Here is a 57,671-nt window from a genome sequence, read left to right as displayed (position 1 = left end):
TGCAATTTTGGGGTGGTTCTGGGTAAAGTGATGTTAATTGGCTATTCATGGTGTTAGGCATCAATCGTTTTTCTATTTTTTTGAGTCTTTATATAGCGTATATGACGGGTTATGTTTTGATAAACAATCTATAATGAATATAAATAAACTTTTTTAGAAGAAAGTTTAATATAAACTTATTGCTCATTATTGTGTAAAGAGAGATCATCTTTCAGTAATTTATTCGATGAATAAGAGTGCGATACACATGATGTTCAAAGAAAAAAGTTTTCTCTTTAGATAAAGATATTATCATAAAAAGTATGTATAAGGCTGCTGTTATTGCAAAGGGTTTAAACAGCAGGTATTCCTTTTAAAAGGATAAGGACTCCAGACAAGTATTTTGTCAAGAAAGACCTCCCTTTGTTTGAAGTCAATCTATTGGAATGCTTTTAAAAGAAATTTTGATAACAAGCATGAATAGGTTATACATTTTTATAAATTTTCCAAGAATTTTTTTAAATAAGTTCTTTAATCAAAAAATATAAAAGTTTGTGTTGTTTTTCTTGTATTTTATTTTGATTATTGTATATACTCCTCTATCCGCTATTAAATTTTTTTATTTGAGAAAGAGGCATAAATGGCCCGCGTAACGGTAGAAGATTGTATTGATAAAGTTGACAACCGCTTTGAATTGGTACTTTTAGCAGGTCATCGGGCGCGTCAGATTTCACAAGGAGCGCAGATTACGGTTGATCGTGATAATGATAAAAATCCAGTTGTTGCTTTGCGTGAAATAGCAGAAGAAACATTGTCGCCTGCTGATTTAAAGGAAGACCTTATTCATTCGTTGCAAAAGCATGTGGAAGTAGATGAGCCAGAAATGGCAAGTGAATTTATTACCCATTCAGGTGAAGCTGAAAGTGTTTTTAATACGTCGTCGCAAGAAGAAGGTACTTCATTTGATCATATGTCAGAAGAAGAGCTTTTAGCGGGTATTGAAGGTTTGGTTGTTCCAGAAAAAAGTGACGATTATTAATTGCAGCAATTTATGTTACAGGAGTAAAGATACCTTGTCATGTAAGGAGCAATTATTTTTCTTGTCTTTTATTGATAGGACATGTTCAATAAAGATTAGAGGTGTGAAAAGATAAAGGATATGCTCGTATGATGCGTCAGTGTGAGCTTGTTAGACGTGTTCAACGTTACAAGTCTGACGTAGATGAGGCTCTTTTAAACAGGGCCTATGATTATGCAATGAAAAAGCATGCACATCAAAAGCGTGCGTCAGGTGATCTTTATTTTTCTCATCCTTTAGAAGTTGCTGCTATTTTGACAGATATGCGGTTGGACGAGGCAACGATTGCTGTTGCTCTTTTGCATGATACAATTGAAGATACAAGCGCTACACGAGCAGAAATTGATCAGCTTTTTGGTTCTGAAATTGGGAAGTTGGTTGAAGGGCTTACAAAGCTTAATAAGCTTGATCTTGTATCAAAGAAAGCCGTACAAGCAGAAAATCTTCGTAAACTTCTTATTGCTATTTCTGATGATGTTCGTGTTCTTTTAGTCAAACTTGCTGATCGTCTTCATAATATGCGTACCCTTGGTGTTATGCGTGATGATAAACGTCGGCGAATTGCTGAGGAGACGATGGATATCTATGCGCCACTTGCAGGTCGTATGGGTATGCAGGATATGCGTGAGGAATTAGAGGATCTCTCTTTCTTTTATTTAAATCCAGAAGGTTATCGTACGATTACCAATCGACTTTCTGAATTATTGAAACACAACCGTGATTTGCTTTCCACAATTGAAAATGAATTGACAAAACTTTTTTTCGAGCATGGCATTAAAGCAGATGTTAAAAGCCGTCAGAAAAAATCTTATTCAGTTTTTCGCAAAATGGAAAGTAAAGCATTATCTTTTGAACAATTATCGGATATTTTTGGATTTCGTGTGATTGTTGAGTCCGTGAATGATTGTTATCGTGCTCTTGGTGTCATTCATACGACATGGCCAATGGTTCCTGGTCGTTTTAAAGATTATATCTCTATACCAAAGCAAAATGATTATCGTTCTATTCATACAACAATTGTTGGTCCTTCAAGACAACGTGTTGAGTTGCAAATTAGAACGGCTGCTATGGATGAAGTTGCTGAATATGGGGTTGCTGCTCATTCCATATATAAAGAGCACGGTTCCAATTATTCGACTGTGAAGTTATCAAGTGAAACGAATGCCTATGCATGGTTGCGTCAAACGATACAATCTTTGTCTGATGGAGATAATCCAGAAGAGTTTTTAGAACATACAAAACTTGAGCTTTTTCAAGACCAAGTTTTTTGTTTTACGCCGAAAGGTCGATTAATTGCTTTTCCTAAAGGAGCTACGCCTATTGATTTTGCTTATGCCGTCCATACAGACATCGGTGATTCTTGTGTTGGTGTAAAAATCAATGGTCGTATTATGCCTTTAATGACCAAATTAAAAAATGGTGATGAGGTTGATATTATTCGCTCACACGCTCAAATTCCGCCAGCAGCATGGGAATTTCTTGTTGTCACGGGTAAAGCACGTTCAGCTATTCGACGAGCAAGTCGTGCAGCGGTACGTAAACAATATTCGGGTTTAGGATATCGTATTCTCGAGCGTTCATTTGAATATATGGGAAAGCAATTTTCAAAAGACCTTTTGAAGAAAGTTTTGCCACGTTTAGCACGTAAAGATGTAGAGGATGTATTGGCTGCTGTTGGGCGTGGAGAGCTGTTTTCCGCTGATGTGATTAAAGCGGTTTATCCTGATTATCAAGATCACCGTGTGGTACAAAAGTCATCTTTTAAGCCTGGGGAAGAAGGTTGGTTTAATATTGAAAATGCTCAAGGTATGATTTTTAAAGTTCCAGAAAATGAAAAGAATGCAATGGTCGAGAATCATCAATCTAAAGCCTTGCCTATTAGAGGAACCCGTGGAGATATACCCGTACGTTTTTCACCGGAAGGAGCAGTACCTGGAGATCGGATTGTTGGTATTATGCAGCCAGGAGCTGGGATTGTTATTTATCCAATACAGTCTTCAGCTTTGATGGCGTATGATGATCAGCCAGAACGATGGATTGATGTCCGCTGGGATATTGATGCCCAAATGAATGAACGTTTTCCTGCACGGATGAATATTTTAGTTGTAAATAGTCCTGGTTCTTTGGCTGAAATTACACAAATAATTTCTGCTAACGATGCCAATATCCAAAATTTATCTTTTATCCGTACAGCACCAGATTTTACAGAAATTATGATTGATTTGGAAGTGTGGGATTTAAAACATTTGAATCGTATTTTTTCTCAGTTAAAAAAGGCAGGTTCAGTAAGTACAGTACGGCGGGTTCATGGATAAAAAGAAAGATTTTGCAATGAATACACAAGATGTCATTGATATTTTTAAACAAGCAGATGCTATTCTAGAAGGGCATTTTATTTTAACATCGGGGCGCCATAGTGCGACTTATATGCAAAAAGCGAAAGTATTCATGCATGCTGACTTGACGGAAAAGTTATGTCGTGGATTGGCTGAAAAAATCAAAAAATCTATCGAGGGAAAAATTGACTATGTTGTTGGTCCCGCAATTGGCGGTCTTATTCCTTCCTATGAAACTTCACGTCACCTTGGTGTTCCTTCTCTTTGGGTAGAGCGTATAAATGGCATCTTTGAATTGCGTCGTTTTGAAATCAAGAAGGGTGCACGGGTTGTTATTGTTGAAGATATTGTAACAACGGGTCTTTCCATTCGTGAGACTGTTGAAGCGCTTGTTGCAGCAGGAGCAGAGGTATTGGCTAGTGCATGTATCCTTGATCGTTCTGGTGGTAAGGTCAATGTTGGAGTTCCATTGATTGCGCTTGCTGAATACGAGATAACCTCTTATGCTAGTGATGCACTTCCTGCAGAGCTTTCTGTTCTTCCCGCGATTAAACCAGGCAGTCGAAATATTTAATTGTCGTTATATTTTTTTTGTGCAAAAGCTTAAAAAGATTAATTTGGATGATATAGATTATTTCATCATCAAAAGATGTATATTGAGAGTCATATGCTTTTTCGTCGTCGAGAACCAATAGATTTTGTAACGCGTATTCGACTTTGGTTATGGCCACGTCGTTCATTTTCTCGCTCATTTTGCTACATACATAAACGTATTTTGCGTATATCAGCAACACCGCATGAAGTAGCATTAGGGGTTGCTGTTGGCGTTTTTTTAGCTTGTTCCCCTTTCTTTGGGCTGCATATTATTTTGGCAATATTTTTTTCTTGGCTTTTGCGTGCAAACTTTGCTGCCGCAATCATTGGGACAATTTTTTCTAATCCACTCACATTTTTATTGATTGTCATGGCTGATTATAAAGTAGGGTATTTTTGTTTATCACTTTTTAGCGATGTCAAAGAGATTTCTCTTTCGCAAATTCGTGCTCTATTTAATGGTTTGACATTGTCAAATCTCTCTCTCCTCTTTAAAGGCGCATGGGACACAATTATGAGTCCTATGATTTTAGGGGGAACTCTTTTAGGTATTGTTTTTGGTGGTTTATCTTATATAGGTGTTTACAGAGCAACGGTTCGTTTTAAACAAAAGCGATATCAAAAGATTATAAAAAAAAAAGGCGTTTAAAGAAGCGCTCATCGCCTGTATTAAAACAGAAATAAATTTAAGAAAGATCGGGTAATATCTTATGATTATTGGTCTTGGAAATGATCTGGTTGATATACGACGTATTGAGAAAATGTTGGTTCGTTATGGTGAGCGTTTTATTGAACGTATTTTTACGGATATTGAAAGAAATAGATCTGAAAATCTCAAAAAAAGCTCCTCTTCTTATGCAAAAAGATTTGCTGCTAAAGAAGCATGTGCTAAAGCCTTAGGAACGGGAATCGCTTGTGGTATCAATTGGAAAGACATGGGGGTAGTTAATTTGCCGTCTGGTAAACCAATAATGCAATTAACAAATCGTGCGCAAATACAACTTCAAAAGTTATTACCTCCTCATCATGATGCAGTTATTCATCTTAGTATAACAGATGATTTTCCTTGGGCACAGGCATTTATTATTATCGAAGCACTTCCACGTGGATAGATGGCATGAGAGATTGTGCTTTTGTTATTTGAATATTATGATGAAAAAAATTATATCTGTGATGAGAAGGCAGTTGGTGATGATCCAAAAAGATAAAGTGCATAAAAAAGAAAAAAAAGGTGGGCTTCGTGAATTTATTTCTGTTTTAATACAGGCTTTGCTTTTAGCAGCGTTTATTCGGACACTTTTTTTCCAGCCGTTTAGTATTCCTTCCGGTTCAATGCGTCCTACTTTGTTGGTGGGAGATTATCTGTTTGTTTCTAAGTATGCATATGGGTATTCTCGTTTTTCCATCCCCTTTTCTCCTCCTCTTTTTTCTGGACGGATTTGGGCATCTCAACCTCAACGTGGAGATGTGGTCGTTTTTCGCTTACCAAGTAATCCGAAGATTGATTATATAAAACGCGTTGTTGGGCTACCAGGTGATCGTATACAAGTCCGTCAAAGTGTCCTTTATATTAATGATGAGGCTGTTTCACGTCACTTTATGGGGGAGATTGATAATTCTGATATAACAGAGGTTAACTATCCTGTTGAGGTTTATCGCGAGACAATGCCTAACGGTGTCAGTTATGATACACTTGATTTAGCTTTCATCCCGAAAGTTGATGATACAGAAGTCTTTGAAGTTCCTCAAGGACATTACTTTATGATGGGAGATAACCGCGACAATTCAGATGATAGTCGTTTAGATGTAGGCTATGTTCCAGAAGAAAATCTTATTGGTCGCGCGAGCGTGATTTTCTTTTCTATCAGTAATGGTTCAAGTGCTTGGCAGATTTGGCGCTGGCCATTTGATGTGCGTTGGAAACGTTTGTTTTCTTTCATAAATACGGTTCATGATTTGCCGCTTATCAAGCAAGGAAACAACGATGAAACGTCTCATGATTGATCAGCTTTTCAAGCTGACGGGGCATCGTTTTAAAGATGAAGAGAGGTTAAAGAAGGCATTAACACACTCGAGTGTACAAGATTCGGAACAGGGGAATTATGAACGACTAGAGTTTCTAGGGGATCGGGTTTTAGGGCTTTTGATTGCAGAGATGCTGTATCAACTTTTTCCTCAGGCAAGTGAAGGTGAATTATCAGTCCGTTTAAATCATCTGGTCAATGCACAGACATGTGCTGATATTGCGCGTGAAATGAGACTTCCTGATATGATCCGTGTTGGTTTTGAGATGAAAAATTTTGAGGGGCGTCGACTTATCAACATGCATGCAGATGTCGTGGAAGCTTTGATTGCCGTAATATATCTCGATGGAGGATTGGAAAGCGTTCGCCCTTTTATTCAAAAATATTGGCAAAGTCGGGCAAAGAAAATGGATGCTGGTCGACGTGATGCCAAGACAGAATTACAGGAATGGGCGCATATCCAAGGCAATGCACAACCACATTATCAGGTTATAAAACGTTCAGGTCCAGATCACGATCCTGTTTTTATGGTAGAGGTCAGTATTTCTGGGTTTGCTTCAGAGATTGGGCAGGGAAGCTCCAAAAGATATGCTGAAAGAATGGCAGCTGAAAAAATTTTGCGACGAGAGGGTGTATGGAAAACAGTAGGAAAAAATGATCATGAGTGACGTTATGAAAAAGCGTTCTGGGTTTGTTGTGCTTATTGGGATGCCTAATGCCGGTAAATCGACATTGGTTAATCAATTGGTTGGAACAAAGGTTTCAATTGTAACACATAAGGTACAAACAACACGAACTTTAATCCGCGGTATTGTCATTCATGATGATGTGCAAATTGTGTTGGTTGATACACCGGGTGTTTTTCGTCCCCATAAGCGCTTAGAACGAGCCATGGTCTCTGCTGCTTGGGGAGGGGCTAAGAGCGCTGATGTTCTACTCGTTTTAATTGACGCTCAAAGTGGTCTTTCGGATGAAGTTGATATGATGTTAGATATTGTAAACAATATGAAACAAGAAAAAGTTCTTGTTCTTAATAAGGTTGATACAGTTGTTAAATCATCTCTTCTAGCGTTAACCACTAAAATAAATGAACGTGTAAAGTTTGCGCAAACATTTATGATTTCTGCTCTAAACGGTTCTGGTTGCAAGGATTTACTTCATGCGTTGAGTAACATGATGCAGGAAGGGCCATGGTATTATCCGGAAGATCAAATTTCTGATATGCCTATGCGTCATCTTGCTGCTGAAATTACGCGTGAAAAACTTTTTCTTCGTCTTCATGATGAACTTCCTTATTCCTCAACGGTTGAAACAGAAAACTGGGAAGAGCGTTCAGATGGTTCCGTTAAAATTAATCAAGTTATTTATGTCGAGCGTGAGAGTCAGAAAAAAATTGTCTTAGGAGCAAAAGGCGATACAATTAAAGCGATTGGTCAAGCAGCACGTAAAGAACTCATGGAAATTATGGATCAAAAGGTGCATCTTTTTCTCTTTGTGAAAGTGCGAGATAATTGGGATACCGATCCAGAACGTTATCGTGAAATGGGATTGGATTTTTTAAAATAAGATTTTTAAAAATAATTAAAGTAAAATGAAGTGGAAAGAACAAGCCGTTATACTTGGTACACGCCAATATGGTGAAACAAGTGTTATTCTTGAGATTATGACACGTGAACATGGTCGTTATATGGGAGTGGTAAAAGGGGGGCGCTCGCGTCGCATGGCAGCTCTTCTTCAACCTGGAAATTTTGTGGAGGCTGAATGGTGGGCTCGTTTAGACGAACATTTGGGACTTTTTCGGCTTGAAGCTCTTGATTTACATGCGGCACGATTAATCTGTCTACCAGAAGCACTTTATGCTTTGCAATTGATAGCTTTTCATTTGCGGCTTCTTCCCGAACGTGATCCGCACCCCATTTTATATGATATTTTACACCTTTTTATGCAGAATTTTGATGAACCATTTGTCAATGCAGAATTGCTTGTACGTTTTGAAATGCGGCTTCTTGAAGAACTTGGTTTTGGTCTTGATTTATCTTGTTGTGCTGCAACAGGTCGTCAGGAAAGGCTTCATTACGTATCACCAAAATCTGGACGGGCTGTCTGTGAAGAAGCAGGGGAACCTTGGAAAAAAAAGCTTCTCATTCTACCACAGTTTCTTGTACACAGAACGACTCGTCCTGCTGATTTTAGTGACATAATAAATGGTTTTATACTGACGGGTTTTTTTCTTATGCGTCATGTCTGGGAGCCACGAGATATAAAGCAGCCGTCAGTGCGCATGAATTTGATACAATTGTTTGAGCGTCAATTTGGTGTACAGGCATTAATTGGTTGATCTGATGATAATTGAATGGGAAAATGAGAATTTTAAAGACAATTGCTGAAGTCCGCCAATATACTTCAGAGGAACGACGTTTAGGTTTTTCGATTGGTTTTGTTCCAACAATGGGGGCATTGCATGATGGCCATCTTGCATTAGTACAGTATGCAAGAGCAATGTGTGATCGCGTAGTGGTTTCTATTTTTGTCAATCCAAAGCAATTTGGACCTCATGAAGATTTTTCTCAATATCCAAGAGATTTGAAGGGCGATTGTGCTTTGTTAAAAGAAGCAGGTGTTGAATGTGTTTTTGCTCCTTCTGTAGATGAAATGTGGCCACTGGGGAATGATACAATTGTACAAGTGAAAAAATTATCACGTATTTTGATGGGAAAATTACGTCCAGGGCATTTTTGTGGTGTAACAAGCGTTGTTGCTAAACTTTTTAACATTGTCCAACCAGATAAGGCTTTTTTTGGGGAAAAGGATTTTCAACAAATTTTAATTATTCGGCGTATGGTTGAAGATTTGGCTTTTCCTATTGAAATCGTTGGAGTTCCTATTCTACGGGAGTCAGATGGTGTAGCGTGTTCTTCACGCAATCAGCTTTTAACATTAGAAGATCGTAAAGCTGCCAAAATTATTCCTGAAAGTGGAAAAGCTGCTGAAAAGCTTTATCATGAAGGTGAACGGTCGGTTGATAAATTATGCAAAACTGTTCGTGATATTTTACAACAAGAAACGCGTGCAATCATTGAAGCGATAGATTTACGGGATATGGAAACTTTATGCGTGGTTAAAGGAACATTGAATAAACCAGCAGTTTTACTTCTTACTGTCCGCTTTGGTGAGATAAGGCTGATTGATCAATATATATTGCAAGAGAAGGGTGGAAAATGAGTGTACATAAAACCGTAAAGCGTATAACATCTTCCGAAATACGTGCACGAAAGGGACAACAGCCAATTGTTTCTTTAACAGCTTATCAAGCTTATACTGCGCGGATTGCTGATCCATATTGCGATATCCTTTTGGTTGGTGATAGCGTTGGGATGGTTGTGTATGGGTTTGAGACAACGCTTCCTGTTAATTTAGATATGATGATTTCACACGGGAAAGCCGTGGTGCGTGGATCTCAAAAAGCTCTTGTTGTTATTGATATGCCTTTTGGTTCTTATGAGGAAAGTCCAGAGCAAGCTTTTTTAAATGCATCGCGCATTCTTGCACAAACGGGGTGTGGTGCAGTTAAGCTTGAAGGGGGCGTTTATATAGCCGAAACAGTAGATTTTTTGTGTAAACGTGGCATTCCAGTGATGGGGCATATCGGTCTTACACCCCAAGCAATGAATCGTTTTGGTGGTTTTAAAACACAAGGACGCAAGGAGAATGATTGGCAAAGAATTGAAGCAGATGGAGCAGCGATTGAAGAGGCAGGTGCTTTTGCTGTTGTTTTAGAAGCAATGGTTGAACCTTTAGCGGTGAAACTGACAGATAAGCTTTCTATCCCTACGATCGGTATAGGGGCGTCCAATCAATGTGATGGGCAAGTATTGGTTATGGAAGATATGTTGGGCTATGGTTCTCATGTGCCAAAATTTGTACGCCGTTATGGAGACCTTGAACAAGCCATGGAAACTGCAATAAAGAATTATGCAGAGGATGTCACATCTCGTGCTTTCCCAGCGGATAATGAAGTTTATAAACTAAAATAAACTTCAGTTTAAGATGAAAGGTTTGACAAGAGAACATTTGTTATTTTGATAATGAATGTGCATTTTTAATATATTTTGTATGCAATTTGAACTGTGATTTTTTCCATTTCTTTAATGAAGTCACGCCTCTCATGCAAAATAGAACGCCATTGGGTCGCTAATTCACATGCTTTTTTAAAGAAAGCTTTCTTAAGGTACCCAACCTATTTCGCGACGGCGTTCGTGAATAGTATAGTGGTAAGTCCCTTATGAAGTGTATAAAATTTATAGAGTACTCCCGTCTTTACGCTTCATAAGAGAGCAAGCCGGCATCATCACACACTTTGCCAATTTTCAATGCTGCGACAGCGCTTAGCACTTGAGATGGTTCATAAGAAGCATTTTAACTCTTTCTTTAAAAAATTTTACCCACACGCCAGACCCGCTTGTGGTGTGCAAGAGAATGATTTTGATTGATTCAATATAAACAGATTTGAAATGAGTGAAGCTTACGATATTAGGAGCTCTCATTCAAAATGAAAAAACAATGAATTATTATTATAAGTCAGTGTGATGATTCTGTAATGACAAGGAATCAACAATGCGAAGGGGCTATAATCTTTGGACATCCAAGTCATTAAAGCGCGTTAAAAATGCGTTTTCAATGTGTTGGGTAGAATAGGGGGATAAATTCAGATCATCGGGTAAAATATTATTGGGAGAGCCAAAATAGTGAAGGGCTTCTTCTGTATTAAATCCAGCAAGCGTAATCGCTTCATAATAGGCAGCGATACGGTCGGCTTGTTTAATTTTTTTTAAAAGTTTTTGAGAAAGATCAACGGGAAGAGAAAAGCGCATGTGGATAGCATCTTGGATGCGCTTTTCAACGCGTTCATATTGTTTTCCTATAACAGCTTTAAAAGGGGAAATCATATCGCCGATGACATATTCTGGAGCATCATGAAGAAGGGCATAAAGACATTCGTTGCTTCCCGATTGTGGAAAAAGTTTTTGAAATATTTGTTCAACCAAAAGTGAATGTTGTGCAACAGAATAGGCATGCTCTCCTCGTGTTTGACCGTTCCAACGTGCTACGCGAGCAAGTCCATGGGCAATATCTTCAATTTCAACATCAAAAGGAGAAGGGTTGAGAAGATCAAGTCGCCTTCCAGAGAGCATTCTTTGCCAAGCGCGGGCTTCTCCATTTTTTAATAATTCAGCTTTAGCCATGAGTGTTTTCTATAGTATTTTCAGGAAAGGTAAAATTCATATTTTCAGCAATGCTTATAGTGACAGGAATGTTTTTTACAGTAAAGGGGATGTTATGATCCATAGCATCTTTGACGTGGTCAATACGCATTAAAGCAAGAGCCTCATTTTCTACACATGTTCCCAAGTAGCCAAGCACTTTTGTTCCTGCTTCAATGCTAGATTGAGGGGTTAATTTACACTGGCCTTTTACAATAAAAATACGGCGACGTGCTGCACGGCGGTGGTGCATTCGTGAAACAATTTCTTGTCCAATATAACATCCTTTATTGAATGCAAGTCCATTGATTTGATCGTAATTAATATCATGAGGAAAGACTTTGCCAATTTCATAGTCTTGATCACTTTCCGCAATTGCATAACGGATACGCAATTGATTCCATGTGTCATGATATTCTGAAGTTAAAAAAGGTTTTTTGCCATAGATTCGTATTATTTTTTCTTTTTGTGGGAAGCGTTTATCAACAAAACTTGAATCAAAATTTAAAGCATCTGATTCATTATTCAAAGAAACTGTAACAAGCTCTTGGAATGGTTGTGTAATTTCTACTTTTTTGCGCAGCTTATAGAGCAACAGACGCTTATGGAGCGTATCAGCTAAAGGCATCCTGATATCAATCAGGTAACCATCTTCTTTTTTTCCGATAAGAAAATCAGCAAGAACCTTTCCTTGTGGGGATAAAAGGGCTCCAGGGAAAAGTTCCTGTGGACTGATTTTTTTTACATCTGTCGTGATCAGGGATTGTAGAAAATCTGTTGCTTCTTCGCCTGTAATTTGAATAAGTCCGCGGTTTTTTAAGCAAATGGCATTTTGTTTTTCAATCATGGTTCTTGCCTTTCTGCTCAAAGTTACATAATCGATAAGTGAGCAATATGTAAGGAGCGTGGTTATGTTTAAAACATTTGATACAATTTTTAAAGGTGCAACACTTGTGAATCATGATGGAAGAAGCAAGCGTGATATTGGTATTACAAATGGTCGTATTGCTGAAATAGGCGACCTTACATGTGCATCGGCTAGTGAGGTCATTGATTGTACGGGGCTTCATATTTTACCAGGAATTATTGATAGCCAAGTGCATTTTCGTGAGCCAGGAAATGAATATAAGGAGGATTTGGAAAGTGGCTCGTATTCTGCTGTGTTAGGGGGTGTTACGGCAGTTTTTGAAATGCCTAATACCAATCCATTGACAACATCAGAAGAAACATTAAGCGATAAGGTTCAACGCGCATTTCATCGAATGCATTGTGATTTTGCATTTTGGGTTGGAGGAACGCGTGAAAATGCTCATGAACTATCTGAATTAGAAAGACTTCCTGGTGCGGCTGGAATTAAAGTCTTTATGGGGTCCTCTACCGGTGATCTTTTGGTTGATGATGATGAAAGTGTACGCCTTATTTTGAAGAATACACGCCGTCGTGCGGCTTTTCATTCTGAAGATGAGGCGAGGCTCAAAGAGCGTAAAATATTGCGTATTGAAGGGGATGCATCGTCACATCCGATTTGGCGTGATGAAGTTGCGGCATTAAAATGTACGCAGCGTTTGGTAAAAATTGCTCATGAGACGAAGGCTCGGATTCATGTGTTACATCTTTCGACAGAAGAAGAAATTGATTTTCTAAAAAAACATAAGGATGTTGCAACAATTGAAGTGACACAACATCATTTGACGCTCACGGCTGATGATTATAAGAAGTTTGGTACATTAATTCAGATGAATCCGCCTATTCGTGAGCCGCGCCACCGTGACGCTCTTTGGTACGGTGTTCAACAAGGAATTATTGATGTCTTAGGTTCAGATCATGCGCCTCATACTCTTGAAGAAAAACTTCAACCTTATCCCTCTTCACCTTCAGGTATGACAGGCGTGCAAACAACAGCAGCAATTATGTTGACACATGTGAATGCAGGAAAAATATCTCTTGAACGTTTTGTTGATCTCACTTCACATGGCCCTAGTCGTATTTTTGGTATAAGTTGTAAAGGGCGCATTGCTGTTGGGTTTGATGCTGATTTAACCATTGTTGATCTTAAACGGGAAGAAATTATTACGAATGGCTTAATTGGTTCGCGTGCCGGTTGGACACCTTATGATGGTCAAAAGGTTAAAGGTTGGCCTGTTGGAACGATTATCCGTGGTATGCGTGTGATGTGGGAAGGTGAAATTGTCACCCCTTCACAAGGAGAGCCTGTTAAATTTATAGAAACTTTGGTGTAAACAGATTAAGCTTTATAGGTTTTATTCTCTTATGCCATAAAACATCGTTTTTTAGAGTGGGGATATAGGGCATGTTAGCTTCCTTGGTGCATAATTGTTTTTTTAAGTGCGTGGTGAATATTTTCAAGCTTGTCCGTCGAGCCTTTAGTTAAGTAGATCAAATGAGTGAGGAGCCAAGAAGAATCCGTTCAACAAGAACCCAAACGATTTGCAAATCAGCTTTGCGGAGGGGGAAAAAGCCAAAGAACGATTTTGTATGAGGAAAAGACGCTATAAGAATAAAAGCGTATCGAGGCTTATTCTTTAAAAGTTTCTCTATTTTCAAAGTTGATTTATTGCTCCCTTTATTTGTGAAGGGATTATCATTGATATCGCTAAGATTGAGAGAGCTACTTTTTGTATAGATTAATTATTTATAATGCATGAGGAGGTTTTCAGATAAAATTCTTCCTTCCTCAATGTATCTTTGGTTGGCTTCAATGGCTGCTTGTGTACAATGATGATAATTTTCTGAGAAAGCACGATACGCTTCATTAAACGCTTCATAAAAATAAGCACGTCTTTGTGGAATGGGGCGTTCTGCTTCAATCAGTGCATTCATATAGTCATACCATTGGTTTGTTGGAGGCTCGCAAAGATTTTGGAGAGAATGCAATGATCCCAAAATTTCTGCTAGTCGGAGTAATTTTTTTTCATAAGGTGGAGATTGTTGTGCAAAGGCTGGCATTGAAATGACAAGAAATATTAAAATAATGATGTTTATCAATCTATACCGCATTATTTTTATTGCTTTCTTTGAATAAAACTCTGTAAAGATAAAATAATTTTGTCATGAGAACGGTGTAAAAATAAAGTTAATTGCTACATTATTCTCAATTATTGATTATAAAATATAGGGCGTAAGAGGCAGTAAGGAACCCATTGTGGAATATTGAAAATACTGACGAAGCTTTGTGTGGTTAAAAATTTAAGATTTTCTTTCTGCAAACTATCTATTTTTCACATAGATTTATATTGTATTGCCTATAGATTTTTTTCTAAGCTCATTTTCTTTAAGGAGAGAAAGCATCTCTAATGATAGAACGCTTTTGTCCAATCAAATAAAATAGATTGTTTTTATGATAAACGATGGATACAGCCGTAAATACAATGGGAAAATGGTAAGAAGAATTTACTATAAGATACAAGTTTTTAGCTTAAACCGCGTAATACAATGATTTGAGATAAGATACATCTAAAAGGATCGGTGCATAATATCGTCCATGGAGTCAATAAATGAAAGAGTTGCGATTTTATAATACGCTAACACGTAAAAAAGAAAAATTTACACCAATAGATGCGACAAGAGTACGCCTTTATGTTTGTGGACCGACAATTTATGATTATGCGCATATAGGAAATGCACGTCCTGTTATTGTTTTTGATATTTTATTTCGCTTATTGCGTCATGTTTATGGCAATGAGCATGTTCTATATGCACGTAATATTACAGATGTCGATGATAAAATTAATGCACGAGCAGCTAGCGAATATCCAAACGTATCATTGAATGAGGCTATTCGTCACTTAACAGAACGTACATATTCTCAGTTTCAGCAAGATACCATAGCACTTGGTTGTCTGTTGCCAACCAGTCAGCCACGCGCCACTGAGCATTTAGAGGAGATGCGCTCTTTAATTGAAAGGTTGCTTGAAAAGGGGCACGCTTATGAAGCGGAAAATCATATATTATTTTCTGTAAGTAGCATAAAAAATCCTCCCCATTATGGGGCATTTGCAAATCGTTCTTTAGATGAAATGAGGGCGGGGGCGCGTATCGATGTTGCTGCTTATAAAAGGGAAGAGATGGATTTTGTTTTGTGGAAGCCTTCTGTGGAAGGAGAACCAGGTTGGAAATCACCGGGCGGAATTCCTGTTTTAGGTCGTCCAGGTTGGCATATTGAATGTTCTGCAATGTCAATGGCAAAGTTATTAGCGCCCTATGGCGGTGGTTTAACCTGTGATGATCCGACCGCCAATGTTTTTGATATCCATGGTGGTGGAATTGATTTAATTTTTCCTCATCATGAAAATGAGATTGCACAAAGTTGTTCAGCTTTTGGGACGGAGCGAATGGCTAATTTTTGGATGCATAATGGTTTTTTACAAGTTGAAGGCAAAAAGATGTCGAAAAGCTTTGGCAATTTCATAACTATTCGTTCTGTTTTAGAGAATAATTTGGGGGAGTTTAATGGTATTTTAACCGATGAAATGAAGCAAAATTGGGCTGGTTTGTCTGCGCGTTTTTCGATGTTGCAAACGCATTATCGTGAACCATTAAATTGGACAGCACAGCGTTTAATACAATCGAGCAGCGAACTGTATCGTTGGTATGAATGGCTTCGCAGCAAAAAGAGTGAGATGAAAAACAATGAAGCAATTGATGATACTTTGATAGATGCACTTAGTGATGATCTTAATACTCCAAAAGCACTGACTCTTTTGCGAAAATTTTATAAAGAAGGAAATGCTTTGGCTCTTCTGAATGGGATGAATTTATTAGGACTGTTAAGACAAGAATGGATTAAAGAAATAGATTGCCCATTATTTACGAGAAAAACTTTCCTTGATACAAAATTTATTGATCAGCGCATTGCCGAAAGACTAAGACTTATCCATAATAAAGAGTGGGAAGCTGCGGATACAATTCGTGATGAGCTTGCAGCCAAGGGGGTTCTTTTAAAAGACAGTAAGGATCCGCAGAGTGGTGAGCGCATAACTGTGTGGGAAATAAAGCGACACTAAAGCGACACTAAAGCGACACTAAAGCGACACTAATGTCTCTATTCCAGCAGCTCCATAAAAAAGGAGAATATGATGGAATTTTTATATCATTATGGGTATGTTGCACTAAAACTAGTTGTAGGACTTATCGCTTTCCTCTTGATTTTAAGAACCACAGGTCGTGGTAGTCTTAGTCAAATGACGCCAGTTGATTTGGTAAGTAATTTTGTCATGGGAAGTATTATTGGAGGCGTTATTTATAGTCCGGATGTTAGCAGTATTCAATTGTTGATTGTCTTATTTATTTGGCAGACTTTAGTCACATCTCTTAATTTTCTGATGCGCTATTCAGTTTTTTTTCGTCGTCTTATTGCAGGACGACATATTGCATTGGTTTTAGATGGAGTATTTCAAGTGGATAAGATTAAAAAATTAGGTATCAGTGTGAATGATCTGATTACAATGTTGCGCATTAAAGGCTGTAGTTTACATGAAGCTGCTTTCGTTCGTTTAGAAACCAATGGCGATTGTTCCGTTATTAAAAAGGAAGAAGGAAAGAAGTCTATCATTTTAATACAAAATGGTGAAATTCTTGATAAGGGGCTGAAAGAGATTGGTAAAACAAAAAAATGGCTTCAGGCAGAATTGAAAAAAAAACATGTAAAAGTTGAAAATTTATTTGCAGCAGAGTGGTATGAGAATACAGACCCAAATAATAAATTATATAGTGGATTATTTCTTGTTCCTTTTTCAAAAACAGTCTAACTTCAAAAAACGGGTAGGTATAGCTTATTGGAAGCCGTAATGAAGAGATGAATCTATAAATAACCACAGAGGGTATTTTGCCTGTTTGTGCGGATGATAGAGAAGTAAGGACTTTATGAAACGCAATGAAATGACAAAAACTGTATCATCAGATACAGGGAAGACTCTGCACACACTTTACAATTTATGGCCCTATATGTGGCCGGTAGGTCGGCGTGATCTAAAAATGCGTGTGCTATGGGCAATATTTTATCTTGTTTTGGCTAAGCTCGTTCTCATATCTGTACCGTATTTATTTAAATATTCTACGAATGTGCTTGATTCAAGCTTTCAGCTACCTGAATGGTTCCCATCCAGTTGGATTATTCCCATCATGCTTGTTTTGGCATACAATGTCGCGCGTATTATGCAGGCTGGATTAAATCAATTACGCGATTCCCTGTTTGCCACTGTTGGTCAATACGCTGTTCGTCAATTAGCTTATAAAACCTTTGTACATATGCATGAGTTATCTTTGCGATTTCATTTGGAACGCCGAACAGGTGGGCTTTCTCGTGTGATTGAGCGTGGAACAAAAGGAATCGAAGCGATCGTAAGATTTTCAATTCTTAGTACAGTACCAACAGTTTTAGAATTTATATTAACGGCACTGGTATTTTATATAAGTTATGGGTGGCATTATCTTCTCATTGTTGTTGTAACGGTTGGATTATATATTTTGTTTACCATTAAGGCGAGTGATTGGCGTATTCGCATTCGACAAAAAATGAATACAGCGGATACTGAGGCGAATACTCGCGCTGTTGATTCTCTTTTGAATTTTGAAACGGTCAAATATTTTGGTAATGAAACTCTAGAAGCCGATCGATTTGATGCTTCTATGGTAGGTTATGAAAAAGCCGCAACAAAGATTTGGACATCTTTAAGCTGGCTTAATTTTGGTCAGACTCTTATCTTTGGTATTGGAATGACGATCATGATGCTGATGTCAGCTTATGAAGTTTTTTATAAGACACAAACTTTAGGAGATTTTGTTTTTATTAATGCGCTTTTAATGCAACTTTCCATTCCACTAAATTTTATTGGTTCAATGTATCGTGATATTCGACAAGGTTTAACGGATATTGAAGCAATGTTTGATCTTTTAGATGTTCAGAAAGAGATCGTTGATAAATCGGATGCTAAACCGTTAGAGATAAGCGATGGGACCATTTGTTTTCATCAGGTAAAGTTTTCCTATGATTCGAGACGTCAGATTCTCAGAGATATTGATTTTGAAGTTCCTGGAGGAAAAACAGTCGCTATTGTCGGTCCATCGGGTGCCGGTAAATCTACTATTTCTCGGTTGCTTTTTCGGTTTTATGATGTTGATGCAGGCTCTATCACAATTGATGGGCAGGATATTCGTGACGTAACACAAAAGAGTTTGCGTGAAGCGATTGGCATGGTCCCACAAGATACGGTGTTATTTAATGATACAATTGCCTATAATATTTGCTATGGGCGTCCAAGTGCTACAGATGAAGAGATGCGCAAAGCTGCTGAAATGGCACAAATATCAAAATTTATTGAAATTTTACCGGAAGGTTTTCAGTCTATGGTAGGAGAGCGAGGTCTCAAATTATCAGGTGGTGAAAAACAACGCGTGGCTATTGCACGGACACTTTTAAAAGCTCCTCCACTTCTTATTCTAGATGAAGCAACGGCGGCTCTTGATACGGCGACGGAACAGGAAATTCAACAAGCATTGGATATTGTAAGCCGTGGACGTACAACATTGATTATTGCGCACCGTCTTTCTACTGTTATCAATGCGGATGAAATTTTAGTTCTTAAAAGTGGTCGTATTATTGAAAATGGGACGCATACAGAGCTTTTACGCAAGAAAGGTCTCTATGCTTCAATGTGGAATAAGCAGCTTGAAGCATCGCAAGCAGAAGAAAAATTACGTAAAATGCGTGAAGAAGATGAGACGAGTGTTGTTAATCGTAAAAAATAAATAGAGCAAAATGTAATCTATATCTTTATATGGAGTGATTGATTAAATACATAAAAAGACACAAGAGGAACAAAAAGCTTTGTTGCTTGTTTAAGTTTACGATGAATAGGAAATTATATGAGTATTCTGCAATCTTTCCATAATAGCTTTGTAACGGTTCATAAAGAAGGTTATCCTTTTATTGTAGCGTTTTTTGTTATTTCGCTCATTCTTGGTTGGATATGGAGTCCGTTGTTTTGGTTTGGTCTCGTTCTCACGGTGTGGTGTGTATACTTTTTCCGTGATCCAGATCGTGTGATCCCTTTGAATTCAAATTGGGTTATGTCGCCTGCAGATGGGCGTATTTCATTTGTGGAATCATGTGTTCCACCTGAAGAATTAGGATTAGGGAAAGATGAAATGATCCGTATTTCCATTTTTATGGATGTTTTTTCATGCCATATTAATCGTATTCCTATCAGTGGTACAGTAGAGTCTATCGTTTATCATCCAGGTCGATTTACCAATGCTGACTTTGATAAAGCTAGTCAGTTTAATGAGCGTAATGGGGTGGTAATTGATAGCAAACATGGTAAAATTGGTGTCGTACAAATAGCGGGAATGGTTGCGCGCCGGATTGTTTGCTGGTCAAAAGAAAACGATGCCGTTATAACTGGTGAGCGATTTGGATTGATTCGTTTTGGTTCTCGCCTTGATGTTTATATACCAACTGAAATGAAATTGCGTGTTGCAGTTGGACAGACAGCAATTGCTGGAGAAACAGTTTTGGGTTCTTTTGATGATAAGAGTGCCACAACGGACTTCAGATACGATTAGGACTCACAATGAAAAATTTTTCGCCATTTTCTTCATTCAATCCTGAGGGGCAGCATGATGATGTTGCAAATCGGCGGCGTTCACCTACATCAATGCGGTATGTTATTCCCAATATCATTACTATTTTAGCAATTTGTGCAGGGATGAGCAGCATTCGTTTGGCTTTTGAACATCGCTATGAAGCTGCTATTTTAATGGTGCTTTTGGCCGCAGTTTTAGATGGTGCTGATGGTCGCATTGCCCGTTTAATAGATGGTAGTTCATCTTTTGGGGCACAGATGGATTCTCTTGCTGATGTTATAAATTTTGGTGTTACCCCTGCACTCATTGTTTATTCTTTTATCTTGAATCAAGCGAATCATATTGGGTGGGTTGCTGCCCTTGTTTATTGTGTTGCTTGTTGTTTGCGATTAGCACGTTTTAATGTGATGTTAGATAACCCCAATATACCTAAGTGGCAGAGAAGTTATTTTGTTGGTGTTCCAGCACCAGCAGGAGCATTATTACTTTTATTGCCTACCTATTTAGGCACTCTTGGTTTGGTCCCTAATTGGGGGTGGGCATTATTTTTTAGTCTTTATACTGTAATTATTGCTTTTCTTTTGATTAGTCGTTTACCGGTATGGAATGCAAAAACAATTGATCAAAATTTAAGGCGCGATATCGTTATACCTTGCATGTTGGTCATTGTTATTTATGTCGGTTTTCTTGCGACTTACACATGGGAAACTTTATTGATTACAGCTGTTAGCTATATGATTTTTCTCCCTTGTAGTTTTATCGCTTATAATAAACGTGCTACTTTAGAAGAGAAAAAGGCTGATGCTAAAGCTATCCAAGAATTATAAAGTGCTTCATTCTTCTGTCGAAAAGCACAGGAAAAAGAGAGAGTCAAACGATTTACTTCTCATATGATGATCAATCAGGTACATGATAATCTACAAACCGATTTTTATGGACATTAAAGAGTTTTCCAGTTTCCTTTAAATCAGGTGATAACAAATGGACTATCTTTTTTGCAACCTCTTGTGGTAAAGGAAGAGTTTGTGGATCTTCACCGGGCATAGCTTCAGCGCGCATGGCAGTGCGTGTGGCACCAGGGTTGACACAATTAATCTTAATAGGGGTTTGTTTGAGTTCTTCTGCCCAACAGCGGGCAATCACCTCTAAAGCCGCTTTAGAGGCTGCATAAGCTCCCCAGAAAGGGCGCGCAGCATGCGCAACGCTTGAGGATAACAGGATGGCTCGTCCAGCATCAGATTCACGTAATAAAGGCTCAACGGCTTTCATTAAGCGCCATTGGCTGAAAAGATTTATTTGAAAAACATCTTCAAATACCGTGTTTTCTATATGCGCTATTGGTGAGAGTGTTCCAAGAATTCCTGCGTTTGCAACGATAATATCAAGTTTTTTCCAGCGTTTGGCAATTGAGATAGCAAGGGTATCGATGTTTTCCATATGATACAAGTCAAGGGGAACAAGGGTTGCATGAGCTCCTTTTTCTCGGATTTGATTATCTAATTCAGTAAGTCCACTGACTGTTCGTGCAAGAGCAATAATATGAGCACCGCGTGCAGCAAGCTCGAGTGCCAAATAATAGCCAATCCCTCTTGATGCGCCAGTAACAAGTGCAACACGCCCATGGAGACTAAAGTCACGTTTTGTCATCATTAATCTCTTGTTTTAAGAACAGATGATTGATGAATTTTGGAGAGATTTTCTTGATCAACCAGATGCGTAGGATAATATCCAGTAAAATAATGGTCAGTAAATTGTGGATCGGCGTTATTCCGTTTTTCCCCTGCTACAGCAAGATATAATCCATCAGTTGAAAGAAATTCTAATGAATCCGCTCCAATAAAATCACACATAGATTTTAAATCTGGATATTGATTTGCTAAAAGGTTTTCAGCTTTAGGTGTATCAATACCATAAAAGTCAGGATAAAAAATCATAGGGCTAGAAATGCGCATATGAACTTCTTTTGCTCCTGCATCGCGAAGCATTCGTACAATTTTAAGGGATGTTGTTCCACGCACAATAGAGTCATCAACCAGAATAACACGTTTTCCTTCAATCACAGGACGGTTTGCCGAATGTTTTAACTTGACGCCAAAAGCGCGAATTTGTTGTGTTGGTTCGATAAAAGTGCGGCCAACATAGTGATTACGAATAATACCAAGCTCGAAGGGAATTCCAATTTCTTGTGCATAGCCAATTGCAGCAGGCGTTCCTCCATCAGGAACAGGAACCACAACATCACCCTCACAAGGGGCTTCCTGTGCTAAACGGATTCCCATATTTTTACGTGTTGTATAAACACTACGCCCTCCAACGATTGAGTCCGGGCGGGCAAAATAAACATATTCAAACAAGCAAAGTTTTTCTGGTTTTGTATTTTCTGGTTTTATAATTTTTTTCGTAATTTCCCCATTTTTTTGTATTTCACATATGATGATTTCTCCATTTTTAACATCACGGACATATTTTGCTCCAATAATATCAAGAGCACAAGTTTCAGAACAAAAGATAGGCTTACCATCAAGTTCCCCCATCACGAGAGGTCTAATTCCTGTTGGATCGCGTGCCGCAATAAGCTTTGTACGTGTGAGCGCTAACATAGCATACCCACCTTCTACTTGCCGAATCGCATCAACAAAACGATCAGAGGACGATTCATAACGTGAGCGGGCGATAAGATGGAGAAAAACTTCTGAATCTGACGTTGATTGACAGATAGCACCAGAAGCGATGAGTTCACGGCGTAATGTGAGACCATTGGTAAGATTACCATTATGCGCAATAGCAATACCTCCAACTTTCAATTCAGCAAAAAGGGGTTGAACATTGCGTAATGCCACTTCTCCAGTTGTTGAATAACGGGTATGTCCAATAGCACGATTTCCTGGTAAGCGGGCAAGTGTTGCAGGGTTTGTATAGTGATCGCCAACAAGACCTAAATGCTTTTCTTGATGAAATATTTTATTATGGTAAGAAACAATCCCAGCTGCTTCTTGCCCACGATGCTGAAGTGCGTGGAGTCCAAGAGCTGTTAATGTTGCGGCATCTTCATGCCCAAGAATACCAAAAACTCCACATTCTTCATGAAGGGTATCATCATCTAATGAAAATTCTTGACAGAAAACATCGCTTTTTATCATCATATTCTTTCAGTTGTGATATGGAGGAATCATTAATATCACATTTTACATCATTTAGTTCTCTTTCCTCATGAAAAACTATTCTCTATTTTTTGAAAATTATCTTTTCATGAGAGTGTTGCTCATACGTATGTTTATTGCTGTCTTTAAACAAATTTTCCGTCTTTTCGAGAACAGATCCAATATCTTTGGGGAGTATTTCCCAGACTTTTTGTCCCAATGAATCTAAAATAGGCCTTGTTTTTGCATTTTTTAACCAATTCGCTTGAAGCTCGGGTTTAATCAGTGCATTAAGCAGTAACATACCGATGACCATGATAAGTAAACCACGAAGTGCTCCAAAAATAAAACCAATAGCACGGTCAAGGATACCAATTCGACTATCAATAATAAAATCAGAGATCTTCATTGTAATAATTGAAGTAATAATGAGAACAATAATAAAAATTGTGACCAATGTTGTGATCAATGCAATCATTTTATTAGAGAGATATTGTTCAAAGAAAGGTAAGACAGGTTTGAATAAAAACAGTGTCGTAACAGCTGCAACTGCCCAAGAAATCAACGATAACACTTCACGTGAAAATCCTCGAAGCATAGCAAGAAAAGCGGACAACAGGATGATTACTACGACAATTCCATCAAGGATTGTTATGATCATTTGTTTGTTCCTTATACATAAAGTTGTGTTCTTTTAAGTCTGTGTGCAAATATATTTTTTGTTATGCCATTTTTTGTTCTTATAGCAAGGATCTTTTGTATTTTATAGAGTTTTTTCTATATTATCATATCTGTGGTGCAGATCATTTTTTACTTACGGTAAGAGTAGCAACGAGTTCGGGAAGGTCGGAGAAAGTTTTTTGTTGAAAGTTGAGCGACTTCATCATTTCGGTTGTTGTTGTGGGGTGAAAGGCTCCTTGAAAGCCGAGTTTTTTTGCTTCATTGATGCGCTGTGCTGAATGTGCAACAGCGCGGGTAGCTCCTGAAAGACTGACTTCACCAAAATATACATAATCCGTTGGCAATGCGATATTGGCAAGAGAAGATACCAAAGCAGCGGCTACAGCTAAATCAGCAGCAGGTTCTGATATGCGATATCCACCTGCCACGTTCAGATAGACATCATGCTGTCCAAAACGAATGCCACAATGAGCTTCTAAAACGGCAAGAATCATAGAAAGGCGATTTCCATCCCATCCGACAACCGCACGTCTTGGTGTCCCAAGGGAAGAAGGAGCAACAAGCGCTTGAATTTCTACGAGTATCGGGCGTGTCCCTTCCATTCCTGCAAAAACAGCAGCGCCTGGTGCTTTTTCATTACGTTCCCCTAAAAATAATTCAGATGGATTTATCACTTCGCGTAATCCTTTATCAGACATTTCAAAGACACCAATTTCATCTGTTGGTCCGAAGCGATTTTTTACAGTTCTAAGAATGCGATAATGATGTCCTCCTTCACCCTCAAAATAGAGAACGCCATCAACCATATGTTCAACGACTCGAGGACCAGCAATTTGTCCATCTTTTGTAACATGCCCAACAAGAACAACGGCGGCTCCTGTTTTCTTGGCAAAGCGGATCATTGCCTGAGCACCGATACGTACTTGTGTGACAGTGCCAGGTGCTGAATCTGCTGTATCTGACCATAGGGTTTGAATCGAATCGATAATCACCATATCAAGGTTTTTATGTTCGCTTAAGGTTGCCAGAATATCTTCAACATTGGTTTCAGCAGCAAGTTTCACTTCTGTATTGTTAGCTTCAAGCCTTTGTGCGCGCAGACAAATTTGCGCAATAGCCTCTTCACCTGAAACATAGATGACATTATATCCTTTACGTGATAAAGCAGCGGCTGTTTGTGTCAGCAATGTTGATTTACCAATACCCGGATCACCTCCAACAAGGAGTGCTGATCCACGGACAAAGCCCCCACCGGTAACACGATCAAGTTCAGCAATACCAGAATGAATACGTGGAGCATCTTCGATATTTCCAGAAAGAGATGTGAGTGTGACAATGCGTCCTTTACGAGCATTCTGCTTAGGACCACTTCCTATGCCGCTATTTATAGTTTCTTCGATAAGGGAATTCCATTCCCCACAAGCGCTACATTTTCCTGCCCAACGGGAATGGATGGTTCCGCAATTTTGACAGATAAATTGAATACGATTACGCGCCATGTCGATTTAACCAATTTGCTCTGGAAGGTAATTGCTATCGGCCAGATCACTAAAGCGTGTGAAATCAGATTGAAAGGCAAGGGGCACGATTCCTGTCGGCCCATGGCGCTGTTTTGCAATAATAACGTCAGCTTTTCCAAAAGCTTTATCCATTATTTCTTGCCATTTCGTATGTTCCAAGCTACCTAGTTTTGGTTCTTCATTTTTGAGATAGTATTCTTCGCGATAGACAAACAGAACGATATCGGCATCTTGCTCAATTGAACCAGATTCACGTAAATCTGAGAGCTGTGGACGTTTATCTGTTCTATTTTCTACTTGACGAGAAAGTTGAGAGAGAGCGATAATAGGAATATTCAATTCTTTTGCTAATGCTTTTAATCCTGTGGTAATTTCTGTGATCTCTTGAACACGATTTTCTGATGAACGCTTTGAACTGCTTGTCATGAGTTGGATATAGTCAATAAACAAGATATCTAAACCATGTTGCCGCTTGAGACGCCGCGCACGAGCAGCTAATTGCGTAATTGATATTCCCCCAGTTTGATCAATATAAAGTGGTGCCTTTTGTAGTTGGTTCACCGCACGAATAATTTTTGAAAATTGTTCATCTGAAATATTGCCACGCCGAATATCAGAAGAAGAGACTTCTGTTTGTTCAGAAATAATACGGGTTGCAAGCTGTTCGGATGACATCTCAAGTGAGAAGAATCCCACAATGCCGCCTTCATTTTCTTGGATATTGGCATTACGATTATAAGCATTAGCAATATTAAAGGCAATATTGGTAGCCAGTGAGGTTTTACCCATACCAGGGCGGCCCGCAAGGATAATTAAGTCAGATGCTTGTAATCCTCCCATTTTTTCATCAAGTGTTTTAATATGGGTGGCTATCCCTGATAATTGTGAAGAGCGCTTTTTCGCAGCACTTGCCATATCGATAGCTTTTTTAATAGCCTCATTAAAATTTTCAAATCCACCTCCATATTTCCCTTTTTCTGCTAGCTCAAATAACTGATTTTCAACAGTTTCAATTTGTTGGGTAGGTGTGAGTTCTACAGGAGCATCAAAGGCTGTATTGACAACTTGAGTTCCAAGGTTAATCAAAGACCGTCGGATAAAGAGATCGTAAATGACGCGTCCATAATCTTCAGCGTTAATAATAGTGACTGCCTCTGTGGCTAAGCGAACAACATATTGGTATACAGTAATATCTCCAATTTTTTCTTCCATTTGGATATAGGGCTTGATTGTAACTGGATCTACACGTTTTCCTATTTTAATAAGGTGAGATAAAACATGATAAATTTTTTGATGCAATGGTTCAAAAAAATGTTCTGGTTTTAGAAAATCTGAAACGCGGTCAAGAGAATCATTGTTGATAAAGATGGCACCAAGCAATGCCTGTTCAGCTTCAATATTATGCGGAAGTTGCCGAAAAGAAGGAGAATCCTCTTTCTTTGAAGAGCTGACATTAACAACGTTAGTTTCTTCCATAATATTTTTCCACTAAAATTCTAAGTCTAGCTACTTTAGGCGATAAATTGAAAATCGTATAATTAAAAGAATAGAGCTACAAATCTTCATTTTAAGTTAAAATTATATAATTTTTTAAAACTCTCTTTTCGTTCCTCATTTATCATTTGTGTATTATTTATATAACGTCTATCTATTTTATTTTATAATATGTGATTTTAAAGTGGAAGTTTTGCTACTCTAAATTTAAGTATTTTTAAGTTACTTACCTTAAAATTCCAATATCTGTGTAAGTAGAATTATTTTTTTATAACTGAAATTATTTCAGATCATGTGAGGATATAATCAACTTAACGCTCATACAAACTTTAGCCTTAAGGGTAGAACTTTAAATTATTTTGCTTTATATGCTGGAAAAAAAAAGACATTTCACTCTTAGTGATATTATCATTCTCGGCATGTAATGCCTTTAAATAATATATTTCTAATTCTTTCATAAAAATTAGGTTCTTTATGTACGATAGCCATAAAATACTCACTTTTAAAGTGTGAGTATTTTATGAGCGATATTTAAAATGGAATAAAAAATATAAAACAGAAAGCAAAAATAGCAATTAAGCTTCTTGATGAGAACTGTTTATATCGTTGTCATTAATTTCTTCTGCCAATAATTCTTCCTGACTTTCTTCTAATAATTCTTCTTGAATATTATATATTTCTTTAGCCGAAGTGAGGGTTTCACCTTCTGCTTGGCGTTGTGCTTCACTGGTAGAACGCGCAACATTAATAATCACAGAAATTTGAACCTCTGGATGTAAGCTAAGAGTGATAGTGTGAAGACCGATCATTTTTATTGGATGATTAAGTTCGATTTGATTTCTTCCAATAGAAAAGCCTTCATCTGTTATGATTTCAGCAATATCACGTGTTGACACAGAACCATAAAGTTGTCCTGTTTCACCAGCAGAACGAACAACAATGAATGATTGTCCATCAAGTTTTTCAGCAATTTTTTGCGCTTCGCTTTTGCGTTCAAGATTACGTGCTTCAAGTTGTGCACGTTGTACCTCAAAATGTTTTTTATTAGCTTCATTTGCGCGTAAAGCTTTACCTTGAGGCAAGAGAAAATTACGCGCATAACCATCTTTAACTGAGACAATATCACCCATCTGACCAAGACGAGGAATGCGCTCAAGTAAAATAATATCCATAGTTTTTCCTTTCGAACAAATAAATTTAGTGGAGTTTTTTGCGTGATTGAAAATTGTATTGAATAGCAGCCCAAATTCCCATCAAAAGCATCATGAAAACAATAGGTGGAGTAAAAACGACTGTAAAAATAGCAATATAAACAAGAGAAAGTATAATAATTCGACCGTTTACCCCTTTTGTAATATTGTGAAGATATGCTAGACCGCTAATTAATATGATGACAATGTATGCAGTACTAAAGACACGGGTACTCAAGTTAAGAGAAGCGCTCAACTCAATCATCGATGCTATGCAAACAATAATAAAAATAATAATTCCAGAAATTGGAAGGCGGAGAGTTTGGCTCCAATCATCACGGGGTCTTTTCAGCCATTTCATATGTTGTGCTGCTATCATGGAAAAGTAAAGGTTACCAATGAGAAAAACCAAACTATAAATAGTCAAAGAAAAAGCAGTAAAAGTTGCTGTATGCGTCATTAAAAGCTCATTAAAAGCGCGTATATCGGCTTCTTTTATTGACTGTGTTTGTTGCAGAGTTTGTGCTATGTTTTCGGTGATTTTTTTTGCAACGATGGGTGTGGAAGGACGTGTTTGAACATAAAGCCCAATGAAAGTTGCTATAAGAGCGATAAAATTAGTTAAATGAAAAATAACCGATGATAATGGATACCATATCAGTTCGTTTTCTTTTTGCGCTGGTCGTGCAAGCCCAAGAAGCCAAGAAGCATAGACAGCAGGAAGGAAAAATAAGAACATAAAGCCAAGAGCAATATAGGTATTAGTGGTTATGATAAGAACAACAGTGGCACTTATGAGGGCGATGAGACTGGCTAATGTTCCTTGACCGAACGCAACAATAAAAATTGGCAATGAAAGAAAGCAGCCAAGAAGAAGAGAAAAAAAGGGCGCGATATTTGCAACACTGATGATTGCCAGTCCTATCACAACAGCAAATAATCCTGCCAAAATACCGGTTAATATCTCATAAGTACGATTTTTTTTCATTTATTGCTGTCCTGCTTTCTGCAGTTAGAGGCGTGTCAATACCCCAACTTTGACATTTAATAGCTTAACATAGGATACAACAAGCTATTTTTTAACCATATAAGAAAAGCAACTGGAGAAACTCTCCAGTTGCTTAGCGTATTGATTGCTTACTTTATAACGTACGGAAGTAAGCCTAAAAAGCGAGCACGTTTGATAGCATTAGCTAATTCACGCTGTTTTTTCTGACTAACAGCAGTAATCCGTGAAGGAACAATTTTCCCACGTTCGGAAATATAACGTTGTAACAACTTGATGTCTTTATAATCAATTTTGGGAGCATTGGTCCCTGAAAAAGGACATGTTTTACGACGACGATGAAAGGGGCGACGTGCAGAGTTTTGATTAGTATCAGTCATCATTCTACCCCTTCTATAGTATTTTCACGTTGACGACGTGGAAAACGAGGACGCTCTTCATCATGTCCAATGTGACTATTGCGATCAAGGTGTGAGAGCATAGCAGATTTTTCTTTTTCGTGTTTTTCTACGCGAATGGTCATATAACGCAAAATATCTTCATTGATGCGCATCTGACGCTCCACTTCAGCAATTGCTGAAGCTGGTGCATCAATATTGACTAAGACATAATAAGCTTTACGGTTTTTACGAATACGGTAAGCAAGAGGACGAAGTCCCCAATTTTCTATACGCCCAACTTTTCCACCATGCGCTTCAATGACACCTTTGTAGAGACTCAAAAGTTCATCAACTTGCTGCGGTGCAATGTCTTGTCGGGCAAGGAACATATGTTCATAAAGAGCCATTGTTTTGCCTTTCTTCAATTAAATTTCACCGGTTTTAGCGCAAAGCCTCTGCGACTTGTCTTTTTTGGAAATCCAAAGAAGAAAGGACGCGTTTACAATTCGAGACATCTCAGAGCGGAGATACGGGAGGCCGGAAACATTGTATTTCCTACTGATATTTTTCAGCCCTCCGTTCAACCTCCAGCTAAAGTGCCGGCAACGAATATTTCATATCTACAGGTTATCTTTTAAAATAGCAAGTTTATGCACACAAAAAAATTGATTTGTTAAATCTTGATATATTTCCTTCTTCTACAAAAAGATAATACTGTAATATAAAGGCAAAGGAGGGAAAAATGGACTTTTTAAACCAGATTGATGTTACACTCTTTGAAATGTTTGTCGGCAATCATCAAGCTTGGTCGATTGTAGTTTTGTTTAGTATTTTTTGTGCAAAGTTTTTAATTTATATTATTCCTCTCCATCTTTGTGCGTTGTGGTTTTGTGGTGGGGAGAGGGAACGGTGTGTTGTGCTAAGCATTTGCATGAGTATTTGTGCATCTCTTTTCATAGGTTATCTCATTTCTCTTTTTTATTTTCATCCTCGCCCATTCGTGGTAGGGCTGACGACACCGCTTATTCAACATCGTGCAACAGCTTCTTTTCCTAGTAATCATGCCTTGACCATTGCATCTTATGCAGCTAACTTTTATTTTTACCGATACAAAGTTACTTTTAAATTTGCCACCGTATTTTTGTGTTTGATCTGTTGGGCGCGCATCTTTGTGGGTGTACATTATCCCTTTGATATTTTAGCAGGTGCACTTTTAGGAAGTCTCATAAGTTTGGGTGTTATTCAGTTTATAGCACCCTATTTTCCTAAGTTTTTATATCAAATTCCGCCCTTAAAATATAATTTTAGGTGTGGTATTCGTTTTAAATAAAGGGCTTTATATTGATTTGTGCGGATGAATAAGGTCAAAAGAAAATAATTTAATTGTACAGTTTTAGGAGTTGATAAATGGGTGCAGCTTTTATTTTTCCAGGGCAGGGGAGTCAACTTGTTGGTATGGGGAAAGCGCTTGCAGAGCAATTTATTGTCGCACGGATGGTTTTCGAGGAAGTTGATGATGCTTTGGGTGAGAAATTATCAAAGATCATTTTTGAAGGACCAGCAGATGTTTTAACGTTAACAGCAAATGCACAACCGGCATTAATGGCTGTATCTATGGCTGTCATTCGTGTGATGAAACAATTAGGGCTTCGTATAGAAGAAAAGGTAAGGTTTGTTGCTGGTCATTCTTTAGGCGAATATTCGGCTCTTTGTGCTGCTGGTACATTTACTCTCACAGATACGGCAAGACTTTTGCGTATTCGTGGCAATGCTATGCAGGCTGCTGTCGCGGTTGGTGAAGGTTCTATGGCTGCATTAATTGGTTTAGAAGAGCACATTGTGGAAGAAATTTGTGAAACTGTTTCTGGAGAAGGACTATGTCAGATTGCTAATGATAATGGTGGTGGGCAAATTGTTATTTCCGGTAAAGCAAAAGCAGTTGAGGCAGCGGTAGAGATTGCATCAACAAAAGGTGCAAAACGTGCACTTCTTCTTCCTGTTTCTGCACCTTTTCATTCATCTTTAATGCAACCTGCTGCTGATGCCATGAAGAAAGCACTTTTGACTGTTAACAAAATGTCCCCTATTGTTCCTTTGATTGCCAATGTTTCTGTTGCACCTGAGAGCAATCCAGAGCGTATTACTACTCTTCTTGTCCAACAAGTGACTGGGAGGGTACGATGGCGTGAAACAATAGAATGGATCGCTGCGAATGGGGTTGATACGCTTTTTGAAGTTGGTTCTGGAAAAGTATTAACAGGTTTAACGCGTCGTATTAACAAAGATATAAAGGGGGTAACAATTGGAACAGTTGATGAAATAGAATCAGCGCTAGGCATGCTTGGCGTTTAATCTATAAGGAGTTAAAAAATGTTTAGATTAACAGGGCGTAAAGCTCTTGTAACGGGGGCTTCGGGAGAAATTGGTGAGGCAATTGCACGCTGCTTTCATGCACAAGGAGCTATTGTTGGACTTCATGGAACACGTGAAGAAAAGCTCAGAGAAGTGGCGGCAGAATTAGGGCAGAATGTTTTTGTATTTCCCGCTAATCTTTCTGAACGCCAATCGATTAAACAATTGGCTGAAGTTGCAGAGAGAAAAATGGATGGCGTCGATATTTTGGTTAACAATGCGGGAATCACTAGGGATGGTCTTTTTGTGCGTATGCAAGATAAAGACTGGGATGATGTTTTAGAAGTTAACCTAACAGCTGCTTCTCTTTTGACGCGTGAATTAATACATTCTATGATGCGCCACCGTTATGGAAGGATTATTAACATTACATCTGTTGTTGGTGTTGTGGGAAATCCTGGACAAACGAATTATTGTGCTGCAAAAGCAGGCTTGATAGGTTTTTCTAAAGCCTTGGCACAAGAAATTGCTTCGCGAAACATCACTGTCAATTGTATTGCTCCAGGATTTATTAAATCTGCAATGACAGACAAGCTTAATGAAAAGCAAAAAGAAGCCATTATGGCTGCGATTCCGATGAAGCGTATGGGAAGTGGGCAAGAAATAGCCGCTGCTGCTGTTTATTTAGCAAGCGATGAAGCAGCCTATACGACAGGTCAAACACTCCATATCAATGGTGGAATGGCAATGATTTGAGTATTTATTTTATTCCACATTGATTTATGAGTTGTATTATTTTAGATAGTAACGATTGAAATGGATAGATGCATCTATTTCTTTAATATGGTCGTTGATCAATTGATGTCGGAATGTCAGATTGGTTCATTTTGTAGGGGATATCCACAGGATGTTTTAAATCATTACTAAAATCTTTTAAAGTAATGCATCTATTGCTTGATTAGATGAACCGATATAGTTAACCAAATTATAGGAAATATAAATTCGAGGATTTCAACATGAGTGATACAGTAGAGCGCGTTAAGAAAATTATCGTGGAACATCTTGGGGTTAATGCTGATAAAGTTGTAGAAAATGCAAGCTTTATCGATGATCTAGGGGCTGATAGCCTTGATACGGTTGAACTCGTTATGGCTTTTGAAGAAGAGTTTGGGGTAGAAATTCCAGATGAAGCTGCTGAAACGATTTTTACAGTTGGCGATGCAGTCAAGTTCATTGATAAAGCTTCTGCGTGATTACTAAAGGGCAAAGGCATAAATTGCTTTTGCCTATATTCTTCGGAGCTCTTTTGAAAAGAGAGCTTTGAGAGGTGAAGTTTAGTTCAAGGTTAGAAGTTATGAGACGTGTTGTTGTTACTGGTTTAGGGTTGGTATCTCCATTAGCTGGTAATACTGAATATAGTTGGAAACGACTTCTTGAAGGAAGAAGTGGTGTCCGACGTATCACAGAGTTTGATGTGTCAGATTTGCCATGCCAGATTGCTGCGCGTATCCCCTTAGGGGATGGAACAGAGGGGACTTATAATGCTGATTTGTATATGGAACCTAAAGAGCAACGTAAAGTTGATGCATTTATTGTTTATGCAATGGCAGCTGCTAACCAAGCGCTTGCAGATGCCGAATGGTTTCCTAAGAGTGATGAAGATCAGATTTGTACAGGCGTGTTAATTGGTTCGGGAATTGGGGGAGTTGAGGGTATTGTTGAGGCTGGTTATACGCTTCGTGATAAGGGTCCACGTCGTGTTTCTCCTTTTTTTATTCCAGGTCGTTTGATTAATCTTGCTTCTGGTTATGTGTCTATTCAATATGGTTTACGGGGGCCTAATCATTCTGTTGTAACGGCTTGTTCAACAGGGGCGCATGCGATTGGTGATGCGGCACGTTTGATTATGTTTGGTGATGCAGATGTCATGGTGGCAGGGGGAACCGAATCTCCAATAAATCGGATATCTCTTGCAGGTTTTGCAGCTTGTAGAGCTCTTTCCACTTGTCGCAATGATGATCCTGAACGGGCGTCACGTCCTTATGATACTGATCGTGATGGTTTTGTGATGGGGGAAGGAGCAGCTGTTGTTGTTTTAGAAGAGCTGGAACATGCCAAAAAACGAGGGGCGCGTATTTATGCTGAGGTTATTGGCTATGGTTTATCTGGTGACGCTTACCACATTACAGCGCCTTCAGAAAGTGGTGAAGGGGCTCAGCGTAGTATGATAGCTGCTCTTAAGCGTGCACAAGTGAATGTAAGTGAACTTGATTATATTAATGCTCATGGTACATCTACGATGGCTGATTCCATAGAGCTAGCGGCTGTTGAGCGTGTTTTAGGGAGTTATGCACCACAAGTTTCTATGTCATCAACGAAATCATCTATCGGGCATTTACTTGGTGCAGCCGGTGCTGCTGAGGCTATTTTTTCTATTTTAGCTATACGGGATAATATAGCCCCAGCGACACTTAATCTTGACAATCCATCGATTGAAACGAAAATCGATCTTGTACCACACAAACCGCGTGAACGAAAGATTGATACGATTCTTTCTAATTCTTTTGGATTTGGTGGGACAAATGCATCGTTGGTGATGCGACGTTTTAGGGGATAATAAGTATTTTTATTTAATTTTTGCTTTTGAGTTTTCTACTTTATTATAAGGTGAATGAGAAATTATAATATTATCCTTAATCGCTATTGAGGGGTTATGTCCGATGTGAAAAATGGAAAATCATTAAAGGACGTAAGTGATTCCTCTTCGAATCATTTAGCAGATAGTTATGACATGTTAATACATAAAAAACGAAAGAAATCATCTATCGTCCGTAATCCGTTTGTCATTCTCGGTCATTTTTTTCTTATGCTGATTGTGATTATTCTTTTTGCCATAAGTATTCCTCTTTATATTGGAAAAAGTATTTTTGAAGAAAAGGGTAAAATTGAGGAAGAACAAATTGTTCTTATCCATCCTGGTACCGGAATTCGTGAAATTGCTTCATTGCTAGAAAAACGTGGTTTCATTCGATCATCAGATATTTTTGTTTATGGGGTTGGTTATCACCAAAAAACAACGCATCTGAAGGCTGGTGAATATTTAATTCCAGCTCATGCTTCGATGCAGGATATTATGGATATTCTTGTGAAAGGAAAATCTATAGAGTATACATTTACAGTACCTGAAGGTTTAACGGTTCAGCAAGTTTTCGATCGATTAGCTGCGAATGAAATTTTGATTGGAGACCTTCCAAAAATTTTGCCTCCAGAAGGTTATTTAATGACGGATACTGTTCGTTTTATTCGGGGAACAACGCGTAAAGAGATTGTAAACAGGTTGCGTGAAGGACAGACAAAATTAATTCATGCTATATGGGCTACGCGTTCACCTAATTTACCTATTAAATCAATTGATGAATTTGTTATATTAGCCTCAATTGTTGAGAAAGAAACGGGAATTGCAGCAGAAAGACCAATGGTTGCTGCGGTATTTTATAACCGCCTTACAAAGCATATGCGTCTTCAATCGGATCCAACAGTAATTTATGGTCTCTTCGGAGGAAAAGGAAAACCATCCGGTCGTGCAATTTATCGTTCAGATCTTGAGAAGGAAACACCATATAATACTTATAAAATTAATGGTTTGCCCCCAACGGCTATTGCAAATCCAGGTCGAGATTCTTTAAAAGCGGTGGCACATCCACCAAGCAGTGATGCACTTTATTTTGTTGCTGATGGTTCAGGAGGGCATGTTTTTTCTCGAACTTTAGAAGAACATAATATGAATGTTCGCAAGTGGCGAGAATTAAAGGCAAAACATTGAATTTATAGTGATAACACCTCTTTTTGCATCGTAAATGAAAATCTCAAATATAGTAAAATTTTTCTATTTAAACTTTTTATGAGAATGATAAAAAATTATTTCCTTGTCTGTCACAAGTGGGATTAGCGTATGGATAAAAATATTTAAGAAAGAAGTGAATACACTGCTAATACCTTATCTCAAAAAAGAGCAGAATAACATTGAGAATTGCTAAGAAAACACATTGATTAGGGGAAAGGTTGAGATAATGTATAATTCAAACTTTGGAGAAACATTTATGAACAAAGTAGAGTGATGTAATGACAGTCTTTGAAAGTAAATTGAGTACTATAAAAATGAATCAACGCCGCGGTTTTTTATTTATTCTCTCTTCACCTTCAGGTGCTGGTAAATCAACAATTTCTCGATTACTTCTAAAAGAGGGACAATTAGAGCTTTCCGTAAGTATGACCACAAGGAAAAGGCGTCCTAGTGAAGTAGATGGGCTGCATTATTACTTTATTTCAAAGGAAGAGTTTGAATATAAGCGTGATAGGAATGAATTTATTGAGTGGGCAGAAGTTCACGGAAATTATTATGGCACTTTACGTGAAACTGTTGAAAGCGCATTGAATGCTGGCCAAGATATGTTATTTGATATTGATTATCAAGGTACCGAGCAGCTGCAAAAAAAGATGCTAGGAGACACTGTATCTGTTTTTATTCTTCCACCATCAATGAAAGAGCTTGTTTCGCGTTTACATCGTCGAGCAGAAGATAGTCAAGATACTATCAATTTGCGATTGGAAAATGCACGAACGGAGTTAAAGCATTGGCTTTCTTATGATTATGTTGTGATTAACGAAGATTTAGATCAGTCTTTATCTTTTATTAAATCAATTTATTTAGCTGAAACCGTAAAACGTGAGCGTTGTTCTTATCTTGGTTCTTTTGTTGATGGGCTTATTGCTGAAAAAATCGATAAATATTGTGATTAAAAAAGGTTTTATAACACAAAGTGCATGTTTTAGAGCACTAGATGCGCTAAAGTTACAAATTCAGAAACCGAGAGCGTTTCAGCACGGCGCATTCCATCAATTCCAGCTTTTTCTAATAGCTCTTCACCTCCAAGTGTTTTGAGATTTTGACGAAGCATTTTTCGTCTTTGCCCAAAGGCGGTTTTTGTGACGAGGCTTAGTTTTTGTGCAGAGCAGGCAAGAGGTTGTGTTCGCGGAATAATATGAACAACGGAAGACGTTACTTTAGGTATTGGTATGAAGGCTTGAGGGGGGACATCAAAAGCAATTTTAGCAGTTGTACGCCAGCCAGTTAAGACACTAAGACGTCCATAATGAGTAGATTGAGGTTTAGCTGTAATCCGTTTGGCAACTTCACGTTGAAACATCAATGTCATTGATTCATAAAAAGGAGGCCATGGTTCAGTCAAAAGCCAATTTAATAAGAGTTGTGTCCCAATATTATAGGGAAGATTTGCAATAATGCGCGGTTTTACAGGGCTTGTTTCAAAGAGTTTTGAGAAATCTTGCTTCAGTGCATCATTACAAATAACTTTTAATTTTTTAGGATAGTGTTTTTCTATTTCTAAGAGAGCCGGTATGCAGCGCTCATCGCGTTCTATTGCTGTTACAATGGCACCCTTTGCTAGCAAGGCACGTGTGAGACCTCCAGGACCTGGACCAATTTCAAGAACAGGTTTTCCTTCTATATTGCCTGCTTGATGAGCAATTTTAGATGTTAAATTAAGATCAAAAAGAAAATTCTGCCCCAAAGATTTATGCGCTTGTAATCCATATATATCAATGACCTCACGCAGAGGAGGGAGATTATCTATTGGCATGGGTTTAAACTATTTTTTGCAAGTTGATTTGCAAGTTTAAGAGCAGCAATAAAGCTTTCAGGAGAGGCTATCCCTTTATCAGCAATGTCAAAAGCAGTTCCGTGATCTGGAGATGTGCGAATAAAAGGTAGACCTAACGTGACATTAACAGTGCTGTCAAAGTCTAATGTCTTAACAGGGATAAGGGCTTGATCATGATACATACAAATGGCAACGTCATATGCCTTTCTTGCGCATTCATGGAACATTGTGTCGGCAGGCAGCGGGCCTGCAATATTGAGTCCTTTCTTTTTAAGATATTCAATAGCAGGAGTGATAACTTCAATATCTTCTTTTCCCATTGCACCTCCTTCTCCAGCATGAGGATTAAGACCAGCAACAGCTAGTCGGGGTGACGTTATTTTAAACCTTGTTTTTAAGTCATATTCAGTAGTAAGTACCGTTTGAATAATTAAATCACGGGTAAGCTGTGAAGGAACATTTTTAAATGGAATATGAACAGTTATTGGTACTGTTTTTAATCGGGGTCCTGCTAACATCATAACTGGATGATAACATTTATGAAAAGCTTTATGGGCTAAATCGGCTAAAAATTCTGTATGACCTGGAAATCGAAAACCGGCATCATAAAGACTCTTTTTTGCAATAGGACAAGTGATAAGTGCACATGCATGGCCATTTTGAATCAATTGAACACAGCGTTTAATTGCTTCAATAATTCCAGCTGTATTTTTCGATGAAGGTATACCTAATTGATCACTTTGTTTGTTTTTTAACGGTATGATAGGAAGAGCTTTTTGAAAATTTTTTGCAGGATTATTGATTAAAACAGATTGCACCTCAACATCAATCTGTAAAAAACGAGCGCGCGAACGAATAACATCTGGATCAGCAAGAAGTACAAAAGGTGGAATTTGGCGCGTAACACGCAAATTCCACGCTTTTAGTACTATTTCAGGACCAATTCCGGCAGGATCACCACCGCTAACAATAAGAGCAGCCATTATGAATTTTGAATGCGTGCCACTCGGCGCAGTTCTTCTAAATATTTGTCGCTTAATTCTTCAAGTTTTTGCGGGCTTCTTTTTTTACTATCTTGAAGAGAAAATATCAGTCGAGCGACATAATCATCAGAAACTCTTTTTATTTTGCAGACAGCAATTGCTTCGATTCCATCAGATGTTTCTTGTAATTTTGTCATTTTTCCAGCAGGCGTTTCAAGAATAGCTTGTTCCCATGCATTAGGAAGTTGTGGCTCCAGAAACTTTCCTAAGTGGCGGATAGTAACGTCTAAAATACCTCTTGCTTGATTGTGAGCATTGGCACATCCACGGAAATGTGCGCGAAAATTACTTGCTTCTCTTTGACGTCTTTCAAAGATCTCTGAACGACGATGTGCAGGAATGACAAAAACAATTCGCTGTAATGTATATTCGTTGGTTGAAGGTTTTACACCACCATTTTTTAATATTCTGCGTACAGCTTCTTGTTCGCTAATCATACCTGTTTCAGCTTGATAGCGTGCGCTAACAAGACGCCCCCATCCTATTTGTCCACGGATGTAATCTTTAAAGTGTTGCACTGTGATCTCAGTTTGGATCAGAATCTGGTTGAGCTGATCAATCGTCATATTATTTTGTGTCGCAAAATTCTCAAAAGCTCTATCAACTTCATCATTGCTTACTTCAATATTACGACGTTTTATTTCAATATTTTTTAGCTTTTCATCAATAAGCTCTTTTTTAGCCTGTGCCACCAAATTGCCTTGCTTTTGTTGTAGCCTGAGAAAAGCAAGGCGTCGTTGTATATCATAATTTGTGATGGGGTTGCCATTAACTGTAACAACAATAGAAGTCTGCGCAAAGACTGTCGGAATCAAAAATCCATTTATTAGCAGGCTACTTACGCTCAAAGATGCAATGTAAAATAAAGCAAGAAAACGCTTTTTCAATTTATTCATGTAAATAGGCTTTCGCATTGTTTATTAATTCTCATCAACAACTTAAAATACACGCTTTCTTTCATAAAAACAATGATAAGTTAAATGACTGATACATTCCCTTTATAAATTAATCTATCTTTTTTCCGATATCTGCAATCGTACGCAATGAAAGAGAGAAATTAAAGTTTTGCAAGGGTGCTTTCCTGCCTGGATTCGTTACCTGTTGATAACCGAATGTTAACCCGAAACATTCATCCATATAACTCAAGCTAATTCCTCGCTTTATAAATGTACCAGATACTAAATCATAACCGGCGTTGCTATTAATGGACCAATAATCTGCTAATTTAAGTCCTGTTTGAAAAGAAATTTCTTGGCGCTCTTGAGAATATTCATAATCTGGTTGCTTTGCGATATAGGCATATTGTAGAGCCGCCCAAAAATTTTGCCATTTTTGTGATGCTTCGATTTCACTACGGCGGATTTTTCCTGTTTTTTTGTCAAAGCGTCCACGCGTTTCTAAGGAAAAACCACTTTTATGGGTTGTACCAAACATTGCAACATAGTCTGAACGTTTTGCCTCTAAGCTAGAATGAGTACCGACATTGATAAAGTCCTTTTCTGCAAAAGAATTCTTTCCTGCTAGATGGAAGGATTGTCCAATGAGACCATAAAGAGACCAATTATCATTAAGGCTTCCAGAATATCTTATACCTATATTGGCTCTTGTACCACCTTCTACACGATCATAACCAGAAAATTTGTCTCGTTGAAAGAGAGTGGTTGCATCAAAGACAAAGCTTTGAGCATCTTCATTAGGAATTTGTCCAATAGATTGTTCATTATTGCGTATAAAAATTTGTGCAGTTGGTTCTATAATATGTGTAGAATGATCAGCTGTAATGAGGAAGGGATAACGTAGTTCCAACCCTGCTGTTGCCATGCCACGAATTGCTGAACCATGAATTGCGGATAAGGCATTGTTTTCTATAGAATCTGTGTGATTTTCGCTTGCATTGGTTGTAATGATATCAGCTCGTAGAGAGAGAAGAGGGGTTAAGATGAGTCCGTTGTGCGTGTTGAAGCGCTTTTTCCACTGAAGCTCGTTTGTTAAACGCAAACTATTTCCAGCCATACCAGAAAGTTTTACTGTGTTGAGAGGGTTTCCGTTCTGGTCGGGTGAACTGAAGTCAGCATGGCGACGATAAACTGATTGCATATTACTATGGAAGGTAAGCTCTCCATTATAAATGGGTTCATCTGGTGTGAAAAAATAATCGATGCGTGGTAAGACCCACGCTTGTCGAGAGTGACGTTCATAATGAGGATCATTCAGTATTGAATCTTGAACTTTAAAATGATAAAAACGCATATCAAAATAATTTTTTCCTGCAAGACCATTCAAATAGATCTGAGAAAGTTGTGTAGGATTGTTATAGTTTTCAAGTTTATAGGCACGACTAAAATGCCGATCCGATTGTGCAAGAATATCCCATCCATAAGTCCAGTGTGAGTTAATACGAAAATCCCCCTTTGTCGCCAGCATATAACGGTTTTTATGTTGGGCATCAATCGTATCATTATCAAATCTATGCGGTTTCATTTGATATATATGAGCAAAGCGAATGTTATAACGGCCCGTTTTTAAACGCTGACGCCATTCCCCTTCGGTTAAAAGCCCTTGTTGGGTATAAACCGTAGAAGAAAGGGTAAAATCATAATGGGGGGCGAGATTCCAGAAATAAGAATTCTTTATCCCCATACCGAGATAATCAGTATAAAAAAAATGAGGAGTAAGCAGACCGCTAGCACGCCTGACAGTTGGATCATAGATCTCAAAATTTGGAAATTTTATAATCGGTACACCAAAAACTTCAAAACTGCTATTTTCAAACCGAATTTTTTTGACGCTATTATTCCATATGATCTTTCTTGCTTTAATTTTCCATAGGACGTCTCGATCTGGTTTATAAGAGCAAGGTTCACAGGCTGTATAGGTTGCATTTTCAAAGACTGTTATGTGATTGTGTTTGCGTGTAGCATTTTGGGCTGAAAAGTGAACATTGTTGGCTGTATCAATACGTAAGGCGTTTACAAAACCCTCGCCAAGATCTTTGGTCATATCAATTTGGTTGGAATAAATTTTATTACCATCCTTTTGAGTAATTTCAACGTTCCCTTGTGCTATAAGCCGTCCTGTTTTTTGATTGTAAATAATTTTTTGAGCGACAACTTTATTGCCATCATATTCGATTTGGACATTACCGTGTGCAGAAACAGTGTTTTCATCACGATTGTAGATGAGTTCATCCGCAGAGAGCAAAAGAGGAGGTTCCGGATTTTGAATGCGACTTTGAGAAGGAGATTGAAGGCTTTGAGCGTGCGCACAATAAGATAAAGCACCTCCTAAAATAACCCCCACAACACTTTTAAAAGCGAGAGCACTTAATTTTGTTAAAATAGTTTTTTTAAGTGTTAATGCTTTCACTTAGCCATCCTCTTTATGAAGTAAAAAAGAGATTCCTAAGAATAACGCAATAACAACGGGTGTCCAAGCTGCAATAATTGGTGGAATATATCCAGCATTACCAAAAGCTTGAACAAGTACGGAAATAACATAAAGTATAAACCCAGCTATTACGCCACCAAGAATCAACATTCTAGATTGCCCAAAACGTGTAAAATTTAAAGATACAGTTGCTGCAATGAGGGTCATTGCCACAAGCAATGCCGGTAATGCAATCAGAGATTGGAAATACATATCAAAATTATTAGCAGAATAGCCAAATGAACGTGCAATCATAATTTGTTTTGGCAATTGGTAAAATGGAATAGTTGCGGGATTCACTAAACGTTCCGTTAAAAATTCAGGTTTTAGATTGGTTTTTATTTGCAACACGGTAAATTTTTCAGGAGGATGCCCTATTTTATAGATTGTTCCATTTGTTAATAGCCAGAATCCATTAGTCAAGGTTGCTTTTGGGACGTTAATCCAATTTTTAACGGTTGCATTGTCATTGTATTGTACAAAGGTTGCATCGAGAAGAGAAAGTCCTTGATCGGTGATAGATTTAGCACCAATGGTTGTTCTGCCTAAATTTGTACGTTGTGTTAACCAGTGGATACTTGTATTGTGAAGAGGTGTTAGTACATTGTGATTGCGCCATTCAGTCATCTTTTTTTCTGCTTGAGAAAATCCCCATGCAGCAAGTGGATTAATGAGAAGAATTGAAAATAATCCTAAAAGAAAAGCTCCAAAACAAGCTGGCATAAGAAATTGCCATGCAGAAATACCGATTGAACGAGTCACCACAAGTTCAAGTTTTTTGTTGAGCGAGATAAGCGTTGCTATTGCAGAAAAGAGTGCAATGAAAGGGATAAGTTGTTGCATGATAAAAGGGATGCGTAAAGCAGAGAGGAAAAATGCATCTTTTGCTGTATAATGCGGAAGGGAAGATAGCCTACCGGAATTCTCTGTGAAATCGATTAAAAGAGCAAGAACAAAAATGCTCCCCCAGAAATAACAAGTTATTTTAAGATAACGTATAAAAAAATATCGTCCAAGTGTCCACCCAATCATGATATTTTATCCGAGGAATCTTGAGATTTTCGCTGTTCAAATTTGTTCATTATTTTTTGAAAAGCGATTTGAAGTATCTCATTAACTTTTGTGGGAAGCCCAATTTTATGATTCGTTAAAAGCATAAAAAAGACAAATGCACTTGTTCCTATAGGTATAATATAAAGGAGAGGAACGTATGCAAGATCGCTTTTTGCTTTTTCTGCGAAAAAATATCCTATCCAATACACCAGAAAAGAGAGGGCAATTGCCGAGAGATTTGCGGAATGACGAGCTTGTCGATGGGAGCGTACATCCCCTGCGGCTGCTAATGCAATAAGTGAAAAAACAATAGGGTAGAGCCATTGTGTTAATCTGCGGTGAAATTCAGCTTTATATTGGAGTGGTTTTCGTTGATAGTAGGGATCTTTTGGGTCAGGGTTTTGTAAATAAGAAAGAGACCGATCTTTTGGATAAAGAGTAGGTGTTTTATCACTGGGGATAAACTCTCCTAGGCTAAAAGTATATGAGCTAAATTGCACGATTGAAACACTGTTATTTTGATGATTGACTCTTTCTATTTCACCGTTATTGAGAACCAGAAAACTGCCGTTTTTATTGCTCACAATGGATGCGTCTGTTGCATAATAAAAAAGATCAGTCTTAGGATCACGCTGGTCGGCAATGAAAAGGCGTTCAAGTGTTCCATTTGGATTTCGTTCGCCAATTTCTATGTAAAGGTTATTGGCGAGTTTTTGGAAGCTCCCTTCACTAATGAATAGATTAATAAGATCAAAATGAGCGCTTGCTAGCATTTGTCGCATATGAAGACGCGCTTGAGGAACAACAAAATTAGCTATAGAAAAGGAGATACAGGATGCAACAATAGCAAGAAGAAGGATAGGTTTCCAAACAGTACTTTTAGGAAAACCAGAGGCATTGATGACAGCAAGTTCTGAGTCTTGATGCATTGCTGAGAGGATGGTTGTAATTGCGATCACTAATGCAAACGGAATGACAACAAAAATAACAGAAGGAACCAATGAGAGTGAAAATTGTAAGACTGTGAGGAGTGTTTGTTTACTTGTTGTGAGAAAGTTTATCCGTGCAAGAATTTGTATAGTCCAACTAACGCCCACTGCTGCAATCATGACAGAACTAAACAAAACAAGGACACGTTTCAGGATGTAGAACTCAATAATACGCATAAATTGGGGAAAATCCTCAGTTTTTAATTCGATAGCAAATATTCTTACTGCTTTCGGTTAAAATGTAATAAAGTTTGTAAAAATATCCTTTCATGAATTGGATATTTTTACCAAATAAATAATATAAAATTGCCTATGAGGTCCTCTTTAAATTTTCCGTACATTATATTTTATTTTCAACTATAGTCTACAAAGAATCTAGAAGAATCTAGAAAATAACTTAAAAAACTTTTTTATTAACGTTGAAGATAAAAATTTTTGTCTTTTAAAGACACGTGCAAAAAGATAATGCATCTCAATCAAAAAAGAGGGTTTATATCTTGAACCGTTTCCTTTGTATTAGGGATATAGAAGTTTTTTTAAAAAGATGTTAGCTTTTTTATAAAGAATGATGAAAGCTTAAGAGATTGGATATTTTATTCTATCATTTGACGCAGTCAACGCTGAAGGATATTTTGCCGACGCTTGTGGAGCGTGCATTGGCTCGTTTTGGTAAAGTAACAATACAGTGTGTGAGTAAAGAACAACGCGATTCTATAGATATACATTTATGGGTTTATACTGATGAATCATTTATTGGACATGGAACGGAGTGTGATCAATATCCAAACTTTCAGCCTGTATTTCTTACGACAGGACAAGAAAATCCGAATGATTCAAAGATTCGTTTTCTCATAGAGGGAGCTGTTTGTTCGGATATTGATGCTTATCAACGGCTTGTCGTGATATTTGATGGTAGAAGTGAAGAGCAGTTGAATCTCGTTCGTGCACAGTGGAAAAAATATAAAATGGAAAATCATAATTTAACGTATTGGCAACAGACTGAAGATCGTCGCTGGGAAAAACAGATTTAATGCGTCTTGTATCTATTGTTCTGATTTTTATAGGATTACTGGGAATAGTAAATCCTGCACTTTTTATTACGGAAGGCTCAGGGGGAGGGCGTTGGGTTTTTATTGTGATTTTTCTTTTAGGCATGTTAAATATATGGACTATAATTAAAAAAACGAAACGCCATAATGATGATCATTGATCGAATTTTGCTTGTTTTATGGGCTGTGATGTTGGCCTTCTTTTGCGTTTCATGGTTGGGGACAACGCATATCTTATCAGAAATGTTTGCTGTTTCTTATATAAGCAATATTGCAGATTTTTTATTTTTCTTTTTGAGTGCCTTGTTTGCAGGAATATTGTGGTGGAAAATACCTCAACCCCTATCTTTAAAAACGAAACTGGCAGCATTTTTGCCGCCAGTCCTTATTTTATTCTTCGTTATTATATTTTAGTTGGATATTTCATCATCTGTAAATCCGACGAAGCAAATCAGTGAAATAAAAGAAGCAAGAAGCAAATAATAACCGATATAAGATGTATCGAAATGTTGCACCAGATATTCTGCAATATAAGGCGCGAGAGATGCTCCTACAATAGCAGATAAATTGAAAGTAATAGAAGAACCGGTATATCGAATTGCTGTTGGGTATGGTGAAGCCAAAACAGCACCAAGAGGACTGTATATCATTCCCATGAGAGACAAACCGATAACAGACATTGCAAGGACTCCTATAACTCCAGAATTTAAGAAATAAGGAATTGCGAAAGAATAAATACCGGTGATGATTGTAATCCAAATCATCAAAGTTCTACGTCTAATACGGTCAGCGAGTCTTCCCGTGATGACAGTAAAAATCCCACAAAAAATAGCACCGACAATTTCGATTTGAAGAGCTTGATGAAATGGCAATTGCAAATGGTTTGTTGAATAGCTTAACAAATATGTAGTAACCAAGTAAAACAAAACAAAAGTTGCCATACCAGAAAATATTCCAAGAAATAGGATTCGTGGACATTTTAAAAAGACATCTATGATAGGAACTTTGACATGTTTTTTACTTTCAAGAGTTTTTTTGAATTGAACAGTTTCATTGATTGAAAGACGGACCCATAATCCTATAATCATAAAAACAACTGAAGCAATAAAAGGAATACGCCATCCCCAGGCTAAAAGTTCTTCACGATCAAGGAAATGCAGCAGACCCAAATAAACAGCAATAGATAAAAACAAACCTATTGAAACGCCTAATTGGGGGAACATTGCATACCAGCCGCGCTTTTCTGGAGGGGCATTTTCTGTTGCGAGCAAAACAGCTCCTCCCCATTCTCCTCCTAATCCAATTCCCTGTCCAATACGGCACAAGGTTAAGAGGAAAGGGGCAAACCACCCAGCTATTTCATAAGTAGGAAGAAAACCAATAATGACTGTTGAAAGACCCATTGTGAGAAGAGAAGCGATAAGTGTTGCTTTTCTTCCAATTTTATCTCCAAAATGTCCAAAAACAACTGATCCAAAAGGGCGGGCAAAAAAGGCTGCTCCAAATATTAGGAAAGATTGTAAAATGGCAATTTGATCATTTTGTGTTGGAAAAAACACATGAGGAAATATAAGAGCTGCGGCAGTGCCAAAGACATAAAAATCAAAGAATTCAATTGTTGGGCCAATAAGGCTTGCAAATAAAATCCGACGAGGGGAGTTTCTGTTGCTTGTAGCTTTCATTTCTGAGTTTATAGACATGAATAGAATGTCCCTTTCAGTATATGACAAATCAAATGACGAGTTAACTGACTATAACTATAGAAATTTCAAATCAGTGTCGAGTCAATATTATGACACTTCGTTATATATTAGAACAATGATTATGGGCTGATGAGTATGAATAAGTGCTCTATATATTATCCATATTGAATAAGATAAAGACACTGCTTTAAATGCTGTAGAAGATGGCAATAGGTGGCTATAAACGCAGCTCTCATTCACATTGTTGTGTCCTTTAAAGTTTAATGCCATTTTTATCTATTAAGGGATCAATCTTATTCGTAGATCAGTGTTTAGTGTCTCAAAATATTAAAAATATTTTTCATGGATGCAATTATAACACTTTTAAAGTGTATCTAAAACAAATTAAATCTTTTAGTTGTGCATGCATTTTAAAACACATGGTGTATATTTGATCTGTCAGAGCTTAATCCATCGAATGCTTTGCTATCTTAAAAGACATGAGGTTGAGCAATTACGTTGTGTTGTTTTGATCTATGCACTTTTTTCTAAATGGGAGAATTTAAATTTAAAATTATGGAGTGTAAATAATGCAACGCAAATTGAAATTAAGTTTTTGTGCGGTAATGGCCAGTGGTTTTTTTGTCAAGATTGCGAGTGCATATGGAGTAGCTACACCAAGAGAAAAGTTATTAACACCAGTAAGTATCAGTGAACACCTAGAAGAGACAAGAAAGTTGTTATCGGAAGTGAGGGGACTAAAAGAAAAAAAGGGGGGATCAAAAAAGATAGAGAATAAACAGACAGTAGAAGGAAGTGATCTTTCAGAAGAGGAAAGGAAGAGATTAGAAAAGCTATTCTTTGAAGTACTCACAAATTCAATAATAAGCGATGGTGCTACGATCTATATTACTAACCGTGACTCTGAAGGTTCTGAAATAAATAGCTTTAACTATAAAGATGCAGCTTATTCCATTAATAATACGGTTAGAGAAGGGGGAAAACTCTACATTGATGCAGCAAGTGTTAGCAGGGATACGACAATTGAGCATGGTGGGATTGAGTTTGTCCAAAACTTGAGCAGTTCGGAATATGCCGCTGTTAAAAAAGGGGGGAAACAAATTGTTGAGAATGGTGCAAATGCAGAAGGGGCTCAAATCCATGGCGGTGAGCAGATTATTTTTGGTAAGGGGTTTCTTGGGGATGGTTTGTCGCGTAAAGATAAGGAAAGTAGTGCTTATGGCACTGAAATTCATGCTGCAGATGGAATGCTAGGAATACAAAGTGTCTATAGTGGGGGGATGGCTGTTGACACAAAGATTATGAAAGGTGGTGTCCAGAATCTTGATGGTAAAGAGAATTTTCATAACGGTTTCTCAGAAGATGCTGATACAGCCGATATAAAAGATGAAGATTTTACAATTAATGAGGGGGCTTTTGCACTGAGTACCGAACTTTTTAAAAATGGTATGCAGAATATCTTTGCAGGAGGGAATGCGAGCGAAGTTACTTTATACGATAGAGCTACTCAGAAGATATATGATTCTGGATACGTGGATAATCTAACCATTAATCATCAAGCACAATCATGGGTTTTTGCCGGTGCGATATTAGATAAGGATACAAATGTTAATGATTTTGGCAACCTCTATCTCTATGCTGGAAATGGTGAAGCTGTTACGGAAGTAGAAAATCTTAATTTAAATGGAGAAGATAGCAAACTATACATTATTGCTCCTGAAGATAACAGCAAAAAACCTCACGTTAATATCCAGAATTTAACTGGAAGTGGCAGAGTTATTTTTACGTACTTAGGGACTAATAAGCATTACTCTAAGCTTAATATTGATGATCTTTCAGGTTCTTTACATTTTGATTTTAATGTCAACTTTGCCAAGCATCTTAGTGATTATCTTGTCATTAAAGAAAGTGGTTCAGGTTATCACACAATAAGTGTGGCTGATTCTGGGCGTGAAATTACAATCCCTTCCCACAAAAAGCTTAAATTAATTTCTGATCGCAGCGGAAATGCTCATTTTATTCTGGCAAACACTTTTGGTGAAAAAATCAAAGCTATTGATGCCGGAACCTATCGGTATAGTTTGAAACATAGAAACAATAAGGGGGCTGGTAAAATTTGGTATTTAGATGCGAATTATGCTCTTGATGAGACAAATACCTCTTTATTTTCTGATTTTAGCTTGCAACCATTTGCTATAGCTTCATTATCGAAGGATCTCACAGAACGCACAATTGAAAAGGGGATGATTGTTACGATTGCTGATCCTAGCTTTGATAGTAACGTTGAGAAAGTTGAAAGCACTGGAGAAACTTCGATTAGTAATACAGTTAAAGATGGTGGAAAGATCTCCGTTTATCACGGTGGTTTTAGCTTGTATACAACAATTCAAAGAGGCGGCACTGAGCTTGTTAGAACACAGGGTCTTTCACAGGATAGTACAGTTAAGAGAGAGGGAAAACAAAAGGTTAAAGATGGGGGAAAAGTTGAAGGGGCTAAAATTTACGGTGGTGAGCAGTTTGTTTCAGGAAAGTCTGATATCAAAGGGGAGATGGTAAGGAGTAGCGCTCATGACACTATCGTTTCTGGTGAGAATGGAGTGCGAGGATATCAGAATGTGTATGATGATGGAGAGGTTTTTAGCTCAAAGATCATGGAAGGAGGGGTACAAAATCTTTATGTGGAAGAAGATTTAGACCATTATAGCAGTTTTGCCTTTGATACGAAGGTCTTTTCTGGTGGACAGCAACATGTTTTAGCGGGAGGAATCGCGATTGGCGTTCTTTTAGAAGGGACTGCTTTTCAGGCAATAGATTTAGGAGGTTATGTAAAAGATTTAACCGTTAAGGATCAAGCACAATCGTGGTTACATGGTGGCGCAACATTGGAAGGAAAGACAACGGTTAATGATTCTGGACGGATTTATCTTTATGCTGGTGCAGAGCAATCTCGTACTGAAGTAGAAAAAATTGTCTTAAATGGCAGAGATACAAAATTGTACGCGATTGCCTCTAATATAGATGGTGAAAGTTCTTTGATTGAGAATCTGAGTGGGAATGGTCGTGTTATTTTTACTTCTACCGTGTTTGATCCACATTACTCTAAACTTGAGATCAATGATCTTTCAGGGAGTTTACATTTTAGGTTGCATACTAATTTTGCAGAACAGCGCGGTGATTATCTTCTGATCAAAAAAGGATCAGGTAATCACACCATAAGCGTTATCGATTCTGGTGTTGAAATTACCAATTCTCCTCTACAAGATCAGAATTTAGTTTTGGAGCTTGATTTAATTCATGTTCAAAGCGGAAATGCGCATTTTACTCTGACAGATTTTTCTGGTGAAGAGACGAGTACGATTGATGGTGGAGCCTACATGTATGGCTTAAAGACAAAAGATGATAATGGGGGAAAGACTTGGTCTTTGGCTACATCACAAATAACTTCTGCTCCTGTAATTCCTTCACCTCATGTGGAGTCGCCTATAGATAAGCTTCCTGAAAAAGAAGAAAATATGACATCGGCAAAAGATTTTAGTATCTCTGATGTAATTCATTACAGCATTGGGGAAGGAGGAGGAATTCTACAAAGCTCTTTGCTCGGTGATGATAACGTAGTTTATGTCTCTGATGATGGAGAGCAAGGTGTTCTTAAGAAGTCTATTAATAATACAATTCAGGGATCAGGAAGACTTTATGTTGAAGCTGGTGGTTTCAGTAAAAATACAACCATTGAAAATGGTGGTACTGAGATTGTAGGGGAACAGGGGGTCTCAGAATCTACGATTATTTACGAGGGTGGAAAACAAAAAGTGGAGGGGGGAGGCTCTGCATTGAGAGCTGAAATTTATGGTGGGGAGCAGCTTGTTTTCGGAAATGGTTATGTAAATGGTGGAATTGTTGGGAGCAGTGCTTATAACACGACACTTTATGGTCAAGGTGATACGCCGGGACAGCAGAATGTATATGATGATGGGATGGCTGTGGGAACAAAAGTGATGAGTGGAGGAGTACAAACTCTTGCTAAGTGGTTTCCTAATGATGATAACTTTGCAGAAAAAGCCGGCGGTTTAGCTGTAAATGCTGAAATCTTTTCAGAGGGTGTGCAGCGTGTTTTAGCAGGAGGTGAAGCAAATACAGTCATTTTACGCACTGGTGGTGTTCAAGAAGTCTATGCAGGTGGAATTGTAAAGAATCTAACGATTGAAGATAATGCTAATTCATGGATTTCTCCTGGTGCAATATTAGGAGGAGAAATAAAAGTTCAGGATTTTGGTGGGCTCCATCTTGATGCTGGAGACGATGGTCAACAAACTATAGTAGAAAACATTGAATTAAATGGAGAAGACGCTCAATTATACTCCGTTGCTCGTGGGTTTGACGACAAAAGTACACGCATTCAGCAGTTAAGCGGTGTAGGAAAAGTCATTTTTACTTCTTCTGAAGATGATTTATATTACTCTCAGCTTTATATTGATAATCTAGCAGGGAGTCTACATTTTGACCTTAATGTTAGCCTTGCAGAAGGAAAAGGTGATTACCTCTTTATTGAGAATGGGAGTGGTTTTCATACAATAAGTGTCGTAGATTCTGGTATTGAAATTGTTGATCCTTCTTCAGCAGGACTTGATTTAATTTTTGATCAAAGTGGTGACGCACATTTTACCCTGAGAAGCTTTTTTGGTGCAAATGTTAAAACTATTGATGGCGGAACCTATACGTATGGTTTAAAACAGAGAATTGATGAGGATGGGGGTGAAAAAGTTTGGTATTTATCTGCAGTATTTATTGATAATGTTTCATTTCTCAACAGTTTACCACGTAGTAGAAGCAGATCTATGCGGCATTTAAATCAAAATCAATCAGTTTTTTCTCTTTCAACTATTGCAGCACCACAAGCGCATGCTATTAAATTGCCACGTCGAAGAAAAAACCGCCAAAACTTGAATCAAAGATCCCCAGCTTCTGTATCTCCAACTGTTTCCTCTCTTGGAAGTCACGTTATTGAAGTCTTAGGTTCAGGAAGTTCTCATCCTCTTTCTGATGAAAAACAACAAACTGCTGTTTCAACCTCTTCTCAATCTTTAGCCGATCAAATGATTGTGCGTCCAGTTCATAAAGAACAACCTTTTCTACAATTGAGTGAGAAACTTTCAGTTTCTCACTTTTTGACCACTCCCTCTACAGATGCGGTATTGTCTATGTCTGTGGCTCCAGCGATGATTTTTCACAATGAAATGCAAACCGTACGTGCGGGAAGAGGAATTCTAGATAAAAGTAAAAAGAATACGGCTTTATGGACCTATGCGATTAAATCTAAAGAGAGTGTTGTTACAGAGCATATAGATTTTAAACTGGATCAGACCGGTATCGTTTTGGGGATCAATGGTTTAAGCGAGTGGGAAAATGGAGAATTTTATATAGGTGGTTTTGGCAGTTATGATCGTGCCCGTGTTGCGCATGCACGGGGGGGCATCAGTGGTATCAATACTTATGGTATTGGCGCTTATGTCACTTATTTGGATCATAGTGGATGGTATCTCGATGGTATTTTAAAATACAATCATTATCAAAATACTCTAAAGGCAGTTTCAACGAATGGTTTAGGGATTGAAGGAAGTTATAGGCAATGGGCGCTGGGCGCCTCCTTTGAAGCAGGTTATCGACTTCAGACGTCAAAGAACAGTTGGTTGCAGCCTTATGGACAATTTACATGGTTGCAAGTTGAGGGTAAAGAAATCAAGTTATCGAATGACATGACAGGTGACATGCGTCCATTCACTTCATTACGCAGTGAGGTTGGTTTATCTTTAGGATATGAATTTGGTTTTCACATGGATTCCTCATCGCTTGCGTATATTACAGCAGCATGGTTGCGTGAGAATAAAGATGACAATCAAACGTTAATTAATCAACGGCATTCATTTACCACGGACTTATCAGGGAATGCAGGTAAATTAGGAATAGGTTTAAGCAGTTTAGTGAGTGAGAAGTTAAAGTTATATGGTGAGGCCCATTATATTAAAGGGCGTAAAACAAAACAGTCCCTTCAGGGAATTATAGGTGTACGCTATAGTTTCTAAATATATGGTTATTTTTTAGTTATCTTTAAATATATGATTGTTTTTAAAGGTCTTTAATTAAAGGTTCAGAGAACAATTTTTCAGAGCACGCAGCTTCGTTGTTCATGATAAACTGTATACCCTTATATACTTGATTATGCATTACTTTTTATCTTTGATAAGAAAACTCCGAGAAAATGCTAAAGAAGCACTATAAGAGCGCTCTTATATTCTTGATCAAAAAAGTATTTAAAAACTATAAAGAGCGGTTTTTTATGAGATAAGGAGGATTTTTAAGAAGGATTGTTGCAATCTAAGGTTGAAAATATATTTTGTAGAGCTAATTACGTTTAGTGTCTATGCAGGCGTGAAGGGGGGAGGATATGGCTCTACAATATAAATGGAAACGACATTGTTGGATACTCATGTTGAGCAGCTGTTTTGTGCAAGCTGCTGCTGCAAATGAGGGGGGAACAGCACTTTTTTGTCAATCTTCAAGTTATGAAAATGATAAAGTATTTCAAGATCAATACAATGAGGATATGAAAACAGGCAGATGCATACTTGGAGCCTCTAATGATGTCATGGTAAGAACGCGCAATGAATTAGACTTTTTGAAAAAGCCTAGCGATTTTATCATGGATAAGGGTGCTAGAGTGTTTGCGAGTCAACAGGAGCTTGACAGCAGTCATCGTGACAATGCTGGATATAATGCACAAGAACAAAATACTGCATTCCTTAAAAAGCCTGAACTTATTTCCATTAAAGATGGGGCAATGTTAGAAAATTATATCCTTGATAATGAAGGTAAAGCATACATTTCAAATGATGGTGAGATTGATAGTCCAGGGCGATCCATTAATAACACTGTAAGGAATGGTGCAGAGCTTTATGTGTATGCAGGAGGACTCAGTGAGAATAGTAAAATTGAACATGGTGGAATTGAAAATGTTCAGGCTTTAAAGGGAAAACAAGGTTTTTCGAAAAATGCTGTTGTTAAAGAAGGCGGGCACCAAAGTGTTGGAAATGGAGGGAAAGTAGAGGGGACTAAAATTTATGGCGGTGAGCAGCTTGTTTTCGGCGAGGGGGATATTGGAGGAGAGATTAAAGGCAGTAGTGCTTCTCATACTATCATTTATGGTCAAGATGAAACACTAGGCCAACAAAAAGTATATGATGGCGGAAAAGTTTGGAATACAAAAGTTATGCAAGGGGGTGTCCAAGAGGTTGGACAAAAGTCTCAAAGTGCAAAAAATGGTGGTTTTGCATTTGACACAGAAGTTTTTGGTGGTGGTAAACAACGTATCTTAAAAGGCGGTCAGGCTATTGGAGTCACTTTAAATGAGAGTGCTATTCAGGAAATATATACTGATGGATCTGTAAAAAATCTAACAATGAATGATCAAACAAAATCATGGGTGCATGCTGGAGCAACATTAGAAGGCAAGACACAGGTAAACCATTCTGGGCAGATCCATCTTTATGCTGGGAATGATCAACAACGCACCACAGTAGAAGATATTATTTTAAATGGAAAAGATACAAAACTATACTCTATTACTGATGAGTTTGATGAAAAAAGTTCTTTGATACAAAAATTAAGTGGTGAAGGGAGTGTTATTTTTTCGTTTACAGGTTCTGATCCATATTATTCTCAGCTTCATGTGAATAATCTTTCAGGAAATTTACATTTCGCGTTCAATACTACGATTGCCCATAACCGTGGTGATTATCTCTTGGTTGAGAAAGGCGCTGGGAAACATACAATAAGTGTTGCTGATTCTGGAGTTGAAATCACGGATCCTTTTTCAAATAAGCGTGATTTAATTACGGATCAAAGTGGTGGAGCGCATTTTACGCTGACAGATCTTAAGGGTGAAAAAATTAACGCCATTGATGGTGGAACTTATATGTATGATTTGAAAGAAAGAAAGGATGAAAATGGAAAAGTTTGGTTTTTATCGGCAGACCGCCTCAGTGGACCAGAACCTTCTATACCAGATCCGACAAATCCTTTTTTTCCTGGAGAAACATCAACAACCCCCTCTACAGATGCAGTGTTAACGTTGTCCGTAGTTCCTGGGCTTATTTTTAATAATGAGTTGCAAATTATACGGAATGGTAGAAAAATTTGGGACAGAAATAAGAAGGATATCGAACTATGGACTTATGGGATTAAGAGCAGAGAACGTGTTGCGACAGGCCATACACACTTTAAGCTTGGGCAGACAGGTTTAGTCTTTGGTGCTGATCAGTTGAGTGAATTAAGGCATGGAGAGTTGTATGTTGGTGGTTTCGGGAGTTATGATCAAGCACGTATTTCTCATGCACGAGGTGGTGACAGCGATTTGAGCTCTTATAGTATTGGAACTTACGCAACTTATTTTGATCATCGTGGATGGTATATGGATGGTGTTTTGAAATATAATTATTACCGAGATAATTTGAAAGCCATATCAACGAATGGTTTAGCCATTCAAAGTCATTACAATCAGTGGGCGATAGGTGGATCATTTGAGATTGGTTGTTATTTTGAACCGGCACAGAATACTTGGATGCAGCCTTATATCAAGCTAACAGGTTTGCAGGTTGAAGGTAAAAGAATAAAACTTTCCAATGGAATGATAGGTGATCTAAGCCCATTAACTTCATTCCGCAGTGAAGTTGGATTGACTGCAGGACATGAATTTTTTGTGAGTTCAGAAACTTCATTAACAGCTTACATTATGGCAGCTTGGTTGCGTGAGAATATAAATAATAATTATACGACAATTAATAACCAGTATAAATTTATTACAGATTTATCAGGCAGTGCGGGTAAATTGGGAATTGGTTTAAACGGTTCGGTCAATGATAAACTAACACTTTATGCGGAAGCACATTATCTAAAAGGACATAAGATTAAGAATGCTCTTCAAGGTATTTTAGGATTACGCTATAGTTTCTAAATATGTGTGCATGGCTGATTAACTTTACAAATGTAATTGTTTTGCAAACTTAAACAGATAACGTTCGGCTATGTCTTCTCGAGAGTGTAAGGACTTTCTCAAATAGTAGAAATGTCTTTATACTCTCTCTTTTAAAGGCAACATACTGAATTTATAATAATAATTCATTTCTATGCATGTTGAATGAGAGTCGCGAAAATCATAGGATTCTCTCATTCCAAATCTGTTTATGTTGAATCAATCAAAATTATTCGCTTGGCACATCGCAAGCGGGATGAAGGTGTGTATAAAAACTATACAAAAAAGAAGTAAAAATGTCTCTGATGAATCGTCTCTAGTGTCAAGGGCTGTCACAACATTGGGATGGCAAAGTGTATGATGATATCGGCCCGCTTCTTCATAAGCGTAAAGATTGGGGGGTCAATGGCTTTACCGGTATATCATTCATGGATGACGTGGCGAAATGGGCTTGAGTGCATTGAGAGATGTCTCTTTAAAACAAGTGAGTGAATGTACAACCCAATGGCGTTTTGTTTTACGTGAAGAGGGGGCCCCATTAAAGGGCACGAGCATTTTTTTCATCTATAATTCCAGATATGCAAATTATTCCTTTAACTTAAGTGAACATTTTGAATTTTATTCAATTTTTCTGCCTTAAGTTAGAGTTTTTTAGTGGTTTATAGATAAACAACTTTAAGTTGTTTAAATTAAAAAAATACACTAAAAAATTGTATTTAGACATAAATAAAACACATTATGATACAATCTAAAATGAGCTATCTATGTAGTCGCGGGGTATTTTTCTAAATAATTGAGAGTGGAGTGTGGATAATGCGGTATAAATACAAATTAAGTTTTTCAGTATTGATGATCAGTAGTTGTCTTTTGCAATCTGCAAGTGTAGTTGAGAGTAGGAATAGAGTGCTAACAAGAGCAACACATGTGGTAAATAGAGAAGAGGAAGAAAAAAAAATAGCACTGATGTCTAATTTTTTTCGCAATAATACTATTCTCAAAGATGGTGATGTAGAGCTTGTTGATAATGGAAAATCCTCCGTAGGATCTAATATTAAAAAAGGTGGGATGCAGATAGTTGTACGCGGAGGAACTGCAATTAATGCTGAAGTTAGAGGTGGTAAGCAGTTTATTCATGAAGAGCCCAATATTGATCTTACACGCGTGTTGAGACGGAGTAGTGCATATAATTCCACAGTTACTGGTGTAGATGGAGCAATTGGGCAGCAGAATGTGTATGATGGGGGAGGTGCTTGGTATGCGAAAGTGGGAAATGATGGAGAACAAAATATTTATGCGGGGCAAAGAAAGGAAGGGGGGAGAGCAATGTTTACAGAAGTTTCTGGGAATGGGAGACAGCATGTCTTAGCACTAGGGGAGTCTGTGAAAACTACTTTGAAGGATCAAGCTATTCAAGTTGTATATCCTATGGGATTTGTAGATACTTTAACAATTACCGATTTTGCTAAATCGTGGTTCCATGTTGGTGTACAAGAAGTCGTTGGAGAAGTAAGGATCAATGGTGGCGGAGAACTTTATTTATTCGCTGGCGATAGGACAAATCATATAACTAAGAAAAAAATTCCTATAGAAGAGAGCGTGGATGAGATAATATTTGAGGTTGGTGAACGGAAGATAGGAGAAAAACCACAGATTAAAATTAAAGATTTAGGGGGGCAGGGTGGGACTGTTATTTTTTCTTCTATTCCGTATGATCCACGTCATATTTCACTTTATGTTGAGAGACTTTCAGGGGATTTACATTTTCGATTCAATATTAGCGCTACGTGGGATGCGAGTGATTATTTGTTGATTGGTGAGGGCTCAGGGAATCACAAAATAAATATTGCAGATTCTGGACGTGAAATTACAGGTCCTCTCTCACAAAGGAATAGTTTGGTTACTGAGCTTCCGTTAATTACCGATAGAAGCCACAATGGCGGAGCTAATTTTACTCTGGCAGATCTTTTGGGCAAGGACATTACAGCTGTTGATGGTGGAACCTATCAGTATCGCTTAGTGAAGAGAGGAAGATGTGCTGATTCTAGTGGTAGTGCTACAATTTG

General features: G+C 37.9%; 50 protein-coding genes (2 of these 50 cut by a window edge). 30 read left to right on the top strand and 20 right to left on the bottom strand.

The genetic code is table 11. The features are described from left to right. Window positions 1–49, bottom strand: partial view of a uracil-DNA glycosylase gene (locus ACFIMM_RS05255; protein WP_375638131.1) — the beginning only. The gene continues 620 nt to the left of window position 1, outside the view; only the first 49 of its 669 coding nucleotides appear in the window; the start codon lies at window positions 47–49; its stop codon lies beyond the left edge, outside the window. A gap of 570 nt (window positions 50–619) precedes the next feature. Between ACFIMM_RS05255 and rpoZ the strand changes: the two genes are divergently transcribed. From rpoZ to panB, 11 genes are all read left to right on the top strand, one after another. After that, entirely contained in the window at window positions 620–1,018 is a 399-nt protein-coding gene (gene rpoZ, locus ACFIMM_RS05250) for a DNA-directed RNA polymerase subunit omega (protein WP_273791104.1), read from the top strand. A 128-nt stretch (window positions 1,019–1,146) separates the two neighbouring features. Then, window positions 1,147–3,372, top strand: a complete 2,226-nt coding sequence (locus ACFIMM_RS05245; protein WP_375638090.1) for a RelA/SpoT family protein — start codon at window positions 1,147–1,149, stop codon at window positions 3,370–3,372. Between the two features lie 16 nt (window positions 3,373–3,388). Next, window positions 3,389–3,967 carry an orotate phosphoribosyltransferase gene (gene pyrE / locus ACFIMM_RS05240; protein WP_375629334.1) on the top strand — a complete coding sequence of 193 codons (579 nt, stop codon included), beginning with the start codon at window positions 3,389–3,391 and terminating at the stop codon, window positions 3,965–3,967. A gap of 93 nt (window positions 3,968–4,060) precedes the next feature. Then, window positions 4,061–4,636: a DUF2062 domain-containing protein gene (locus ACFIMM_RS05235; protein WP_375692650.1), complete on the top strand. Its 576-nt coding sequence runs from the start codon at window positions 4,061–4,063 to the stop codon at window positions 4,634–4,636. Between the two features lie 61 nt (window positions 4,637–4,697). Beyond that, on the top strand, window positions 4,698–5,099 hold the full coding sequence (gene acpS / locus ACFIMM_RS05230; RefSeq protein WP_375629295.1) for a holo-ACP synthase: 402 nt from the start codon (window positions 4,698–4,700) through the stop codon (window positions 5,097–5,099). Window positions 5,100–5,178: 79 nt separating this feature from the next. Beyond that, complete coding sequence (lepB, locus tag ACFIMM_RS05225) at window positions 5,179–5,991, top strand: signal peptidase I (RefSeq protein ID WP_375611213.1); 813 nt, start codon at window positions 5,179–5,181, stop codon at window positions 5,989–5,991. After that, window positions 5,972–6,679 carry a ribonuclease III gene (rnc, locus tag ACFIMM_RS05220; protein WP_375612949.1) on the top strand — a complete coding sequence of 236 codons (708 nt, stop codon included), beginning with the start codon at window positions 5,972–5,974 and terminating at the stop codon, window positions 6,677–6,679. The genes lepB and rnc overlap by 20 nt, the downstream gene beginning before the upstream one ends. Next, window positions 6,672–7,577 carry a GTPase Era gene (era, locus tag ACFIMM_RS05215; protein ID WP_375612948.1) on the top strand — a complete coding sequence of 302 codons (906 nt, stop codon included), beginning with the start codon at window positions 6,672–6,674 and terminating at the stop codon, window positions 7,575–7,577. The genes rnc and era overlap by 8 nt, the downstream gene beginning before the upstream one ends. Window positions 7,578–7,602: 25 nt before the next feature. Next, a complete protein-coding gene (recO, locus tag ACFIMM_RS05210; protein WP_375638092.1) occupies window positions 7,603–8,349 on the top strand; it encodes a DNA repair protein RecO in 747 nt (248 codons plus the stop codon). Window positions 8,350–8,372: 23 nt separating this feature from the next. Then, window positions 8,373–9,233, top strand: a complete 861-nt coding sequence (panC, locus tag ACFIMM_RS05205; RefSeq protein WP_375612946.1) for a pantoate--beta-alanine ligase — start codon at window positions 8,373–8,375, stop codon at window positions 9,231–9,233. Continuing rightward, window positions 9,230–10,045 (top strand): 3-methyl-2-oxobutanoate hydroxymethyltransferase, encoded by an 816-nt coding sequence (gene panB, locus ACFIMM_RS05200; protein ID WP_375612945.1) that lies wholly within the window; start codon window positions 9,230–9,232, stop codon window positions 10,043–10,045. Before panC ends, panB begins: the two co-directional genes overlap by 4 nt. Window positions 10,046–10,636: 591 nt before the next feature. Here panB and ACFIMM_RS05195 read toward each other — a convergent pair. Both ACFIMM_RS05195 and ACFIMM_RS05190 read right to left on the bottom strand, forming a co-directional pair. Then, window positions 10,637–11,254 carry a YfbR-like 5'-deoxynucleotidase gene (locus ACFIMM_RS05195; protein ID WP_375610152.1) on the bottom strand — a complete coding sequence of 206 codons (618 nt, stop codon included), beginning with the start codon at window positions 11,252–11,254 and terminating at the stop codon, window positions 10,637–10,639. Then, entirely contained in the window at window positions 11,247–12,119 is an 873-nt protein-coding gene (locus ACFIMM_RS05190; protein WP_375629274.1) for a YgfZ/GcvT domain-containing protein, read from the bottom strand. The genes ACFIMM_RS05195 and ACFIMM_RS05190 overlap by 8 nt, the downstream gene beginning before the upstream one ends. Window positions 12,120–12,183: 64 nt before the next feature. On the opposite strand from ACFIMM_RS05190, the gene ACFIMM_RS05185 reads away from it, so the two are divergent. Then, window positions 12,184–13,512, top strand: coding sequence for a dihydroorotase (locus ACFIMM_RS05185; RefSeq protein WP_375682460.1), 1,329 nt, complete (start codon window positions 12,184–12,186; stop codon window positions 13,510–13,512). 409 nt (window positions 13,513–13,921) lie between these two features. Here ACFIMM_RS05185 and ACFIMM_RS05180 read toward each other — a convergent pair whose 3' ends face one another. Continuing rightward, complete coding sequence (locus ACFIMM_RS05180; protein WP_375611221.1) at window positions 13,922–14,290, bottom strand: TIGR02301 family protein; 369 nt, start codon at window positions 14,288–14,290, stop codon at window positions 13,922–13,924. A 497-nt stretch (window positions 14,291–14,787) separates the two neighbouring features. On the opposite strand from ACFIMM_RS05180, the gene cysS reads away from it, so the two are divergent. The 5 genes from cysS (at window position 14,788) to pssA (ending at window position 20,703) form a co-directional block, all read left to right on the top strand. Then, window positions 14,788–16,296 (top strand): cysteine--tRNA ligase, encoded by a 1,509-nt coding sequence (gene cysS, locus ACFIMM_RS05175; protein ID WP_375611222.1) that lies wholly within the window; start codon window positions 14,788–14,790, stop codon window positions 16,294–16,296. A gap of 72 nt (window positions 16,297–16,368) precedes the next feature. Then, window positions 16,369–17,040, top strand: a complete 672-nt coding sequence (locus ACFIMM_RS05170; RefSeq protein WP_375682464.1) for a DUF421 domain-containing protein — start codon at window positions 16,369–16,371, stop codon at window positions 17,038–17,040. Window positions 17,041–17,155: 115 nt separating this feature from the next. Continuing rightward, window positions 17,156–19,039 (top strand): ABCB family ABC transporter ATP-binding protein/permease, encoded by a 1,884-nt coding sequence (locus ACFIMM_RS05165; RefSeq protein WP_375620728.1) that lies wholly within the window; start codon window positions 17,156–17,158, stop codon window positions 19,037–19,039. Window positions 19,040–19,156: 117 nt separating this feature from the next. Beyond that, window positions 19,157–19,855: a phosphatidylserine decarboxylase gene (locus tag ACFIMM_RS05160; RefSeq protein ID WP_375629265.1), complete on the top strand. Its 699-nt coding sequence runs from the start codon at window positions 19,157–19,159 to the stop codon at window positions 19,853–19,855. Between the two features lie 8 nt (window positions 19,856–19,863). Beyond that, window positions 19,864–20,703 (top strand): CDP-diacylglycerol--serine O-phosphatidyltransferase, encoded by an 840-nt coding sequence (gene pssA, locus ACFIMM_RS05155; RefSeq protein ID WP_375611225.1) that lies wholly within the window; start codon window positions 19,864–19,866, stop codon window positions 20,701–20,703. A 70-nt stretch (window positions 20,704–20,773) separates the two neighbouring features. On the opposite strand, the gene ACFIMM_RS05150 is transcribed toward pssA, so the two are convergent. From ACFIMM_RS05150 to rpsF, 9 genes are all read right to left on the bottom strand, one after another. After that, window positions 20,774–21,523, bottom strand: a complete 750-nt coding sequence (locus tag ACFIMM_RS05150; protein ID WP_375682463.1) for an SDR family NAD(P)-dependent oxidoreductase — start codon at window positions 21,521–21,523, stop codon at window positions 20,774–20,776. 2 nt (window positions 21,524–21,525) lie between these two features. Beyond that, window positions 21,526–23,019 carry an amidophosphoribosyltransferase gene (gene purF / locus ACFIMM_RS05145; RefSeq protein ID WP_375610159.1) on the bottom strand — a complete coding sequence of 498 codons (1,494 nt, stop codon included), beginning with the start codon at window positions 23,017–23,019 and terminating at the stop codon, window positions 21,526–21,528. Window positions 23,020–23,101: 82 nt separating this feature from the next. Continuing rightward, complete coding sequence (locus tag ACFIMM_RS05140; RefSeq protein WP_375629260.1) at window positions 23,102–23,677, bottom strand: CvpA family protein; 576 nt, start codon at window positions 23,675–23,677, stop codon at window positions 23,102–23,104. Between the two features lie 142 nt (window positions 23,678–23,819). Then, window positions 23,820–25,196 carry a DNA repair protein RadA gene (radA, locus tag ACFIMM_RS05135; protein ID WP_375612937.1) on the bottom strand — a complete coding sequence of 459 codons (1,377 nt, stop codon included), beginning with the start codon at window positions 25,194–25,196 and terminating at the stop codon, window positions 23,820–23,822. Window positions 25,197–25,202: 6 nt separating this feature from the next. Beyond that, window positions 25,203–26,693, bottom strand: coding sequence for a replicative DNA helicase (locus tag ACFIMM_RS05130; protein ID WP_375610161.1), 1,491 nt, complete (start codon window positions 26,691–26,693; stop codon window positions 25,203–25,205). Between the two features lie 593 nt (window positions 26,694–27,286). Then, on the bottom strand, window positions 27,287–27,883 hold the full coding sequence (gene rplI, locus ACFIMM_RS05125) for a 50S ribosomal protein L9 (protein ID WP_273791080.1): 597 nt from the start codon (window positions 27,881–27,883) through the stop codon (window positions 27,287–27,289). A 25-nt stretch (window positions 27,884–27,908) separates the two neighbouring features. Next, on the bottom strand, window positions 27,909–28,889 hold the full coding sequence (locus ACFIMM_RS05120; protein WP_375629257.1) for a hypothetical protein: 981 nt from the start codon (window positions 28,887–28,889) through the stop codon (window positions 27,909–27,911). A 149-nt stretch (window positions 28,890–29,038) separates the two neighbouring features. Then, a complete protein-coding gene (gene rpsR / locus ACFIMM_RS05115; RefSeq protein ID WP_012754957.1) occupies window positions 29,039–29,287 on the bottom strand; it encodes a 30S ribosomal protein S18 in 249 nt (82 codons plus the stop codon). Then, window positions 29,287–29,694 (bottom strand): 30S ribosomal protein S6, encoded by a 408-nt coding sequence (gene rpsF, locus ACFIMM_RS05110; RefSeq protein WP_375612935.1) that lies wholly within the window; start codon window positions 29,692–29,694, stop codon window positions 29,287–29,289. Before rpsF ends, rpsR begins: the two co-directional genes overlap by 1 nt. A 335-nt stretch (window positions 29,695–30,029) precedes the next feature. Between rpsF and ACFIMM_RS05105 the strand changes: the two genes are divergently transcribed. The 7 genes from ACFIMM_RS05105 to gmk all read left to right on the top strand — a co-directional run bounded on the left by ACFIMM_RS05105 (window position 30,030) and on the right by gmk (window position 36,439). Then, window positions 30,030–30,617 (top strand): undecaprenyl-diphosphatase, encoded by a 588-nt coding sequence (locus tag ACFIMM_RS05105; protein WP_375612934.1) that lies wholly within the window; start codon window positions 30,030–30,032, stop codon window positions 30,615–30,617. Between the two features lie 77 nt (window positions 30,618–30,694). Next, window positions 30,695–31,639 carry an ACP S-malonyltransferase gene (gene fabD / locus ACFIMM_RS05100; RefSeq protein ID WP_375612933.1) on the top strand — a complete coding sequence of 315 codons (945 nt, stop codon included), beginning with the start codon at window positions 30,695–30,697 and terminating at the stop codon, window positions 31,637–31,639. 18 nt (window positions 31,640–31,657) lie between these two features. Next, on the top strand, window positions 31,658–32,395 hold the full coding sequence (gene fabG, locus ACFIMM_RS05095) for a 3-oxoacyl-[acyl-carrier-protein] reductase (RefSeq protein ID WP_375682459.1): 738 nt from the start codon (window positions 31,658–31,660) through the stop codon (window positions 32,393–32,395). A 260-nt stretch (window positions 32,396–32,655) separates the two neighbouring features. After that, entirely contained in the window at window positions 32,656–32,892 is a 237-nt protein-coding gene (locus ACFIMM_RS05090) for an acyl carrier protein (RefSeq protein ID WP_004860281.1), read from the top strand. A gap of 101 nt (window positions 32,893–32,993) precedes the next feature. Next, window positions 32,994–34,256, top strand: coding sequence for a beta-ketoacyl-ACP synthase II (fabF, locus tag ACFIMM_RS05085; protein WP_375622331.1), 1,263 nt, complete (start codon window positions 32,994–32,996; stop codon window positions 34,254–34,256). A 96-nt stretch (window positions 34,257–34,352) separates the two neighbouring features. Beyond that, window positions 34,353–35,462: an endolytic transglycosylase MltG gene (mltG, locus tag ACFIMM_RS05080; protein ID WP_375638096.1), complete on the top strand. Its 1,110-nt coding sequence runs from the start codon at window positions 34,353–34,355 to the stop codon at window positions 35,460–35,462. 299 nt (window positions 35,463–35,761) lie between these two features. After that, on the top strand, window positions 35,762–36,439 hold the full coding sequence (gene gmk / locus ACFIMM_RS05075) for a guanylate kinase (RefSeq protein ID WP_375638097.1): 678 nt from the start codon (window positions 35,762–35,764) through the stop codon (window positions 36,437–36,439). Window positions 36,440–36,468: 29 nt separating this feature from the next. Here gmk and rsmA read toward each other — a convergent pair whose 3' ends face one another. The 6 genes from rsmA to lptF all read right to left on the bottom strand — a co-directional run bounded on the left by rsmA (window position 36,469) and on the right by lptF (window position 44,008). Continuing rightward, window positions 36,469–37,299, bottom strand: a complete 831-nt coding sequence (rsmA, locus tag ACFIMM_RS05070) for a 16S rRNA (adenine(1518)-N(6)/adenine(1519)-N(6))-dimethyltransferase RsmA (RefSeq protein WP_375638098.1) — start codon at window positions 37,297–37,299, stop codon at window positions 36,469–36,471. Continuing rightward, the gene (gene pdxA, locus ACFIMM_RS05065; RefSeq protein WP_375638099.1) at window positions 37,290–38,303 is read right to left on the bottom strand and encodes a 4-hydroxythreonine-4-phosphate dehydrogenase PdxA; all 1,014 of its coding nucleotides are present in this window, start codon (window positions 38,301–38,303) and stop codon (window positions 37,290–37,292) included. Before pdxA ends, rsmA begins: the two co-directional genes overlap by 10 nt. Continuing rightward, window positions 38,303–39,259 (bottom strand): SurA N-terminal domain-containing protein, encoded by a 957-nt coding sequence (locus ACFIMM_RS05060; RefSeq protein WP_375629237.1) that lies wholly within the window; start codon window positions 39,257–39,259, stop codon window positions 38,303–38,305. The genes pdxA and ACFIMM_RS05060 overlap by 1 nt, the downstream gene beginning before the upstream one ends. A 109-nt stretch (window positions 39,260–39,368) precedes the next feature. Beyond that, window positions 39,369–41,729 carry an LPS-assembly protein LptD gene (locus ACFIMM_RS05055; RefSeq protein WP_375629234.1) on the bottom strand — a complete coding sequence of 787 codons (2,361 nt, stop codon included), beginning with the start codon at window positions 41,727–41,729 and terminating at the stop codon, window positions 39,369–39,371. Further along, window positions 41,730–42,821, bottom strand: a complete 1,092-nt coding sequence (gene lptG / locus ACFIMM_RS05050; RefSeq protein ID WP_375692649.1) for an LPS export ABC transporter permease LptG — start codon at window positions 42,819–42,821, stop codon at window positions 41,730–41,732. After that, window positions 42,818–44,008, bottom strand: coding sequence for an LPS export ABC transporter permease LptF (gene lptF, locus ACFIMM_RS05045; RefSeq protein ID WP_375638101.1), 1,191 nt, complete (start codon window positions 44,006–44,008; stop codon window positions 42,818–42,820). The genes lptG and lptF overlap by 4 nt, the downstream gene beginning before the upstream one ends. Before the next feature lie 407 nt (window positions 44,009–44,415). Here lptF and ACFIMM_RS05040 point away from each other — a divergent pair, with 407 nt between their 5' ends. From ACFIMM_RS05040 to ACFIMM_RS05030, 3 genes are read left to right on the top strand one after another with little or no spacing between them, the layout of a single operon-like run. Then, window positions 44,416–44,862 carry a DNA polymerase III subunit chi gene (locus ACFIMM_RS05040; RefSeq protein ID WP_375629226.1) on the top strand — a complete coding sequence of 149 codons (447 nt, stop codon included), beginning with the start codon at window positions 44,416–44,418 and terminating at the stop codon, window positions 44,860–44,862. Then, on the top strand, window positions 44,862–45,041 hold the full coding sequence (locus ACFIMM_RS05035) for a hypothetical protein (protein WP_375629223.1): 180 nt from the start codon (window positions 44,862–44,864) through the stop codon (window positions 45,039–45,041). Before ACFIMM_RS05040 ends, ACFIMM_RS05035 begins: the two co-directional genes overlap by 1 nt. Further along, complete coding sequence (locus ACFIMM_RS05030) at window positions 45,031–45,294, top strand: hypothetical protein (RefSeq protein ID WP_375629333.1); 264 nt, start codon at window positions 45,031–45,033, stop codon at window positions 45,292–45,294. Before ACFIMM_RS05035 ends, ACFIMM_RS05030 begins: the two co-directional genes overlap by 11 nt. On the opposite strand, the gene ACFIMM_RS05025 is transcribed toward ACFIMM_RS05030, so the two are convergent. Further along, a complete protein-coding gene (locus ACFIMM_RS05025; protein WP_375611247.1) occupies window positions 45,291–46,580 on the bottom strand; it encodes an MFS transporter in 1,290 nt (429 codons plus the stop codon). The genes ACFIMM_RS05030 and ACFIMM_RS05025 overlap by 4 nt on opposite strands. Window positions 46,581–47,152: 572 nt before the next feature. Between ACFIMM_RS05025 and bafA (ACFIMM_RS05020) the strand changes: the two genes are divergently transcribed. From bafA (ACFIMM_RS05020) to bafA (ACFIMM_RS05010), 3 genes are all read left to right on the top strand, one after another. After that, window positions 47,153–52,663: a BafA family autotransporter gene (bafA, locus tag ACFIMM_RS05020; RefSeq protein ID WP_375682458.1), complete on the top strand. Its 5,511-nt coding sequence runs from the start codon at window positions 47,153–47,155 to the stop codon at window positions 52,661–52,663. A gap of 362 nt (window positions 52,664–53,025) precedes the next feature. After that, window positions 53,026–55,590 carry a BafA family autotransporter gene (gene bafA, locus ACFIMM_RS05015; protein WP_375681764.1) on the top strand — a complete coding sequence of 855 codons (2,565 nt, stop codon included), beginning with the start codon at window positions 53,026–53,028 and terminating at the stop codon, window positions 55,588–55,590. Window positions 55,591–56,421: 831 nt separating this feature from the next. Continuing rightward, window positions 56,422–57,671, top strand: partial view of a BafA family autotransporter gene (gene bafA / locus ACFIMM_RS05010; protein WP_375682457.1) — the 5' portion only. The gene runs 1,339 nt beyond the window's last position; only the first 1,250 of its 2,589 coding nucleotides appear in the window; its start codon is at window positions 56,422–56,424; the stop codon falls past the right edge of the window.

The sequence above is a fragment of the Bartonella sp. AP258QHHD genome (assembly GCF_042196145.1).
GTDB lineage: Bacteria > Pseudomonadota > Alphaproteobacteria > Rhizobiales > Rhizobiaceae > Bartonella.
Note: the sequence above shows the minus strand (reverse complement) of the source record. Positions and strands in the feature narration are given on the sequence as shown.

Bases quoted from the DNA above. Each gene is read 5' to 3' on its own strand.
- rpoZ (WP_273791104.1), top strand. From the start codon at position 620: ATGGCCCGCGTAACGGTAGAAGATTGTATTGATAAAGTTGACAACCGC.
- ACFIMM_RS05245 (WP_375638090.1), top strand. From the start codon at position 1,147: ATGATGCGTCAGTGTGAGCTTGTTAGACGTGTTCAACGTTACAAGTCT.
- pyrE (WP_375629334.1), top strand. From the start codon at position 3,389: ATGAATACACAAGATGTCATTGATATTTTTAAACAAGCAGATGCTATT.
- ACFIMM_RS05235 (WP_375692650.1), top strand. From the start codon at position 4,061: ATGCTTTTTCGTCGTCGAGAACCAATAGATTTTGTAACGCGTATTCGA.
- acpS (WP_375629295.1), top strand. From the start codon at position 4,698: ATGATTATTGGTCTTGGAAATGATCTGGTTGATATACGACGTATTGAG.
- lepB (WP_375611213.1), top strand. From the start codon at position 5,179: ATGATCCAAAAAGATAAAGTGCATAAAAAAGAAAAAAAAGGTGGGCTT.
- rnc (WP_375612949.1), top strand. From the start codon at position 5,972: ATGAAACGTCTCATGATTGATCAGCTTTTCAAGCTGACGGGGCATCGT.
- era (WP_375612948.1), top strand. From the start codon at position 6,672: ATGAGTGACGTTATGAAAAAGCGTTCTGGGTTTGTTGTGCTTATTGGG.
- recO (WP_375638092.1), top strand. From the start codon at position 7,603: ATGAAGTGGAAAGAACAAGCCGTTATACTTGGTACACGCCAATATGGT.
- panC (WP_375612946.1), top strand. From the start codon at position 8,373: ATGAGAATTTTAAAGACAATTGCTGAAGTCCGCCAATATACTTCAGAG.
- panB (WP_375612945.1), top strand. From the start codon at position 9,230: ATGAGTGTACATAAAACCGTAAAGCGTATAACATCTTCCGAAATACGT.
- ACFIMM_RS05195 (WP_375610152.1), bottom strand. From the start codon at position 11,254: ATGGCTAAAGCTGAATTATTAAAAAATGGAGAAGCCCGCGCTTGGCAA.
- ACFIMM_RS05190 (WP_375629274.1), bottom strand. From the start codon at position 12,119: ATGATTGAAAAACAAAATGCCATTTGCTTAAAAAACCGCGGACTTATT.
- ACFIMM_RS05185 (WP_375682460.1), top strand. From the start codon at position 12,184: ATGTTTAAAACATTTGATACAATTTTTAAAGGTGCAACACTTGTGAAT.
- ACFIMM_RS05180 (WP_375611221.1), bottom strand. From the start codon at position 14,290: ATGCGGTATAGATTGATAAACATCATTATTTTAATATTTCTTGTCATT.
- cysS (WP_375611222.1), top strand. From the start codon at position 14,788: ATGAAAGAGTTGCGATTTTATAATACGCTAACACGTAAAAAAGAAAAA.
- ACFIMM_RS05170 (WP_375682464.1), top strand. From the start codon at position 16,369: ATGGAATTTTTATATCATTATGGGTATGTTGCACTAAAACTAGTTGTA.
- ACFIMM_RS05165 (WP_375620728.1), top strand. From the start codon at position 17,156: ATGAAACGCAATGAAATGACAAAAACTGTATCATCAGATACAGGGAAG.
- ACFIMM_RS05160 (WP_375629265.1), top strand. From the start codon at position 19,157: ATGAGTATTCTGCAATCTTTCCATAATAGCTTTGTAACGGTTCATAAA.
- pssA (WP_375611225.1), top strand. From the start codon at position 19,864: ATGAAAAATTTTTCGCCATTTTCTTCATTCAATCCTGAGGGGCAGCAT.
- ACFIMM_RS05150 (WP_375682463.1), bottom strand. From the start codon at position 21,523: ATGACAAAACGTGACTTTAGTCTCCATGGGCGTGTTGCACTTGTTACT.
- purF (WP_375610159.1), bottom strand. From the start codon at position 23,019: ATGATGATAAAAAGCGATGTTTTCTGTCAAGAATTTTCATTAGATGAT.
- ACFIMM_RS05140 (WP_375629260.1), bottom strand. From the start codon at position 23,677: ATGATCATAACAATCCTTGATGGAATTGTCGTAGTAATCATCCTGTTG.
- radA (WP_375612937.1), bottom strand. From the start codon at position 25,196: ATGGCGCGTAATCGTATTCAATTTATCTGTCAAAATTGCGGAACCATC.
- ACFIMM_RS05130 (WP_375610161.1), bottom strand. From the start codon at position 26,693: ATGGAAGAAACTAACGTTGTTAATGTCAGCTCTTCAAAGAAAGAGGAT.
- rplI (WP_273791080.1), bottom strand. From the start codon at position 27,883: ATGGATATTATTTTACTTGAGCGCATTCCTCGTCTTGGTCAGATGGGT.
- ACFIMM_RS05120 (WP_375629257.1), bottom strand. From the start codon at position 28,889: ATGAAAAAAAATCGTACTTATGAGATATTAACCGGTATTTTGGCAGGA.
- rpsR (WP_012754957.1), bottom strand. From the start codon at position 29,287: ATGACTGATACTAATCAAAACTCTGCACGTCGCCCCTTTCATCGTCGT.
- rpsF (WP_375612935.1), bottom strand. From the start codon at position 29,694: ATGGCTCTTTATGAACATATGTTCCTTGCCCGACAAGACATTGCACCG.
- ACFIMM_RS05105 (WP_375612934.1), top strand. From the start codon at position 30,030: ATGGACTTTTTAAACCAGATTGATGTTACACTCTTTGAAATGTTTGTC.
- fabD (WP_375612933.1), top strand. From the start codon at position 30,695: ATGGGTGCAGCTTTTATTTTTCCAGGGCAGGGGAGTCAACTTGTTGGT.
- fabG (WP_375682459.1), top strand. From the start codon at position 31,658: ATGTTTAGATTAACAGGGCGTAAAGCTCTTGTAACGGGGGCTTCGGGA.
- ACFIMM_RS05090 (WP_004860281.1), top strand. From the start codon at position 32,656: ATGAGTGATACAGTAGAGCGCGTTAAGAAAATTATCGTGGAACATCTT.
- fabF (WP_375622331.1), top strand. From the start codon at position 32,994: ATGAGACGTGTTGTTGTTACTGGTTTAGGGTTGGTATCTCCATTAGCT.
- mltG (WP_375638096.1), top strand. From the start codon at position 34,353: ATGTCCGATGTGAAAAATGGAAAATCATTAAAGGACGTAAGTGATTCC.
- gmk (WP_375638097.1), top strand. From the start codon at position 35,762: ATGACAGTCTTTGAAAGTAAATTGAGTACTATAAAAATGAATCAACGC.
- rsmA (WP_375638098.1), bottom strand. From the start codon at position 37,299: ATGCCAATAGATAATCTCCCTCCTCTGCGTGAGGTCATTGATATATAT.
- pdxA (WP_375638099.1), bottom strand. From the start codon at position 38,303: ATGGCTGCTCTTATTGTTAGCGGTGGTGATCCTGCCGGAATTGGTCCT.
- ACFIMM_RS05060 (WP_375629237.1), bottom strand. From the start codon at position 39,259: ATGAATAAATTGAAAAAGCGTTTTCTTGCTTTATTTTACATTGCATCT.
- lptG (WP_375692649.1), bottom strand. From the start codon at position 42,821: ATGATTGGGTGGACACTTGGACGATATTTTTTTATACGTTATCTTAAA.
- lptF (WP_375638101.1), bottom strand. From the start codon at position 44,008: ATGCGTATTATTGAGTTCTACATCCTGAAACGTGTCCTTGTTTTGTTT.
- ACFIMM_RS05035 (WP_375629223.1), top strand. From the start codon at position 44,862: ATGCGTCTTGTATCTATTGTTCTGATTTTTATAGGATTACTGGGAATA.
- ACFIMM_RS05030 (WP_375629333.1), top strand. From the start codon at position 45,031: ATGATCATTGATCGAATTTTGCTTGTTTTATGGGCTGTGATGTTGGCC.
- ACFIMM_RS05025 (WP_375611247.1), bottom strand. From the start codon at position 46,580: ATGTCTATAAACTCAGAAATGAAAGCTACAAGCAACAGAAACTCCCCT.
- bafA (WP_375682458.1), top strand. From the start codon at position 47,153: ATGCAACGCAAATTGAAATTAAGTTTTTGTGCGGTAATGGCCAGTGGT.
- bafA (WP_375681764.1), top strand. From the start codon at position 53,026: ATGGCTCTACAATATAAATGGAAACGACATTGTTGGATACTCATGTTG.